General features: G+C 72.1%; 56 protein-coding genes and 1 pseudogene (1 of these 57 cut by a window edge). 26 read left to right on the forward strand and 31 right to left on the reverse strand.

The features are described from left to right. Positions 1–175 (forward strand): annotated as a pseudogene (locus BIU94_RS18100) (ubiquinone-dependent pyruvate dehydrogenase); the annotation flags it as partial. A 135-nt stretch (positions 176–310) separates the two neighbouring features. On the opposite strand, the gene BIU94_RS09005 reads toward BIU94_RS18100, so the two are convergent. After that, entirely contained in the window at positions 311–994 is a 684-nt protein-coding gene (locus BIU94_RS09005) for an SDR family NAD(P)-dependent oxidoreductase (protein ID WP_071257898.1), read from the reverse strand. A gap of 102 nt (positions 995–1096) precedes the next feature. On the opposite strand from BIU94_RS09005, the gene BIU94_RS09010 reads away from it, so the two are divergent. After that, on the forward strand, positions 1097–1939 hold the full coding sequence (locus BIU94_RS09010; protein ID WP_071257900.1) for a helix-turn-helix transcriptional regulator: 843 nt from the start codon (positions 1097–1099) through the stop codon (positions 1937–1939). A 116-nt stretch (positions 1940–2055) separates the two neighbouring features. Here the strand turns inward: BIU94_RS09010 and BIU94_RS09015 are convergent, their stop codons facing one another. Next, positions 2056–2838 (reverse strand): SDR family NAD(P)-dependent oxidoreductase, encoded by a 783-nt coding sequence (locus tag BIU94_RS09015; protein ID WP_071257902.1) that lies wholly within the window; start codon positions 2836–2838, stop codon positions 2056–2058. An 86-nt stretch (positions 2839–2924) separates the two neighbouring features. On the opposite strand from BIU94_RS09015, the gene BIU94_RS09020 reads away from it, so the two are divergent. Then, on the forward strand, positions 2925–3788 hold the full coding sequence (locus tag BIU94_RS09020) for a helix-turn-helix transcriptional regulator (RefSeq protein ID WP_071257919.1): 864 nt from the start codon (positions 2925–2927) through the stop codon (positions 3786–3788). A 562-nt stretch (positions 3789–4350) separates the two neighbouring features. On the opposite strand, the gene BIU94_RS09025 is transcribed toward BIU94_RS09020, so the two are convergent. From BIU94_RS09025 to BIU94_RS09035, 3 genes are all read right to left on the reverse strand, one after another. Next, the gene (locus tag BIU94_RS09025; protein ID WP_083404715.1) at positions 4351–4668 is read right to left on the reverse strand and encodes a Dabb family protein; all 318 of its coding nucleotides are present in this window, start codon (positions 4666–4668) and stop codon (positions 4351–4353) included. An 84-nt stretch (positions 4669–4752) separates the two neighbouring features. Next, the gene (locus BIU94_RS09030; RefSeq protein WP_071260182.1) at positions 4753–5640 is read right to left on the reverse strand and encodes an SDR family oxidoreductase; all 888 of its coding nucleotides are present in this window, start codon (positions 5638–5640) and stop codon (positions 4753–4755) included. A gap of 35 nt (positions 5641–5675) precedes the next feature. Further along, a complete protein-coding gene (locus BIU94_RS09035) occupies positions 5676–6263 on the reverse strand; it encodes a hypothetical protein (RefSeq protein ID WP_071257926.1) in 588 nt (195 codons plus the stop codon). Between the two features lie 61 nt (positions 6264–6324). On the opposite strand from BIU94_RS09035, the gene BIU94_RS09040 reads away from it, so the two are divergent. Then, positions 6325–6927, forward strand: a complete 603-nt coding sequence (locus BIU94_RS09040) for a hypothetical protein (RefSeq protein WP_139196004.1) — start codon at positions 6325–6327, stop codon at positions 6925–6927. 66 nt (positions 6928–6993) lie between these two features. On the opposite strand, the gene BIU94_RS09045 is transcribed toward BIU94_RS09040, so the two are convergent. Further along, complete coding sequence (locus tag BIU94_RS09045; protein ID WP_083404716.1) at positions 6994–7725, reverse strand: trypsin-like serine protease; 732 nt, start codon at positions 7723–7725, stop codon at positions 6994–6996. A gap of 141 nt (positions 7726–7866) precedes the next feature. On the opposite strand from BIU94_RS09045, the gene BIU94_RS09050 reads away from it, so the two are divergent. Further along, positions 7867–8448 carry a TlpA disulfide reductase family protein gene (locus tag BIU94_RS09050; protein WP_071257932.1) on the forward strand — a complete coding sequence of 194 codons (582 nt, stop codon included), beginning with the start codon at positions 7867–7869 and terminating at the stop codon, positions 8446–8448. An 18-nt stretch (positions 8449–8466) separates the two neighbouring features. On the opposite strand, the gene BIU94_RS09055 is transcribed toward BIU94_RS09050, so the two are convergent. Then, a complete protein-coding gene (locus BIU94_RS09055; RefSeq protein WP_071297683.1) occupies positions 8467–9936 on the reverse strand; it encodes a glycosyltransferase family 39 protein in 1470 nt (489 codons plus the stop codon). 43 nt (positions 9937–9979) lie between these two features. Here BIU94_RS09055 and BIU94_RS17820 point away from each other — a divergent pair, with 43 nt between their 5' ends. Beyond that, a complete protein-coding gene (locus BIU94_RS17820; RefSeq protein WP_071257944.1) occupies positions 9980–10336 on the forward strand; it encodes a hypothetical protein in 357 nt (118 codons plus the stop codon). Positions 10337–10390: 54 nt separating this feature from the next. Here BIU94_RS17820 and BIU94_RS09065 read toward each other — a convergent pair whose 3' ends face one another. Both BIU94_RS09065 and BIU94_RS09070 read right to left on the reverse strand, forming a co-directional pair. Next, a complete protein-coding gene (locus BIU94_RS09065) occupies positions 10391–12526 on the reverse strand; it encodes an Ig-like domain repeat protein (RefSeq protein WP_071257947.1) in 2136 nt (711 codons plus the stop codon). Positions 12527–12655: 129 nt separating this feature from the next. Further along, a complete protein-coding gene (locus BIU94_RS09070) occupies positions 12656–13921 on the reverse strand; it encodes a HupE/UreJ family protein (protein ID WP_254782964.1) in 1266 nt (421 codons plus the stop codon). 179 nt (positions 13922–14100) lie between these two features. Here BIU94_RS09070 and BIU94_RS09075 point away from each other — a divergent pair, with 179 nt between their 5' ends. Then, positions 14101–14805 (forward strand): hypothetical protein, encoded by a 705-nt coding sequence (locus tag BIU94_RS09075; RefSeq protein ID WP_083404719.1) that lies wholly within the window; start codon positions 14101–14103, stop codon positions 14803–14805. A 6-nt stretch (positions 14806–14811) separates the two neighbouring features. Here the strand turns inward: BIU94_RS09075 and BIU94_RS09080 are convergent, their stop codons facing one another. The 5 genes from BIU94_RS09080 to BIU94_RS09100 form a co-directional block, all read right to left on the reverse strand. Continuing rightward, on the reverse strand, positions 14812–15750 hold the full coding sequence (locus BIU94_RS09080) for an ROK family protein (RefSeq protein WP_175472086.1): 939 nt from the start codon (positions 15748–15750) through the stop codon (positions 14812–14814). Beyond that, the gene (locus tag BIU94_RS09085) at positions 15747–17432 is read right to left on the reverse strand and encodes an ABC transporter ATP-binding protein (protein WP_071257950.1); all 1686 of its coding nucleotides are present in this window, start codon (positions 17430–17432) and stop codon (positions 15747–15749) included. Before BIU94_RS09085 ends, BIU94_RS09080 begins: the two co-directional genes overlap by 4 nt. Further along, positions 17432–18325 (reverse strand): ABC transporter permease, encoded by an 894-nt coding sequence (locus BIU94_RS09090; protein ID WP_071257952.1) that lies wholly within the window; start codon positions 18323–18325, stop codon positions 17432–17434. Before BIU94_RS09090 ends, BIU94_RS09085 begins: the two co-directional genes overlap by 1 nt. 114 nt (positions 18326–18439) lie before the next feature. Then, on the reverse strand, positions 18440–19399 hold the full coding sequence (locus BIU94_RS09095; RefSeq protein WP_071257954.1) for an ABC transporter permease: 960 nt from the start codon (positions 19397–19399) through the stop codon (positions 18440–18442). Positions 19400–19486: 87 nt separating this feature from the next. Then, a complete protein-coding gene (locus BIU94_RS09100) occupies positions 19487–21280 on the reverse strand; it encodes a peptide ABC transporter substrate-binding protein (protein ID WP_071257956.1) in 1794 nt (597 codons plus the stop codon). Between the two features lie 216 nt (positions 21281–21496). On the opposite strand from BIU94_RS09100, the gene BIU94_RS09105 reads away from it, so the two are divergent. From BIU94_RS09105 to BIU94_RS09115, 3 genes are read left to right on the forward strand one after another with little or no spacing between them, the layout of a single operon-like run. After that, entirely contained in the window at positions 21497–22681 is a 1185-nt protein-coding gene (locus tag BIU94_RS09105; RefSeq protein ID WP_083404720.1) for an ROK family protein, read from the forward strand. Beyond that, positions 22674–24197: a M81 family metallopeptidase gene (locus tag BIU94_RS09110; protein ID WP_071257957.1), complete on the forward strand. Its 1524-nt coding sequence runs from the start codon at positions 22674–22676 to the stop codon at positions 24195–24197. The genes BIU94_RS09105 and BIU94_RS09110 overlap by 8 nt, the downstream gene beginning before the upstream one ends. Then, positions 24194–24934: a copper homeostasis protein CutC gene (locus BIU94_RS09115; protein ID WP_071257959.1), complete on the forward strand. Its 741-nt coding sequence runs from the start codon at positions 24194–24196 to the stop codon at positions 24932–24934. Before BIU94_RS09110 ends, BIU94_RS09115 begins: the two co-directional genes overlap by 4 nt. Before the next feature lie 13 nt (positions 24935–24947). Here the strand turns inward: BIU94_RS09115 and BIU94_RS09120 are convergent, their stop codons facing one another. Continuing rightward, a complete protein-coding gene (locus BIU94_RS09120) occupies positions 24948–26129 on the reverse strand; it encodes a Fic family protein (RefSeq protein WP_071257961.1) in 1182 nt (393 codons plus the stop codon). A gap of 189 nt (positions 26130–26318) precedes the next feature. Between BIU94_RS09120 and BIU94_RS09125 the strand changes: the two genes are divergently transcribed. Further along, entirely contained in the window at positions 26319–27332 is a 1014-nt protein-coding gene (locus tag BIU94_RS09125) for a Gfo/Idh/MocA family protein (RefSeq protein ID WP_071257964.1), read from the forward strand. Further along, complete coding sequence (locus BIU94_RS09130) at positions 27329–28357, forward strand: Gfo/Idh/MocA family protein (RefSeq protein ID WP_071257966.1); 1029 nt, start codon at positions 27329–27331, stop codon at positions 28355–28357. The genes BIU94_RS09125 and BIU94_RS09130 overlap by 4 nt, the downstream gene beginning before the upstream one ends. A gap of 35 nt (positions 28358–28392) precedes the next feature. Here BIU94_RS09130 and BIU94_RS09135 read toward each other — a convergent pair whose 3' ends face one another. After that, a complete protein-coding gene (locus tag BIU94_RS09135; protein ID WP_254782963.1) occupies positions 28393–29031 on the reverse strand; it encodes an ATP-binding cassette domain-containing protein in 639 nt (212 codons plus the stop codon). Positions 29032–29081: 50 nt separating this feature from the next. Between BIU94_RS09135 and aztB the strand changes: the two genes are divergently transcribed. Genes aztB through BIU94_RS09155 form a run of 4 tightly spaced genes read left to right on the forward strand, consistent with a single transcriptional unit; the run spans position 29082 to position 33269 of the window. Then, a complete protein-coding gene (gene aztB, locus BIU94_RS09140) occupies positions 29082–29981 on the forward strand; it encodes a zinc ABC transporter permease AztB (RefSeq protein ID WP_071257969.1) in 900 nt (299 codons plus the stop codon). Beyond that, a complete protein-coding gene (locus BIU94_RS09145) occupies positions 29978–31171 on the forward strand; it encodes a hypothetical protein (RefSeq protein WP_071257971.1) in 1194 nt (397 codons plus the stop codon). Before aztB ends, BIU94_RS09145 begins: the two co-directional genes overlap by 4 nt. Before the next feature lie 17 nt (positions 31172–31188). Beyond that, positions 31189–32073, forward strand: coding sequence for a metal ABC transporter substrate-binding protein (locus BIU94_RS09150; protein ID WP_139196017.1), 885 nt, complete (start codon positions 31189–31191; stop codon positions 32071–32073). 26 nt (positions 32074–32099) lie between these two features. Beyond that, on the forward strand, positions 32100–33269 hold the full coding sequence (locus tag BIU94_RS09155) for a hypothetical protein (RefSeq protein WP_071257975.1): 1170 nt from the start codon (positions 32100–32102) through the stop codon (positions 33267–33269). A gap of 92 nt (positions 33270–33361) precedes the next feature. On the opposite strand, the gene BIU94_RS09160 is transcribed toward BIU94_RS09155, so the two are convergent. Beyond that, positions 33362–33718, reverse strand: coding sequence for a VOC family protein (locus BIU94_RS09160; protein ID WP_071257977.1), 357 nt, complete (start codon positions 33716–33718; stop codon positions 33362–33364). A 173-nt stretch (positions 33719–33891) separates the two neighbouring features. Between BIU94_RS09160 and BIU94_RS09165 the strand changes: the two genes are divergently transcribed. Further along, complete coding sequence (locus tag BIU94_RS09165; RefSeq protein WP_071257980.1) at positions 33892–34353, forward strand: DUF4383 domain-containing protein; 462 nt, start codon at positions 33892–33894, stop codon at positions 34351–34353. A 198-nt stretch (positions 34354–34551) separates the two neighbouring features. Further along, the gene (locus BIU94_RS09170) at positions 34552–35373 is read left to right on the forward strand and encodes an aldo/keto reductase (protein ID WP_071257982.1); all 822 of its coding nucleotides are present in this window, start codon (positions 34552–34554) and stop codon (positions 35371–35373) included. A 58-nt stretch (positions 35374–35431) separates the two neighbouring features. Here BIU94_RS09170 and BIU94_RS17825 read toward each other — a convergent pair whose 3' ends face one another. The 3 genes from BIU94_RS17825 to BIU94_RS09185 form a co-directional block, all read right to left on the reverse strand. Further along, positions 35432–35812 carry a HEAT repeat domain-containing protein gene (locus tag BIU94_RS17825; protein ID WP_071290521.1) on the reverse strand — a complete coding sequence of 127 codons (381 nt, stop codon included), beginning with the start codon at positions 35810–35812 and terminating at the stop codon, positions 35432–35434. A gap of 276 nt (positions 35813–36088) precedes the next feature. Continuing rightward, positions 36089–36364 carry a hypothetical protein gene (locus BIU94_RS09180; RefSeq protein ID WP_139196363.1) on the reverse strand — a complete coding sequence of 92 codons (276 nt, stop codon included), beginning with the start codon at positions 36362–36364 and terminating at the stop codon, positions 36089–36091. A gap of 208 nt (positions 36365–36572) precedes the next feature. Further along, the gene (locus BIU94_RS09185) at positions 36573–37049 is read right to left on the reverse strand and encodes a DUF4265 domain-containing protein (protein WP_083404721.1); all 477 of its coding nucleotides are present in this window, start codon (positions 37047–37049) and stop codon (positions 36573–36575) included. Between the two features lie 253 nt (positions 37050–37302). Here BIU94_RS09185 and msrA point away from each other — a divergent pair, with 253 nt between their 5' ends. The 4 genes from msrA (at position 37303) to BIU94_RS09205 (ending at position 40019) form a co-directional block, all read left to right on the forward strand. Then, entirely contained in the window at positions 37303–37824 is a 522-nt protein-coding gene (msrA, locus tag BIU94_RS09190) for a peptide-methionine (S)-S-oxide reductase MsrA (protein WP_071257994.1), read from the forward strand. A gap of 147 nt (positions 37825–37971) precedes the next feature. After that, positions 37972–38880, forward strand: coding sequence for a polyphosphate kinase 2 (gene ppk2 / locus BIU94_RS09195; RefSeq protein ID WP_071257997.1), 909 nt, complete (start codon positions 37972–37974; stop codon positions 38878–38880). An 84-nt stretch (positions 38881–38964) separates the two neighbouring features. Beyond that, positions 38965–39498 (forward strand): hypothetical protein, encoded by a 534-nt coding sequence (locus tag BIU94_RS09200; RefSeq protein WP_071258000.1) that lies wholly within the window; start codon positions 38965–38967, stop codon positions 39496–39498. Further along, positions 39498–40019 carry a DUF6611 family protein gene (locus tag BIU94_RS09205; protein ID WP_071258002.1) on the forward strand — a complete coding sequence of 174 codons (522 nt, stop codon included), beginning with the start codon at positions 39498–39500 and terminating at the stop codon, positions 40017–40019. The genes BIU94_RS09200 and BIU94_RS09205 overlap by 1 nt, the downstream gene beginning before the upstream one ends. 20 nt (positions 40020–40039) lie before the next feature. Here BIU94_RS09205 and BIU94_RS09210 read toward each other — a convergent pair whose 3' ends face one another. Continuing rightward, complete coding sequence (locus BIU94_RS09210) at positions 40040–40852, reverse strand: phosphatase PAP2 family protein (RefSeq protein ID WP_071258004.1); 813 nt, start codon at positions 40850–40852, stop codon at positions 40040–40042. 308 nt (positions 40853–41160) lie between these two features. Here BIU94_RS09210 and BIU94_RS09220 point away from each other — a divergent pair, with 308 nt between their 5' ends. From BIU94_RS09220 to BIU94_RS09230, 3 genes are read left to right on the forward strand one after another with little or no spacing between them, the layout of a single operon-like run. Further along, positions 41161–41682, forward strand: coding sequence for a hypothetical protein (locus BIU94_RS09220; protein ID WP_071258008.1), 522 nt, complete (start codon positions 41161–41163; stop codon positions 41680–41682). Next, on the forward strand, positions 41679–42419 hold the full coding sequence (locus BIU94_RS09225; RefSeq protein ID WP_139196364.1) for a hypothetical protein: 741 nt from the start codon (positions 41679–41681) through the stop codon (positions 42417–42419). The genes BIU94_RS09220 and BIU94_RS09225 overlap by 4 nt, the downstream gene beginning before the upstream one ends. Continuing rightward, complete coding sequence (locus BIU94_RS09230) at positions 42416–42676, forward strand: hypothetical protein (protein WP_071258015.1); 261 nt, start codon at positions 42416–42418, stop codon at positions 42674–42676. The genes BIU94_RS09225 and BIU94_RS09230 overlap by 4 nt, the downstream gene beginning before the upstream one ends. 121 nt (positions 42677–42797) lie before the next feature. Here the strand turns inward: BIU94_RS09230 and BIU94_RS09235 are convergent, their stop codons facing one another. The 6 genes from BIU94_RS09235 to BIU94_RS09260 form a co-directional block, all read right to left on the reverse strand. Beyond that, positions 42798–43724 (reverse strand): hypothetical protein, encoded by a 927-nt coding sequence (locus BIU94_RS09235; RefSeq protein WP_071258017.1) that lies wholly within the window; start codon positions 43722–43724, stop codon positions 42798–42800. Next, complete coding sequence (locus BIU94_RS09240; protein WP_254782962.1) at positions 43721–44842, reverse strand: zinc-binding dehydrogenase; 1122 nt, start codon at positions 44840–44842, stop codon at positions 43721–43723. The genes BIU94_RS09235 and BIU94_RS09240 overlap by 4 nt, the downstream gene beginning before the upstream one ends. 1 nt (position 44843) lies before the next feature. Beyond that, positions 44844–45893, reverse strand: coding sequence for an ABC transporter permease (locus BIU94_RS09245; protein ID WP_083404722.1), 1050 nt, complete (start codon positions 45891–45893; stop codon positions 44844–44846). Next, a complete protein-coding gene (locus BIU94_RS09250) occupies positions 45890–47560 on the reverse strand; it encodes a sugar ABC transporter ATP-binding protein (protein ID WP_083404723.1) in 1671 nt (556 codons plus the stop codon). The genes BIU94_RS09245 and BIU94_RS09250 overlap by 4 nt, the downstream gene beginning before the upstream one ends. Positions 47561–47674: 114 nt before the next feature. Then, positions 47675–48679, reverse strand: a complete 1005-nt coding sequence (locus BIU94_RS09255; protein ID WP_071258022.1) for a substrate-binding domain-containing protein — start codon at positions 48677–48679, stop codon at positions 47675–47677. Positions 48680–48741: 62 nt separating this feature from the next. Next, a complete protein-coding gene (locus BIU94_RS09260) occupies positions 48742–52053 on the reverse strand; it encodes a DUF5107 domain-containing protein (RefSeq protein WP_071258025.1) in 3312 nt (1103 codons plus the stop codon). Positions 52054–52145: 92 nt separating this feature from the next. On the opposite strand from BIU94_RS09260, the gene BIU94_RS09265 reads away from it, so the two are divergent. After that, complete coding sequence (locus BIU94_RS09265; RefSeq protein ID WP_071258027.1) at positions 52146–53012, forward strand: AraC family transcriptional regulator; 867 nt, start codon at positions 52146–52148, stop codon at positions 53010–53012. Between the two features lie 19 nt (positions 53013–53031). Here the strand turns inward: BIU94_RS09265 and BIU94_RS09270 are convergent, their stop codons facing one another. The 4 genes in view from BIU94_RS09270 to BIU94_RS09285 are tightly spaced (each overlapping or abutting the next) and all read right to left on the reverse strand, a layout consistent with a single transcriptional unit that may run on beyond the window. Then, entirely contained in the window at positions 53032–54354 is a 1323-nt protein-coding gene (locus BIU94_RS09270; protein WP_071258030.1) for a family 1 glycosylhydrolase, read from the reverse strand. Continuing rightward, positions 54351–55271 carry a carbohydrate ABC transporter permease gene (locus tag BIU94_RS09275; RefSeq protein ID WP_254784796.1) on the reverse strand — a complete coding sequence of 307 codons (921 nt, stop codon included), beginning with the start codon at positions 55269–55271 and terminating at the stop codon, positions 54351–54353. The genes BIU94_RS09270 and BIU94_RS09275 overlap by 4 nt, the downstream gene beginning before the upstream one ends. Then, entirely contained in the window at positions 55261–56223 is a 963-nt protein-coding gene (locus BIU94_RS09280; protein WP_071258032.1) for a carbohydrate ABC transporter permease, read from the reverse strand. Before BIU94_RS09280 ends, BIU94_RS09275 begins: the two co-directional genes overlap by 11 nt. Next, a protein-coding gene (locus BIU94_RS09285; protein WP_071258034.1) for an ABC transporter substrate-binding protein crosses the window boundary here: on the reverse strand, positions 56220–56350 show its 3' portion. It continues 1132 nt past the right edge of the window; only the last 131 of its 1263 coding nucleotides appear in the window; its start codon lies off the right edge, out of view; its stop codon occupies positions 56220–56222. The genes BIU94_RS09280 and BIU94_RS09285 overlap by 4 nt, the downstream gene beginning before the upstream one ends.

Raw genomic sequence — 56350 nt, forward strand, 5'->3', positions numbered from 1 at the left:
CGACGGCCCCGCGCTCGTGTCCGTCCGCGCGAACCGTCAGGAGCTCTCGATGCCCCCGGCCGTCACGCTCGAGCAGGCGAAGGGCTTCACGCTCTACGCCATCCGCACGGTGCTGTCGGGTCGCGGCGACGAGCTGCTGGACCTCGCGTCGACCAACGCGCGCCAGCTGCTGTAGACGCGACCGGACGACGGACGGGAGGCGCGNNAGGCGCGGTGCCAGCTGGCACCGCGCCTCCCCCCACCGGCACGGCCGGTACGCCGTTGGCGCGTCGTCCCGGAACCGGCGGCGTGGGCCCAGTCCGTCGCGGCGTCACCACCCGAGCGGCTGGCCGTCCTCCAGGAACACGCCGGTCGGGCCCTCGGGGCCGGCGCTCGCGGCGGCCGCGATCGTGGCTGCGCTCACCTCGACGGGGCGACCGTGCGGGTTCGGCATGCCACCGAACTCGGTGGCCGTGTACCCGGGCTCGACCGCGACGAAGTGCACCTCGGGCGCGATCTTCGCGTACTGCACCGTCAGCATCGAGACGGCCGCCTTCGAGGCGCCGTAGACGACCGCCGGCACGGTGAACGCGGGCTTCGACGGGTCATGGGTGGCCTCGAACGAGCCGAGCGCGCTCGACAGGTTCACCACGATCGGGTTCGCCGAGCGGCGCAGGAGCGGCAGCGCGGCCTCGGTCGCGCGGATCGTGCCGACGGCGTTCGTGTCGAACACGTCGAGCGCCTGGGGGCCGTCCTGCCCCCAAACGGCGATGCCGGCGTTGTTCACGAGCACGTCGAGGCCGCCGTTCGCGGCGACGTGGGCGAAGGCCGCGGCGACCGAGTCGTCGTCGCGGACGTCGAGCTGCACGGAGCGGGCGCCGATCTCGGCGGCGACCGCCGCTCCCTGCTCGGCATCGCGGGCGCCGATCCAGACCGTGTGCCCGGCATCGACGAGCTGGCGGGCGGTTTCCTTGCCGAGGCCGCGGGTGGCCCCGGTGATGAGTGTCGTTGTCATGGCTCCAGCGTCGCCCTCGTGCCGTCGGGCAGGGAGTCGCCCGGTTGTCGTAGGACTGGCGGGGCCAGGACTCGCGGCCCCTCGCGCGCGCAGACTGGGGACATGGCGGACACGGACTTCGGGCACACCCTGCGGCGGCTGCGCGACCACGTCGCCCCGGCCGCGGCGGGCGTCGTCGTCGGACCGCGCCGGCGAGCGGCCGGGCTCCGGCGAGAGGAGCTCGCGGGCCTGGCGGGGATCTCCGCCGACTACCTGACCCGGCTCGAGCAGGGCCGCGCAACCTCGCCGTCGGCGCAGGTCGTCGAGGCGCTCGTCCGGGCGCTCCGCGTCGCCGACGCCGACCGCGAGCTGCTGTACCGCCTGGCCGGCCACGCCGTCCCCGGCGCCGACGTCGTGCCGACGCGGATCCCGCCGAGCGTGCAGCGGCTGCTCGACCGGCTGGCGGACACCCCCGTCGCGGTGCTCGACGCCGCGGGCAACCTGCTCGTCGCGAACGCCCCCTACGACGCCCTGATGGGACCGATCGCCGCGCTCCGCGGCCACGAGCGGAACACCACCTGGAGACACCTGGTCGGCTCCGGCAGCCGCGCCGTGCACACACCCGACGAGCAGGCCGCGTTCGAGGAGACCCTGGTCGCCGGCCTGCGGATGACCGCGGCCCGCTACCCGCTCGACCGACAGCTGCAGCAGCTCGTGCGCGACCTGCGGGCGGCCAGCCCCCGGTTCGTCGACCTGTGGGACTCGGGCGCGACCGCCCTGGGCGGGACCGCCCGCCGGAAGGTGATCGACCACCCGGACGTCGGGCTGATCACCCTGGACTGCGACACCCTGGTCGTCGGGCCGGAGGACCTGCGGATCCTCGCCTACACGGCCGAGCCGGGGACGGCCGACGCGGAGCGGCTGGCCCTCGCTGTGGTGGTGGGGGCGCAGGCGTTGGTGGGGTGAGGGCGGGCGGCTGCGGTCGTGCGGTCGTGGTGCGCTTGCGCTGCGCACAACCAAAGTGCAACGAAACCGCGCGCTCGTCCGGTTCCGTTGCACTTCGGTTGTGCGGAGCGCCGGCGTCAGGCCCCCGCTCCCCCGTCGACGGGGACGATCGCGCCGGTGACCATCGCAGCGCGGTCGCTGAGCAGCCATGCCGCGACCTCGGCCACCTCGACCGGTTCGGCCATCCGGCCCAGCGGTACCGACGCGTTGATCTGCTCGGTGACGCCCGGGGTCGCCGCCTCCCACGCCTCGATCATCTCCGTCGCCGTGCCGCCCGGGGTGATGCCGTTCACCCGGATGCGCCCGGGCGCCCAGGTGACGGCCGCCGTCTCGGTGATGCTGTTCAGCGCCCGCTTCATCGCGCCGTACGCGGGCAGTGCCGGGTTGGCCCGACGGCTCCCGATGCTCGACGTGTTCACGATCGCCCCGCCTCCGGAGCGACGCATCAGTGCTGCCTCGGCGGTCATGGCGACCCAGTGTCCACGGAAGTTCACGGCGAACTGGGTGTCGATGTCCTCGTCGCTGGTGGTGTCGAGCGGTCCGGGCTGCTGGATGGTGGCGCCGTTGTTGAAGGCGGCGTCGAGTCGACCGTGCAGCTCATCGACCCGGGCCACGGCGGCGCGGATGCTGTCCGGGTCGGCCAGGTCGAGCGCGACGGCGTCCGCCGTGCCGCCGGAGCCGCGGACGTCGGCGACGACCGCGTCGAGCGCCTCGGTACTGCGGGCGGCGAGGACGACCCGGGCGCCTTCCCGGGCGAAGAGCCGTGCTGCGGCCGCGCCGATGCCGCGGCTCGCGCCGGTGATGAGCACGACCTTGTCGGAGAGCAGGCCGATGGGGGTGGATGCGGTTTCGTTGGTCATGACGACAGCGTCGGGCCGCACCTCGCGGCGGATACAGGTACGAGCGGTACCAGGGTGCGCGACGGCAGGCGGTGGAGACTCGTGGCATGGACAAGCCGGAACTCGCCGCCTTCCTGCGCTCGCGACGCGAACGGCTTCGCCCCGAGGACGTCGGTCTGCCAGCCGGACCCCGCCGCCGCACGCCGGGCCTGCGCCGTGAAGAGGTCGCGGTGCTCGCCCACATCTCCACCGAGTACTACGTCCGACTCGAGCAGGGCCGTGCGCCCCGGCCGTCGGCGGAGGTCCTGGCGGGCATCGCCGGGTCGCTCCTGCTGACCCCGGCGGAGTCGGACCACCTGCACGCCCTGGCCGGTACGGCCTCGCTGCAGACGGGCAGGGTCGAGCGGGCGGTCCGGCCGAGCATCCTCGCGCTCGTCGAGCGGCTGCCGCAGACCGCGGCCATCGTGCTGTCGGCCGCGTTCGAGGTGCTCGCGTGGAACGCGCTGGCGTCGACGCTCATGGAGGACTTCTCCCGGCTCGCTCCGGCGGAACGGAACCTGGCCCGTCGAGCGTTCCCGCCGGACACGGTCGACGAGGCACCGCCGCCGTACGGCATCTCGGACGGCGCCGAGTTCTGCCGACACGTCGTGATGCAGCTGCGGACGAGCCGGACCCGGTACCCCGACGACCCGCAGGTCACCGACCTCGTCGAGGAGCTCCGCACCGGCAACGCAGAGTTCGCTCGGCTGTGGGACCGGCACGACGTGCAGGTCACCCCGGTCCTCACGAAGACGTTCCGGCACCCGACCGTCGGGTCGGTGACGGTGGACTGCGACAGTCTGGCGCTGACCGACCGCGACCAGTACCTCGTGCTCTACACGGCACCACCGGGATCCCCGGATGCCGATGCGCTGGCGATCCTCGGTCTCCTGGCCGCTGAGGACGACACGGCGACTGCCCGGACGACGTAGCCGTCAGGACTGGATGCGACCCGGCGGTGCGACCTCCACCGAGACCCGAGCGGCAGTGATCGCGTCACGGCCCCCGTCCCGACACGCTCCTCGAATCCCCACTCCTGACGGCGTCGTCCTCGAGCCACTTCCGCAGGACGTGCAAGGTCCGCGCGGACACCGCCTCGTCGACGAGGCGATCTGCGTGGAAGCCCCAGTTGACGATCACCTCGCCCGAGCGGAGCTCGATCGCCGCAGGTGCCTCGACACGGGCGACCGCACTGCGGTGGACCTTCCGGGTCGCGATCAGTCCGACACTGGAGATCGAGTCCGCGCAGTTCGTCCCGGAGACGTGCAGCCCGCCACGAGGCGATGCCGCACGGAACGGCAGCGAGGAGACCGATCCCGACCCGGAGGCCGTCGAGCGGTGGGACGGCTGCGACGACGAGCATCGCGACGCAGCACATCCCGTTGACGATCGAGAGCAGCACCCGCAGCTGCACGGGAGCGTCGATCCTGTGCACGTCTCCTCCGCCCGGACCGCCGGGCCGGCGAGGACGAGCGTCCGGAGACGGTCGATCGGTCACGACAGGGTCGGGGCGCCGCTCGCATCCTCCACGTCGAAGACCACGACCCGCGCACTTGCCCCGCCGATGAACTCCGCGACCGGCCGGTGCTCTGGGTGCGGCAGGTAGGCGTCGAGCGCCGCGTGGTCCCGGAAGCGGACGACGAGCATCCAGTGGAAGCCGCCCTCCTTGCCCTCGGTGCTCACGCTGGGCCCGGCCTGCACCGAGTCGACACCGTCGATGCGCGTCAGGTGGTCGCGGGCGAGCGCCGAGGCCTCGGACGAGCGGTCGTCGCTGTCCCACTCGACCAGCACGACGTGCGTCACTGCGGACACGTGATCTCCTCTGACGGACGATGAACGGACGAAGGAACCGGCGACGGACGGTCGGCCGGACGAGCGCCCGGCCGACCGACCGGATCAGAAGGCGGGGGTGCCGCCGGCGATCGTGATGGTGGAGCCGGACTGGTAGCTCGACTCCGGGCTGACCAGGTGCACGTAGGCGGCGCCGAGTTCGGCGGGCTGGCCGGGGCGGCCGAACGGCGAGCCCTCGCCGAAGTGCGCGACGGTCTCGGCGTCGTCCGAGCCGGGCTGCAGCGGGGTCCACACGGGGCCGGGGGCGACCGAGTTCACGCGGATGCCCTTGGGGGCGAGCTGCTGGGCGACGGCCTCGGTGAAGAGCTTGATCGCGCCCTTCGAGACGGCGTAGTCGATCTTGTCGGCGGACGGGGTCGACGCCTGGATCGAGCCGGTGGTGACGATGGTCGAGCCGGGCTCCAGGTGCGGCACGGCGGCCTTGGTCAGCCAGAACAGCGAGTAGATGTTCGTCTTGAAGGTGGAGTCGAACATCGAGGTGTCGAGCGTCAGGATGTCGTCGTTGCTGTCCATGCGGCCGGCGACCATGACGAGCGTGTCGAGACCGCCGAGCTCGTCGACGCCCTTCTGCACGAGGTCCTTGCAGTACTGCTCGTCGGCGATGTCACCGGGGAACAGCACGGCGCGACGGCCCTCGGACTCGAGCAGGTCGCGGACCTGCTCGGCGTCCTCCTGCTCGTCGGGCAGGTAGGACAGCACCAGGTCGGCGCCCTCGCGCGACAGCGCGATCGCGGCGGCACGGCCGATGCCGGAGTCGGCGCCGGTCACGATGCCGCGGTAGCCCTTCAGCCGGCCGAGGCCGACGTAGCTCTCCTCGCCGTGGTCGGGCTTCGGGTCCATCTTCCAGGCGGCTCCGGGGAGCGACTGCTCCTGCTCCGGGTACGGCGGGGCCGGGTAGAGGGTGTTCGGATCGCGCTTGTCGTACTGGCTCATGCCGCCCACTGTCGTCGTCGTTCGTGAACGCGTGTTCAGCGTCGCGCTTCGGCGCGCTGCTGGACGACGGTGAGCACGAGGAACAGGAGTCCGACGGCGGTGACGATGATCCCGGCGACGGGGACCTCGCCGCCGGTGGCCATCGGCGTGACGAGGAACACGAGGCCGAACGCGGTCATCGCACCGGACAGCCACCACCCGGCCTTCACGCTGACGAACCAGCGCGGGCGGCCGGCGGCGTCGGCTTCGGCGGTGCGCTCGTCCTCGCGCTGGCGCCAGGCGCTGCCGGGCCCTCGGTGGCGGAGCACGGTCGCCCAGAACAGGAGCATGCCGCCACCGAGGACGACGAAGAGCACCGTCAGGCCCAGTGCCGGACCGACCTGCCCCTCGAGCCAGAACGGGATGGTGACGAGCAGGCCGAGCACGGCACCGCCGACCGCGACCCACGGGGCCACCGTCCGCCCGTACGTCTGGTACCCACGAGCGACGGCTCGGTCGGCGCGCAGGAACCGCTGCTCCCGCTCGGACCGCTCGGCCTGTGGCTTGCGCATCACACGGGCCTCGATGACGATCACGACGATCGAGACGAGCAGGACGGCACCGACGACGACGAGGGCGATCATGACCCGGACCGTACCCACGAGGACTCCTCATCCCCTGGCGCACCGGGGTACGGTGCAGGGCGTGACGGAGGCGCACTGGGTCGAGTTCGACGACGAGCCGAAGCGACGGGTCTTCCGTGCCCGCTTCCGCCGCGCGATGCCGTTCTTCTTGGTCTTCGGAGCGGCGAGCGCGTTCCTCTCGAGGGGCGGCGAGGCCCCCTTCCAGACGTGGGGGTGGATCGCCGTGCCGATCTGCTTCGCCGGGACGGGTCTGATCCTCGCGGCGCTGTGGGGCGTCGTGCTGCTGCAGACGCGTCCCTTCGCGATCGACGTCGGGCGCCAGCGGGTCCGGATGCGCGGGCGGACCGTCGCGTTCTCCGACGTGGACGTGGCGGAGCTCGACCCGTTCACGAACAACGAGCCGGACATGCTCTCGCTGCGGTTCGGCAGGCGTCGCGGCCGCAAGGTCTCCCTGCTCGTCCGCGAGGGCCGGGAACCCGCCATCACCGGCGAGCGGCGTGATGCGCTGCTCGCCCTCATCGCCGGTTCGTCCATCACCCGGCCGTCGAGTCCCTACGATCCGAAGGGCACGTTCGCCCGCTTCAACTTCCCCGGCACTCTGGACAAGGCGGGGGCTGCCAGCGTCGTCGACGACCCGCCCCAGGTGGACCAGTCAGGGCCCTGAACGCACGTGGTGACGGACGGGAGGCGCGGTGCGGGCCCGCCCCGCGCCTCCTGTCCGTCACCTGGTTCAGACGCCGGCCGTGGTGCGGATCCAGGACGAGGCCTGCGACAGCAGGGCGTAGTTGGAGCCGGCCTTGGTGTCCGCGCCGGGGTCGGCGCTGTCGCCCGTCGAGCAGACCGCGACGACCTTGCCGTTGACGAGCAGCGGGCCGCCGGAATCGCCGTGGTTCGAGGCCCCGGTCACGCCGGTGAGGTGCTGGGCACGGCCGCTGTACGCGTCGGTGCTCGCCCCGGTGAGCGAGACGGTCGCCTGGTACAGGCCGTCGGACTGCGTCGCGTTCGCGCGGAGGCCGTAGCCCTGGATGGTCCCGGTCCCGCTCGACTTGGCGGTGGCGGTGAGGTCGAGCGGTGCGTAGGTGGAGAGCGCGTACGCGGTGCGCAGGTGCACGAGCGCGATGTCACCGGCGGGCGAGGCGCTCACGCGGTCCACGGCGACGGCCGTGCCCCGGTTGGTGGTGGAGTTCGAGTGGTAGACGTTCATCGCGCCGATGCCGTCGATGCAGTGCCGGGCCGTGAGGATCCACGAGGCGTTGATCTGCTCGCCGGTGCAGTTGCTGACGTAGCCGGAGGGGATGGACCCGCCGGAGGCCTCGAGCTGCACGGCCCACGAGGTGGTCGGGGCCTTCTCGCCGCCGACGACCTTCGTGCTGGCGGGCAGGGCCGATGCGGGTGCGGCGGTGAGCACGCCGGCGGTGACGACGGCGAGCGCCGCGAACGCGGCGACGATGGGCTTCTGCATGACGACTCCTCTGTCGGGGTGGAGCGGGACCTGACCCGTTGCGGTGTGCAACTGGACAGCATCATCGCCCCCCGTTCGAGGGGCACACCAGTCCGCACTTCGACCGACGATGCGGGGTGCAGGGCGACCTAGGATGGCGGCATGAGGATCCGTCCGGTCGCCGTGCTCGCCGTCGTCGCGGCAGCCGCGCTGCTCGCCGGGTGCACCGACTCGGACGGCCTGGTCAGCCAGTACAAGGCCGGCGACACGAAGAACTACGTGTCCGGCAACGGTGCGGTGAGCGAGTTCCCGGCGGCGCACCGCGGCGACCCGGTCGTGTTCACCACCCGCGACCTGCAGGGGCACACCGTCACCGCGGAGCAGTTCCGCGGCAAGGCCCTCGTGCTCAACTTCTGGTTCGCCGGCTGCGTGCCCTGCCGGGTCGAGGCGGCCGACCTCAACGACGTCAGCACGCGGCAGCGCGACCACGCGGCGTTCCTCGGGGTGAACGTCCGCGACTCGGCCGGCACCGCCGAGTCGTTCGTCCGCCGGCACGACGTCGCCTACGACACCGTGCTCGACGTCGACGGTGCGCCCGTGCAGCTGGCCTTCTCGGGCTCGGCCGCGCCGAACGCCACCCCGTCGACGATCGTGCTCGACCGACGCGGGCGGGTCAGCGCCCGGATCCTCGGGCCCGTGAACGTGAGCGTGCTCGAGACCCTGGTGCGCGACGCCGACCGGTGAACCCGGCCGGCTCGCCGGTCAGCGGGTCCAGAGCGTGATCTCGGCCCCGGCGACGTGTTCGCGGTGCGCCGGAGCGAAGCCGGTGGCCCGGAGCGCGTCCCGCAGCTCCCGGTCGCCCGCGTCCGGCACGACGAGCCACACCCGCTGCTCGGACCGCAGCCGGTCGCGCAACGCCGCGGTGCCGACGAGCCGGTCGGAGTAGCTGCCCGTCGTCCGGTAGGACCCGCGGTACGCGACGTCGTCGAGCCCGGCGAAGGCGTCCGGGTACGCGGCGAGCGCCACGCGGGGCCGGAGCGACACCGTGCCGCCGTCGGCGAGCAGGAACCCGTCCCCCGGCCGCGCCTCGTGCTGCAGCGTCCGCGCGATGCCGCGCAGGTCGGTGCCCGCCGGCTTGCCGAGCGGGGTGCGCATCGTCACGAGCGCCGGCGCCGCGGCGAGCACCACCGCGGCCAGCAGCACCCACGCGACGGTGCGCCGGACCCCGGCGACGGCCAGCCCGACGACGACCGCCGCGGCGGGGGTGCTCATGCTGAGGTACCGCGGTGTGTACACCGGCGTCACGAGCAGGCTGCCGAGGACGAGCACCGCTCCGGGCAGCAGCAGCCAGAGCGCCAGCGCCAGGACGGTCCGGCGGTGTGCGACCCACGGCCGTCGTGCTCGCCGCGCCCCGACGACCACGACGATCGTGGTCAGCAGGGCCGCGAGCCACCAGGCCTGCTCGGCGAACGGTTCGACCAGGACGGTCCAGGCGTTCACGGGCTGGTGCGCGAGCCACCCGACCTGCGAACCCTGCGACGCCGCGGTGACGAGGACCGGCGCCGCGATCACGACGGCGGCCGCGACGGCGACGGCGAGCGCCACCAGCCGCCGACGGTCGACGCGCCCGTGCAGCAGCGCCAGCGCGACGAACGCCGGCACGAGCAGCAGCGCGTACACGAAGGTGGCCGCCGCGAGCCCGGTCAGCACCGCGAACACGGTCCAGCGCCCGGCGCCGCGGTTGCGTCCGGCACGGAGCGCCCACACCGCCGCCCAGGTGACGAGCGCGGTGGTCAGGGCGTACGAGCGGGCCTCGGTGCCGTTGAACGACGTCCGCGGCAGCACGACGAAGACGACCGCGGCGACGACCGCTGCCCGCGGCTGCCCGAGCTCCCGCACGAGCACGACGACCCCGGCGGTGGCGACCCCGACCGCGATCGCCGAGGGCGCCCGGACGGCCACCTCGGACTCGCCGAAGACGGCGATCCAACCGTGCACGAGCAACGCGTACACGACGTGCACGGCGTCCTTCTCCTGCACGAAGGCCAGCATGTCGGCGACCGGCAGGCGGGCGAGCCGGAGCGTCGCGGCCTCGTCGTTCCAGTACGAGGGGACGCCGCTGCCGACGGCGGTCGCGAGCGTCGCGAGGAGCCCGATGAACCACGCGCTGCCGAACACGCGGCGCAGGGCCCCGGTGGCGTGCGGGACGGCGCCGCTCCCCCGTCCCTCCACGCGCACCACTGTAGGGCGTGGTCGGTGTGGCACACTCGCCGGCATGGGGAACGACGGGGAACGTGCAGCAGCGATCGACACGACGGCGGGAGCGGGCGACGCCGCCGAGACCGGACGGCCGCGGGGGGACCGCGAGTTCGCCGTGGCGATGGTGGGGACCGTGGTGGGCCTGCTCGTCGCGGCGGTCGACCTGTTCGTCTGGTTCGCCCCGGACATGACGACGTTCCTGACCCTGCTCGTCGTCGCCGCCGTCGGCACACCGGTGGCTGTCATCGTGGTCGCCGTCTGCGGCGCGTACGCTCCGGCGTTCCGCGTCCTGCTCGTCGTGGTCGGCATCGTGCTCGTGGCCGCTCCGCTGGTGGGGTGGCTCGTCACGATCGGAGCCTGGGCCCGACCGTGACACGCACGAGGGCCCCGCGACCGGAGTCGCGGGGCCCTCGCTGGTGCGTGGTGGTTACTTGACGACCACCGCGACGACCGGGCTGGAGCTCTCGGTGAGCTCGCTCGTGCCGGCGAAGACGGCGTGCAGCTTGTGCGTGCCCTTCTGCAGCGGCATCGTCGTGGTGACCTTGCCGTTCTCCACGGTGACGGTCGCCAGGCGCTTCGTGCCCTGGTAGATCCGGGCGGTGCCGTCGACCGTGAAGCCGGTCGCCTTCACCTGGACGGTCGCCTTCGTGCCGCTGTACTTGATCGCGGTGCGCGACGGGGCCTTCGTGACGGTGACCGAGGTGGCCTTCGCCGTCTTCGAGTCGGTGCCCGAGAAGGTCGAGTCGGCGTTGACGAACGATGCCGTGATCGCGTGCCCGCCGATCGCGAGCGTGCTCGGCAGGACCAGGCTGGCCTTCCCGCCCTGCAGTTCGGCGGTGCCGAGGACCTTGCTGCCGTCCGAGAACGTCACCGTGCCCTGCTGGGTGCCGATGCCGCCGGAGACCGTCGCGGTGACCGTGGCCGGCTTCGCCGTGCGGAAGGTCTGCTCGGCTGCCGAGACGGCGAGGGTGGTGGCGGTCGCCGGGAGCTCGGCGTGCAGGTTGAACGCGTCGACCGTGGAGCCGATGGGCGCCGGGTCGGCCGAGGCGGTCGGCTGGAGCGTGACGCCGCAGTCCGGCACGTTGCCGTGCACGACGGCGGAGTTCAGCGTGCTGCAGTCACCGGCGCGGATGTTCTCGACGTTCAGCTTCTCGTCGGTGACGGACACCTTGACGAACGTGCGGACGTGCTCCTGGTTCTCGACCGAGTTGGCGAAGTGGCGCTTGCCGGTCGGGTCGAGCGGGTCGGCGCCGTAACCGCCCTGGGTGGCGTCCGGGGTGGTGAGGTCGTAGTACTTCGAGCCGGAGGCCGAGTTCGCCGTGATGTAGATCACGCCACCGGGGCCGGAGAAGACGTCAGGAGCGGCGGGCTGCTCGTTCTTGTTGGCCTTCTTGCCGTTCTTGATCGCGTAGCTGCGCGAGTACGAGTGGTCGTGGCCCTGCAGGACGATGTCGACACCCATGTCCGAGAACGCGCGGGTGAAGTCGAACCGGCGCTGCTGGTTGTCCTTGTCGTTCGCGTGGTCGGCCGGCGAGTAGATCGAGTGGTGGTAGACCAGCGCGGTCCACTTGGCGTCCTCGCCGTGGCGCTCGATGACGTCGCGGACGTAGTTCACGTGCGCTGCGTCCGAGCCGCCGGGGTAGGCGTTCGAGTTGATGTCGATGAACAGGACGCCCTTGTACATGTACCAGTAGTCGCCGCCGGAGTTCGCGGTCGAGTTGCCACCGGGGTAGAAGTCGGGGACCTTGAGCGAGTTCGGCACCTGGTTGTGCTGCTCGTAGGCCTTGCCGCCGACGTCGTGGTTGCCGATGGTCGAGGCCCACGGGTAGCGCTTCAGGACGTCGCTGCTGTCCGCGAAGGCGCCCCACTCGTACTCGTTGTTCGCGTGCTCGATCTGGTCGCCGCCGGAGACCAGGAGCTCGGCGTCCGGCTCGGTGCTCGTGGCGTAGTCGAGCGTGTTCGCCCAGCCCGCGCCGTCGTCGTCGACGTAGCCCGACGAACCGATCTGCGGGTCACCGAAGAACAGGAAGTCGAAGTCCCCGGAGAAGCTCTTCGTGGTGAACGTGTACGACGCCGACCACGCCGAACCGTCGGCGGCACCCACGTGGTACGTGTACGAGGTGTTCGGCTCGAGGTCCGAGATCGTCGCGTGCGCGTTGATGTAGCCGGACTCGGCGGCGATGCCGGGCAGGTTCTTCGTGTTCGAGTCGGTGGTGCTCGTGTCGACCGCGGTGTTCGCGGCCTTCGACGCGGCGATGGTCTGCTTCGCGTCGGTGAAGACGCCGCCGGTCATGTCGGCGGTCTTCTGGATCTCGAGCGACTGCGCGACGTTCGTGGGGAAGTACCACGACGCGATGCGCTGGCTCTCGGTCGCGCCGACGCCGAGCAGGATGTGGATGGGGCCGCCCGTCGAGATGTTCGAGGTGGGCGAGGTCGGCGCCGCCGAGGCGGCCCCGGTGCCGATCACCGAGGCGCCCGCGATGAGCGCGGCCCCGATGACCGCTCCGCCGATGCGGAGCGTGGTGGTTCTGCGCCGCGAAGGGGCGCCGGACAGGAGACTCATGGTGGTCCGTTTCTCGAAACGTGGGGATGGTGCAGCACACGCGACTCTGCATGGCCTGCTGAACGCCTTGGTGAACGCTGAGTGTCGATTCGCCCCGGATCGGCTCGCGTCACCGCAGCACCGCGGGGGTCAGCCGGCAGCGAGCCGCTCGACGAACCAGATCATCCCCATCACGAACACCCCGGCGGTGACGGCCCCGGTCACCCAGAGCGAGACGCGGTGGGCCTTCCGGCGCAGCAGCGACAGCGGCGGGAACACGATGACGATGATCGCGAGCTGCACCGCCTCGATGCCGATGTTGAACACGAGCAGTGACACGAGCAGCTGCCACGAGAACGCCTCGTGGATGCCGAGGGCACCGGCGAACCCGAGCCCGTGGATGAGCCCGAAGCCGAACACCACGGCCAGCCGCGTCCAGCCGGCGCGGTCGAGCGAGAAGTGCCCGTGCTCGCCGACGACGAGTTCGTCGGCGCGCGACCGGCGTCGCCAGAGCCGCCACAGGTACCAGCCGGCGACCGCCGCGATGGACAGCGCGATGAGCGGCTCGACGACGATCGCCGGCGGGCTCACCACGCCGAGCGCGGCCAGGATGAACGTGATCGAGTGCGCGATGGTGAACGCCGACGCGGTGAACACGACCTCGCGCAGGCGCCGGGAGCCGGCGATGAGCGCGACGAGGAACAGGATGTGGTCGATCCCGGACAGCAGGTGCTCGGCGCCGAGGCGGAAGAACTCCCAGAAGCGCTCCCCCGCCGACTGCTCGGTCGAGAACGACGGCTGCGACGCGTCGAGCGTCGCCGACCCCTGCTTCGCGTCGACGTCGTAGGTGACGATGGTCTTCGTGTCCCGCACGAAGGACTCGTCGTCGGGGAACAGCGTCGAGGTGACGACGTGCCCGGACTCGGTGTGTCCCGCCGCGGGGCAGGTGAAGTCGGCGGCGACCTCGGCGTACGGCACCTCGTCCTGCATGTCGACGGTGATCGTCGGGTCGAGCTCGCCGGTGCAGGGCCGACCGCCGGACGTCACCGAGAAGCGGTCGAACACGTACGACCCGAGGGCGTCGGCGTGCTCCTCGGCGGCGGACACCATCGCGGGGAAGTCCCCGTCGTCCCAGGCCTGCTGCCCCTGCGTGTGGAAGGGGTCGTCGTGCTCGCTCGTCGCGACGGACACGAGCATCAGGTCGTACTCCAGGCCGAGCTCGGCGTGCACGACCTCGGGCCCGGACGAGGTCACGTGGGCGTACACGACCGAGCTGAAGCCGTGCGCACCGGCCGGGCCGGCGGACGCCAGCACGCCGAACACGACGGCCGCGAAGAGCACGACGGCGGCCACGATCCGGGCGGGCAGGGCCGGGAGGAGCGGGGCACGGAGGAGCGAGGTGGGGGTACGGGTCACCGGGCAGACGATGCGGCGCGCGCACGACCGGCAGGTGAACAGCCGGTGACCAGGAGCGGGACGGCACCCGGACAGGTGCCCCGCCCGGCCCGTCGGGCACCCCTGCCGTGTCAGCATGGTCGCGTCCGCCCCGGCCCCGTGCCCCACCGCCGGCGTCCCACCCGCACCAGGAGATCCCCGTGACCCGCCCCGCAGCCCGGACGACGGGCACCCTGACCGCCGTCGCGATCGCCGGCACGGTCGCCGCCCTGCTCGCCGGCTGCGCGACCGCGTCGCACGACGGCACCGACGCCGGCCCGGCGCCGCGGGCCACCGCCGGCACCCTCGGCACGGGGTTCTCCGACCCGGACCACCCGCCGGCTCCCGAGGCGACCATCACCCCGGCACCCGGGTCCTGGTCGGCCGTGCACCCGCCCGCCGACTACCGGGTGGTGCTGCTGTCCGACCGCGGCGACACCCGCGACAGCGCGGCGGCGCGGACGCTCGTCGACGCGGTCGACTCGTGGGCGGTCGCGGAGGACGTCACCGTGACCGAGGTCGAGGCGGCCACGCCGGACGACCGCATCGCCGCCGTGTCCCGCGCGGTGCACGAGGGCGCCGACCTCGTCGTCAGCGTCGGGAACGACATGGTCGACCCCGTCGCGGCCGTCTCACCGACGGCGCTGCACCAGCCGTTCCTGGTGCTCGGAGCGGAGATCGCCGAGCCCACGTCGAACGTGACGGCCGCGGACTGGACCGGCGGGGGCTTCCGCGGTGAGGGCCTCGGCCCCTCGAGCCACTACGACCCGGCGACCTTCACCGACGACCGCGCCGGTCGGGCGCTCCGGGCGGGCGTCGCCGCCGCGCTGCACGACCTCAGCGGCACCGTCGTCTGGGTCGACTGAGCCGGGTCACCACCGGGCGCCCTCGACGGGGTCGGCCGCGAGCACCAGTGCCCGCACCTGCGCCGCGGCACCGAGCGCGACGGCGTCCGACCCGAGCGTCGACTGCGCGAGCCGGATCGTCGCGCCGCTAACCGGCGGTTCGGCGGCGATCGCGGCGGTGATCGCGGGTTCGAGCAGGTCCCACGAGCGGGCGATGCCCCCGCCGATCACGACGGTGGTGACGTCGAGGATCCCCGCGGTGAGCAGCGCCGCGCGGGCGAGTCCCCGTCCGGCGGTGACGAAGATCGCCGCGGCGTCCGGGTCGCCGAGCCGGGCGGCTGCGGCGACCTCGCGGGCCGAGACCCGTCGGCCGGAGCGTTCGGCGTAGCGGTCCGCGATGCCCCGGGCACCCGCGATGGTCTCGAGGTGGCCGACCTGCCCGCAGGTGCAGCGGGCGTCGCCGAACCCGGGCACGTGTCCGATCTCGCCGGCGGCGCCGTGCGGGCCCGCGAACAGTCGACCGCCGAGCACGAGGGCCCCGCCGACGCCGGTACCGAGGGTCATCCCGAGCACGTCGCGCGCCCCCGTCCCGGCGCCGGTCGCGACCTCGCCGAGCAGGAACGCGTTGACGTCGTTGTCCAGGGTCGCCGGGACGCCGAGGGCCGCGGTCACCGCGTCGGTCACGCCGTACCCCGCCCAGCCGGTGAACGAATCGCCCGTCACGAGCACGGTGCCGGTGGCCTGGTCGACGACGCCGGCCGCGCCCACCCCGACCCCCGCCAAGGAGGCCCGGTGCCGGTCGAGCAGGTCCGTCACCGCCGCGAGCGCGGCCGTCACGATCGCCGCCCCACCCGCGTGGGCGGGTGTCGGCAGGTCGACGCGGTCGACCACCCGCAGGTCCGTCGTCGTGAGGACGACCTTCGTGTTCGTGCCGCCGACGTCGACACCGGCGAGCAGGTCGCTCACGCGTCCACCGCCGCGAGGGTCGCCAGGCGCTCGGCGCGGCGCTGCCGTTGCCGGACCGGGTCCGGCACGGGCACCGCGGCGAGCAGCCGCCGGGTGTAGTCGGTCGTCGGGTGCAGCAGCGTCGTGCTGGTCGGGCCCTGCTCCTCGACGACGCCCTGGCGCATCACGACGACGCGCTCGGCGTGGTGCTGCACGACGGCCAGGTCGTGCGAGACGAACAGGCAGGCGAAGCCGAGGTCGTCCTGCAGTTCGCGCAGGACCTCGAGCACGGTCTCCTGCACGCTGACGTCGAGCGCCGAGGTCGGTTCGTCGGCGACGAGCAGCCGCGGCTCGAGCACGAGGGCCCGAGCGAGCGACACCCGCTGGCGTTGTCCGCCGGAGAGCTCCCGGGGCGCGCGTGCGGCCAGCGAGCGGGGCAGCCGCACCGCGTCGAGCACCTCGTCGACACGACGCCGACGGTCGGCCGACGACGTCCCGCGACGGTGCACGGCGAGGGGCTCCGCGATGCACTCGGCCACGGACATCCGGGCGTCGAGGGACGCCACCGGGTCCTGCAGCACGACACCGATGCCGGACCGCAGTGCGCGGCGGTCGCGGCCCTTCGCGGTCCGCAGGTCCTGCCCGAAGAGCGACACCGCGCCGGACGTCGGCTTGACGAGCCCGAGCGCCACCCGGGCAGCGGTCGACTTGCCGGACCCGGACTCGCCGACCAGGCCGACGGTCTCACCGGCGTGAACCGCGATGTCGATGCCGGCGAGCGCGTGGACGGCGCGCGCCCCGCGCCCGAACGTCACCGAGACGTCCCGCAGGTCGACCACCGGGGCCGCGCCGGGCCTCCCGTCCGTCCCGGTCGGCGCGTCGGTGACGGGAGCCGGCGGACGGTCCCCGGCCACGTCGAGCCGCGGCACCGCGGCGAGGAGACGCTTGGTGTAGTCGTGCTCGGGACGGAGCAGGACGTCCTCGACGCCGCCCGTCTCGACGATCTCGCCCTGCAGCATGACCGCGACCCGGTCCGCGAAGTCCGCGACCACGCCCATGTTGTGGGTGACGAGCAGGACGCCCGTGCCGGTGTCGACGGCGAGCTTCCGGAGCAGCTCGAGGATCTCGGCCTGCACGGTCACGTCGAGGGCGGTCGTCGGCTCGTCCGCGATGAGCAGCTCCGGCCCGTTCGCGATCGCCATCGCGATGACGACCCGCTGCCGCTGTCCGCCGGACAGCTGGAAGGGGAACGCCCGCGCGCGCTGCGCCGGGTCGGGGATGCCGACCCGGCGGAGCAGGTCGACGGCCTCGGCCGCGGCCTGGGCGGCGGTCACCGTGCGGTGGTTCCGGATGACCTCGGCGATCTGCGCGCCGATGCGGGTGAGCGGGTCGAGGGCCGTCGCGGGTTCCTGGAACACCATCGACACCGTCGACCCGCGCAGCGCGCGCAGTACCGGTTCGGCCGTGCCGACGACCTGCCGGCCGGCGACCTCGACGCTGCCGGTGGCGGTCGCGTTGCCGGAGAGCAGGCCCATCGCGGCGAGCGCGACGGTGGACTTGCCGGAGCCGGACTCGCCCACCAGGGCGAGCGTCTCGCCCGGGGCCACCTGCAGGGACACGCCCCGCACGGCGTCGACGGTGCCGGACTCGGTGCGGAAGGTGACGCCGAGGTCGGTCGTCCGCAGGATCGGTTCGGTGGTCATCAGCGGCCCCTCACGTCGAAGGCGTCCCGGAGTCCGTCGCCCACGGCGTTGAACGCGCAGACGACCAGGATCACGGCCAGACCCGGCGGCACGATGAGCCACCAGTGTCCGGAGTAGGCGGCGGTGAGCCCCGCCGAGAGCATGCCGCCCCAGTCCGTCGCGGGCGGCTGCACGCCGAGCCCGAGGTACGAGACGTAGGCGACGAGCAGGATCGCGTCGGCCACCTGGAACGTGGCGGCGACGACGATGGTCGACACCGAGTTCGGCAGCAGGTGCTTGCCGATGGCGCGGGCGTGCGAACCGCCGATCGCGCGGAGGGTGAGCACGTAGTCGCGGTTCTTCAGCGTCAGGGTCTCGGCGCGGATGAGACGGGACGGCACGAGCCACGACACCAGGCCGAGGATGACGATGAGGCCGCCGACCCCCGGGTTCGCGATCGCCGAGATGACGAGCAGGATGAACAGCGCCGGGATCGCGATGCCAGCGTCGACGACGCGCATCATCAGGGCGTCGACCCAGCCGCCGACGTACCCGGCGACGGAGCCCCAGAGCGTGCCGATCACCGTGGCCAACACCCCGGCGGCGATGCCGACCATCAGCGACACCTTGCCGCCGTACATGAGGCGGCCGAGGACGTCGTGGCCGACGGCGTCGGTGCCGAGCAAGTGCGCGGCGCTCGGGCCCTGGTCGGCCTGCTCGAGCAGCGTGTGGGTCTGGTCGGTCGGGTACACGAACGGGCCGACGAAGCAGAACAGCACGATGACGACGATGACGGCGAGCCCGATCACGGCGAGGGTGTTGCCGCGGAACCGACGGGCGGCGAGCCGGAACCCGGTGGCCGCGACGGTGACGGGGGCGCCCGGGGCGTCGGGGGCCATCTGGATGGCGCTCATGCGCGGGCTCCCATCACGTCGTTGGTGGACGCGGTGTCGATGCGTGACACGGCGCTCATGCGCGGGCTCCCATCACGTCGTTGGTGGACGCAGTATCGATGCGTGTCGCGGCGCTCATGCGCGGTCTGCCTTCACTCGGGGATCGATCAACGACTGCACGACGTCGGCGAGCAGGGTGCCGATGACGGTCGCGACGGAGATGACGAGCACGCAGCCGAGCAGGGTCGGGTAGTCCGACGACTGCGCGGCGTTCCAGAACAGCAACCCCATGCCGGGGTAGTTGAAGAGCTGCTCGGTGACGAGCGCGCCGCCGAACAGCACCGGCAGGTAGTAGCCGAGCATCGCGACGACCGGCGTCAGCGAGTTCCGGAACACGTGCCGCCGCAGGATCGTCGCGGTCGAGGCGCCGCCGGCCCGCGCGGTGCGCACGTAGTCCTCCTGCAGGTTCTCGAGCGTCGCCGACCGCATGTAGCGACTGAACACCGCGATCATCGCGAGCGCGCCGGTCACCACGGGCAGGACGAGCCCGGCCGGGTCCTGGAACACCTCGGCCAGGGTGGTGCCGCTCGGGGCCTGCGACGGCAGCCACGGCAGCTGCTGGCTGAAGACGATGATGAGCACGAGGCCGAGGAAGAACGCCGGCGTCGAGTAGAAGACGAACGCCAGGGCGGTCGCGGCGTAGTCGACCGGGCCGTTGCGGCGGGCCGCCTGCAGCATGCCGACCGGGATCGCGATGACGAGGCCGAGCACCGCGGAGATGCCGGTGAGCACGAGGGTCTTCGGCAGGCGCTCGGCGATGAGCTGCGAGACCGGCTCGTTGAGCGTGTACGAGGTTCCGAGGTCGCCGGTGACCAGCCGCCCGAGGAACCGCAGGTACTGCACGGGCAGCGCCTGGTCGAGCCCCTGGGCCTGGTTGAACTGGGCGATCTGCGCGGGGGTCGCGGAGACGCCGAGCACGCCGCGGGCGGGGCCGCCGGGCAGTGCGTGCAGCAGGCAGAACACGACGATCGTGACGATGAGGATCACCGCGAGCGCCTGCAGGACGCGCCTGGTGAGGGAGAGAGCTGTGGTCATGCGGCTTCCGATGGTCGGTTCTTGCGTGATCCCGGGAGGCGCGGTGCGGGGCGGACCCGCACCGCGCCTCCTGGGATGGTCACGTTCCTACTTGTTCCACTTCCACTGGGCGGGGTGGAAGTTCGCGAGCGAGTCCTGGTCGAACCCGGACAGGCCCTTCTTGACGACCGAGATCTGGTAGTCGGGGCTCGGCAGCCAGATCACCGGCAGGTCCTCCGCGAGCGCGGCGCTGTAGTCCTGCACGGCACTGGCGTCGGTCGAGGTGGTGGTCGCGTCGATGAGCTCGTCGACCTGCTTGTTCGAGTAGCTGCCGAAGTTCGCCGAACCGCCGGTCTGGAACAGCGACTCACCGGTCGGGTAGGCCGGGAAGTACCAGCTGCCCGCGGTGCCGAAGAACGACAGGTCCCAGTCGCAGCTCGCCTGGTCCGAGGTGCAGGTCGGGGTCTGCGACAGCACGCTCGACACCGGGGCGGTCTTGATCTCGAAGCCGATGCCGGTCTTCGCGAGCGAGGACTGGATCGCGCTCATCATGTTGTCGGTCACGGTCGAGCCGGACTGCGACAGGACGCTCATGGTGAACTTCGTGCCGTCCGCCACGCCCTCGCCGCACTGGCTGTCCGAGGTGCCCGGGTCGGTGCAGACCATCGTGCCGCCCTGTTCCTGCCAGCCGTGGCTGGTCAGCAGTTCCTTGGCCTTCGACGTGCTGAACGGGTAGGGGTTGTCCTTCTGCACGTCGGAGACGTAGTCGGACTCCTGCGCCTGCGGGATCGGGCCGTAGGTCGAGGTGGCGGTGCCGTTGAAGACGACCTTCGACAGCGACTCCTGGTCGATCGACATCTGCACGGCCTGGCGGGCGTACAGCTGCTTGAAGACGGCGCCCATGTCGGGGTTGTTGAAGTTGTACGGCATGTACGTGATCGCCCAGCCGGTCCACGGCTCGACCTCGTAGCCCTTCGCCGTGAACGACGACTCCTGGTCCATGTCGGTGGCGTTGATGTACCCGTAGTCGACCTCGCCCGAGCGGACCGCGTTCACCTCGGCGTCGGCCGTCGTGAAGGGCAGCAGGTTGACCGTCGTGATCGACGGCTCCTCGCCACCGTCGTACTTCTTGTTCGCCGTCAGGGTGACCTTGCCGGCCGTGGTGAAGGTCTTGACGCCGTACGGGCCGGAGATGGTCTTCCACAGGTCGTCGGTGGCGTAGTCGGAGATCTTGCCGGCGGCGGTGTTGAGGTACTTCCACACCTGCTCCGCGCCGGCGGTGGTCTCGTCGGCGTCGGTGACCTTCGCGCTCGCGCTCGTCTTGTCCCAGGCGTGCTGCGGCAGCGGGATGATGTGGCTCAGCTGGTTCGCGAGCATCCAGTCCGAGTTGTAGGCCTTGTCGAACGTGATGGTGAAGTGCGTGTCGTCGACGACCTTGAACGACCTCCAGTTGTCCGGCGCCTTGCCCTTCGAGTACGAACCCCACTGGTCCTTGTTGGCCTTGATCAGGTTGAACCAGAACTCGACGTCGCGGCTCGTGATCGCCTCGCCGTCGGACCAGTGTCGGTCGCCGAGCGTCATCGTGACGCTCTTGCCGTCCTTCGCGAACGCGGCGTCGGTCGCGACGGAGCCGGCCTTGTTCCACGCGATCTTGCCGGTGGAGCCGTCGTACGCGACGAGCGGCTCGTACAGCGACTGCGCGATCGAGCCGTTGTTCGTGTTGAGGTGCGCCGCCGTGCCGATCGGCAGGATCCAGTTCGGCGTGAAGTTCGCGGGGAGGGCGTAGTCGATCTCGTCGGTCGACCCGGGGGACGCGGTGCCGCCCCCGGAGCAGCCGGCGAGCAGCGCGCTCACGGCGATCGCGGCTCCGGTGAGGAGCGCCCAGCGGCGGGGCTTGGTCATGCGGTGTCTCCTTGTGTGGACGTTCGTTCGGAGGTGGAGCACGCGTGCCGAGCGGCACGGACACAGTCAATGGCCAAAGGCGTTGGAAAAACAAACATGTTCGTGTAAAAACTGCGTTTCTGCGGAACGGCGGAAAGGGTGAACGGGGCGTTCCGCCGGTTAGGCTCCGGGTGTTCGGTCGGGTCGACCGGCATTCCGCCCGGATTGGAGAAAGTCGTGCCGGACCTCAGCGCCCGCGTCCTCGAACTCGTCGCCTCGGGTCAGGCGGCGAGCCGGACGGAGATCGCGAAGCTCCTCGGTGCCGCGCCGTCGACGGTGTCGCACGTGGTCGCCCACCTGCTGTCGCACGGCGTCCTCGCAGAGGAGGGCACCGACGTCTCGACGGGCGGCCGACCGCGCAAGGTGCTCCGCATCGGCGGGGCCGACGAGTACGCCGTGGCCGCGGACGTCGGCGGCGGCCACGTCCGGATCGGCATCGTCCTGCCCGGCGGCGCGCTCGAGTCCGTCGCGAACGTGCCCTTCGCGCTCTCCGACGGGCCGACCGCCGGCCTGCAGCGCCTCGCCGCGCTGCTCGAGCGCCTCGCCGACGAGCGCGGCCGCGCCGGACTGCGCGGCGTGGGCCTGAGCCTGCCCGGCCCCGTCGACGTCGAGGCGGGGGTCGTCGACCTGCCGAGCCGGATGCCCGGCTGGAACGGCTTCCCCGTCGCCGCCTGGCTGTCCGACCGGTTCGGCCTGCCGGCTGTCGTCGACAACGACGCGAACTGCATGGCCGCCGGCGAGCAGACCGTGCAGGACCCGGGCCGTCGGCAGACGATCACGATCAAGGCCGGGTCGGCGATCGGCGCGGGCATCGTCATCGACGGGCGGTTGTACCGCGGGTCGACCGGGTCGGCCGGGGACATCACGCACGTGCGCATCGACGCCGCCGGGGACACCCCGTGCTCCTGCGGCAACACCGGGTGCCTGGAGACCGTCGCCTCCGGTGCGGCGCTCGTCCGGATCCTGTCCGGGGCCGGGGTAGACGTGTCCTCCACCGCCGACGTCGTCCGCCTCGCGTCGGACGCACACCCCGAGGCCACCCGCGCCGTCCGGCTCGCCGGGCGCTACCTGGGCGAGGTCCTCGCCGCCAACGTCAACTTCTTCAACCCGGACGCCGTCTACCTCGGCGGCATCCTGTCCACCCTGGACCCGTTCATCGCCGCGGTGCGCAGCCAGCTCTACGAGAGCTGCCACCCGCTGATGACGCAGCACCTGGCCATCGAGCCGGTGTCCCTCGGCGCCGACGCCGGACTCGTCGGCGCGGGGCAGTTCGCGTTGCAGCGCGGCCTGGCCGCCTCGCTCGAGGAGCGGTCCGCCCCCATCCCGCAGTCCACCACCAGGAACAGGAGCGTCCGTGTCTGAGACCACCGCCACCCGCCGCCCGGTCATCGCGATCGCCGGGCTCGCCATCGAGACCTCGACCTTCACGCCGACCCGCACCCTCGCCCCGGCGTTCCACCCGGACCGCGGGGACGAGGTCGTGGCGCGGTACGACTTCCTCGGTCCGCTGTCGGCACGCGCCGACTTCCGCGGGGCGCTCATCGGGCACGCGCTGCCGGGCGGGATCGTGGACCGTGCCGCGTACGAGTCGCTCGCCGCGGAGATCGTCACGCGGCTGGAGGCGATCGGCCCGGTGGACGGTCTCTGGTACGACATCCACGGCGCGATGGTGGTCGAGGGCCTCGACGACGCCGAGGCCGACCTGCTCGGCCGGATCCGCGCGGTCGTCGGCCCCGAGGTGGTCGTGTCGGCGTCGATGGACCTGCACGGCAACGTCACCGCGGAGCTCGCCCACCAGGTCGACCTCGTCACCTGCTACCGGATGGCCCCGCACGAGGACGCCCTCGAGACGAAGGAGCGCGCCGTCCGGAACCTGGTCGACGTGCTCACCGAACGGCCGGTCGGTGCGCAGCGCCCGGTGAAGGCGTGGGTCCCGATCCCGGTGCTGCTGCCCGGCGAGCAGACCTCCACCCGCATCGAGCCAGCGGCCTCGGTGTACGCGCAGGTGGCCGAGGTCGAGCGGACCGACGGCGTGCTCGACGCCGCGATCTGGGTCGGCTACGCCTGGGCCGACCAGCCCCGCGACCGCGCTGTCACCGTCGTCACCGGGTGGTCAGCGGAGGCCGTCGCCGCGGGCGCGGAACGGCTCGCGCGCGCCTTCTGGGACGCCCGCGAGGACTTCGCGTTCGTCGCCCCGACCGGCACGTTCGACGAGTGCATCGCCGCCGCGCTCGCGCCCGGCGCCGCCCGGCCGTTCTTCGTCTCCGACTCCGGCGACAACCCGACCGCCGGCGGCTCGGGCGACATGTCGTGGGGGCTGACGCAGGTGCTCGCGAACCCCGCCTTCGCCGCGGCCGACGGCCCGACCGTCCTGTACGCGAGCGTCCCCGGTCCGGAGGCGGTGGCGACGGCGGTGGAAGCCGGCGTGGGAGCCACGGTCACCGTGACCGCCGGTGCCGCGGTCGACGACGTCCACGCCGGTCCGGTCACGATGACCGGCCGGGTGCACGCGATCAAGCACGGCGACCGCGACGCCGAGACCGAGGTCGTGCTGCAGGTCGGCAGCGTCTTCGCGATCCTGACGACGCTGCGGAAGCCGTACCACCACGAGCACGACTTCACCGACCTCGACCTCGACCCGCGCAGCGCCGACGTGGTCGTCGTGAAGATCGGGTACCTCGAACCCGAACTGTTCGACATGGCCGCCGACTGGATGCTCGCGCTCACCCCCGGCGGCGTCGACCAGGACCTGCTCCGGCTCGGGCACCACAGGATCGAGCGGCCCCTGTTCCCCTACGATCGAGTGTTCCCGTCGGCGCCCGACCTCGGCGCCCGGATCATCCCGCCGTCGAACGAACCGCTCGGAGCCATCGCGTGACCACCGCCCCCGTCGCCCTCGAGATCGCCGTCACCTCACCCGCGGGCGCGGTCGTCGCCCGCGACGGCGGTGCCGACCGGGTCGAACTCTGCGTCGGCCTCGAGCTCGGCGGGCTCACACCGTCCCAGGCCCTCGTCGAGGCCACGCACGAGACCGGCATCCCCGCCCACGCGCTCGTGCGCTGCCGCCCCGGCGGCTTCGTGCACACGCCGGACGAGATCGCGCTGATGGAGCGCGAGGTCCGCGCCGTCCTGCGCTCCGGCGCCGCGGGGGTCGTGGTCGGGGCGCTCCGCGCGGACCGGACGCTCGACCGTGACGCCCTGCGCCGCTTCGTGGACGCCGCACGCTCGGTCAGCGCGACGGCCGAGGTGACGCTGCACCGCGCGGTCGACCACGCGATCGACCCGGTCACGGCCGCGGCGACGGTCGCCGACCTCGGCTTCACGCGGGTGCTGACCTCGGGCGGCGCGCCCACAGCCGCGGCGGGTGCGGTCACCATCGCCCGCATGGTCGAGGCGGCCGGACCGGTGCAGGTGATGGCCGGCGCCGGCGTCACCCCGCACGACGTCCCGGCACTGGTACGCGCCGGTGTCGCCGCGGTGCACCTCTCCGCGAAGCGCCCCGCGGCGGACAGCGCGCACGACGGGGTGCCGATGGGCGGCGCCGACGACGGGTCCGCGCACTTCGTCACCGACGCCGAGGTCGTGGCGGCCGCACGGCGCGCGCTCGACGCCTGAGCCCGGGCGCGCTTCAGCCGCGACGACCGGCCCGCCGGGCGAACGCGTCGAGCGCCGCCAGGACCTCGTCGTTGCGGTACAGGACCCCGTGCTGGTATTCGTTCTTCGACAGGAGGACCCCCGCTGCGACGAGCTTCTGGAGGTGCGGGTAGGCGTTCCGTGGGGCGATCCCCATCTGGGAAGCGAGCGTCGTCGCGTTCAGCACCGGCTGGCGGGCGACGACGTCGAGTGCGGCCCAGACACCGGAGTCGCGCCGAGCGTCGACGCGATCACGCCAGCCCTGGCGGATCCGCTGGATGTCCTGCACCAGTTCTTCGGCGTTCCCGATGGCGGTGAACGACGCTTCCGCCACCCGTCGGATGATCGGCTCGACGTCTCCGCGGCGGTACGCCATCAGCGCCTCGACGTACCCGTCGGTGTCGGCGAGGAGCCCAGCTGACACGGGGACCGTGACGTTCCGGGTCAGTTCGTTCGAGCGCAGCATCGCCTGCAGCAGAGCACGCCCTGTGCGCCCGTTGCCGTCGGTGAACGGGTGGACCGTCTCGAACTGCGCGTGTGCCACCGCGACCTGCGCCAACCGCGGCAGGTCGAGGCGTCGTGCGAACGTCATCACGTCGTCGATCAACGCCGGCACCCGTGGCCAGGCCGGGGCGACGTAGTCGGCACCGACCGGGGATCGTCCGTCCGTCCCGATCCAGACGGGCTCCTGCCGGAAGGCTCCGGCTTCGTGGTGCGGGTCTCCGTCCATCAGCACCTCGTGCATGGCGAGCACGGTGTCCGCGGTCAACTCGTCGGACAACTCGATCGCGGTCCGCATGGCGCGCGTGTTGGAGATGATCGCGGTGGCGTTGCGCTTGCCCGGGGCGCCGATCTCGGCGGTGAAGACCTGTCGGGCACTCGCCGTGAGGTGTTCGATCTGTGAGGACGCCGCTGCCTCTGACCGGAGGAGGAGCGACGAGAACGGCGCCACCTCGCCACCGAGCTCGCCATCGAACCGCACCAACGCCGTGGAGGCCTCGTCGACCAGCGTCGCCACGGCGTCACTCAGCTCGAGTGCGGCCGCGGCGATGTGCGGCGGCACCGCGGCGAGGTACTGTTCGCGCACCCTGCTGCGTCGAGCTGCTCGTGGACCATGGTCGGCGTCACGCCGCTCCCAGTCGAGTTGCTCGTACTCCAGCGCCGGCCAGGTGCTCATGGTCACGACGCTCCTTCCGATCGCAGAACAACGACGCCAGATCTTCTGACTTGTGCCACTATCTCAGAAAAATCCTTTCCACGCTTCTGCTGTCGACCCAGCGCTGCTCGAGGGCCACCCGTGCGCGCCGCTCGCTAGCATGGCCGCGTCCGGTCACCGTCGACCGGCCCACCCCGCGAAGGAGCTCCGATGCCCCCGACCCCGCCCCGGATCGGCCTCGTCGGCGCTGGCGGCATCGCCCGTGCGCACCTGCCCGGCCTGCTGCGCCTCGGCCCGGTCGTCGTCCAAGCCCAGGGCGGTGCCGACGAGCTCGCCGCGGCCTTCGGTCCCGACGCCGCGGCCGCCGGGTCCTCGATCACCGTCGTGGACTCGCTCGATGCGCTGTTCGACGCGGTGGACGTCGTCGACGTCGTGACCCCGACCGCGACGCACGCCGAGGTGGTCCGCGCGGCGCTGGCCGCCGGCAAGGACGTCGTGTCCGAGAAGCCGCTCGCCCGCACCGACGCCGACGCGGCGGACCTGGCGGAGCGTGCGCGCGACGCCGGCCGACAGCTCTACCCGGCCCACGTGGTGCGGTTCTTCCCCGCGTACGTGCGCCTCAAGGAAGCCGTGACCACGGGCCTCCTCGGCGACCTGGCGGTGCTGCGGTTCGTCCGCTCCGGGGCCTTCCCGCTGCACGCGCCGTGGTTCGCGGACCGGACACTGTCCGGGGGCATCGTGATGGACCAGATGATCCACGACCTCGACGTCGCCCGCTGGGTCGCCGGCGAGGTCGTCCGGGTCTCCGCGGTCGGCACGCGGAGCGGCACCGTCGCCGAACCGGTCGAGGCGGCGCACGTGCTCCTCACGCACGCGTCCGGGGCGATCACCCACGTCGCCGGGATCTGGGGGCCGCAGCACCTCGGCTTCACGACGGAGTACTCGGTGACCGGCACGGCCGGCAGCCTGTCGCACTCGTCCCGCGCCGAGCAGGACTCGGTCGCCGACCTGGCGACGCCCGAGGCACTCGACGGCTTCCTGCCGCAGGTCGACCCTGCCGACGACCCCTACGGCGCCGAGCTACGCGAGTTCCTCGCCGCGTTCGCCGGGGGTCCGCCCCCGCGGGTGAGCGCGGACGACGGCGTCGCGGCGGTCCGGCTGGCGAACGCGGCGCTCGAGTCGCTCGGGACCGGGCAGCCGGTGTCGCTCGAGGTGCCCGCGTGACCGACCTCAGGATCGCCGTGCTGTCCTTCGCGCACACCCACGCGATCGGGTACCTCACCGCCCTCGCCGCGATGCCCGGGGTCGAGGTGCGCGGTTCCGACCCGGACGGCGTCAGCACCGGTGGGTCGCTCGTCGAGCTGCGCGGCCGCGACCTGGCCGACGAGCTCGGCGTCGCCTACGTCGACACGTACCAGGAGCTCCTGGCCTGGCGGCCGGACGCCGTCGTCGTGACGAGCGAGAACGCCCGGCACCGGGAGCTCGTCGAGGCCGCCGCGGCCGCGGGTGCGCACGTGCTGTGCGAGAAGCCCCTCGCCACGACGTGGGAGGACGGCATCGCGATGCGCGACGCCGTCCAGGCGGCCGGCGTGCTGCTCATGGTCGCGTACCCGGTGCGGTTCACCTCGGCGTTCGGCAGGCTCCGGGCGGCCCACGAGTCCGGCGCCCTCGGGCAGCTGTTCTCGATCCGCGGTGCGAACAACGGCATGCTCCCGCTCACCCGGTCCTGGTTCACCGAACCGGAGCTGTCCGGCGGGGGCGCGATCGTCGACCACGTCGTGCACATCGCGGACCTGGTCGAGGGCCTGACCGGCTCGGCACCCGTCTCGGTGACGGCCGTCGCCAACCGCACCCTGCACGCCGCGCGCGCCCGGGCCGAGACCGCGGGGCTCGTGACGGTCACCTACGAGGACGGCGTCGTCGCCGGCATCGACTGCTCGTGGAGCACGCCGGACACCTCGGCGGTGTGGGGCGGGCTGACCCTGGACGTCGCGGGCACCGGCGGCACGATCGCGACCGACTTCTTCGGCGCGGCTGCCAGGGGCACCGCCGCCGCGACCGGGCTGCCCATCGAGTCGCGGTACGGAGCGGACCCCGACACGGCGATGCTCCGCACGTTCGTCGACGCGGTCCGCTCCGGCGAGCAGCCGCAGCCGGACGTGCACGTCGGACTCCGGACGCTGGCGGTCGTGCTCGCCGCCCAGGAATCGGTGGCCACCGGCAGGACGGTGGCGGTCCGGAGCGAGTAGCCCCGCCCCTCCGCCCCGGACGGGCGGCACGCGGGTCAGCCGAGCGTGACGACGCGGTCGGCCGCGGCGATCGCGACCGGGTCGTGCGCCGCGTGCACGACCACGACGCCGCTGGCTGCCTCGTCGGCGAGCGCCGCCACCACGAGCGCCGCGGAGTCGGCGTCCGCCCCCGCGGTCGGCTCGTCGACGAGCAGCACCCGCGCGCGCTGCGCCAGGCCGAGCGCCACGAGCGTGCGCTGCCGCTGTCCGCCGGAGAGCTCCTCGACCGGGCGGCCGGCCAGGTCCGTGATCGCCATCCGCTCGAGTTGCGCGTCGACGACGGCCCGGTCGCCGCGCCCGAGGGGCCGCCACCACGTGCGGTGCCGCCACCGCCCCATCGTCACGGCCGCGCGGACGGTGAGCGGCAGGGTGGTTGGCGGCACGGACTGGGTCACGTAGGCGACGCCGTCGGCCGGGAGGCCCGTCACCCGTCCGCCGGACGGCGTCACGACCTGCGCCACCACGTCGAGCAGCGTCGACTTGCCGGAGCCGTTCGGACCCGTGAGCGCGGTCACGACCCCGGCCGCGAAGGTCACGTCGACGCCGTCGAGGACGGTCCGGTCACCGCGGACGGCGGTCACCCGGTCGAGGTGGACGCCGGAGGTCCGGAGGTCGTTCGGAGCGGTCGAGGGCACCTGAACACGCTATCAGTATCGATAGTCGTTTTCATGTAGCGTCTCGGACCGTGACCTGGCTGACCGATCCGTTCTCCGTCGACTTCATGGTGCGCGCCCTCGTCGGCGGCGCCCTGGCCGCGGTCCTCTGCGCCGTGGTCGGCACCTGGGTGCTCGTCCGGGGCATGGCGTTCCTGGGCGAGGCGCTGTCGCACGGCTTGCTGCCCGGCGTCGCGGTCGCCACCCTCACCGGGATCCCGGCCGTGCTCGGCGCCGCGGTCAGCGCCGGCGTCATGGTCCTCGGGGTCGGGGCACTGCGCCGCCGTGCCCGGTTGTCGTACGACACCTCGATCGGGCTGCTCTTCGTCGGCATGCTCGCCCTCGGGGTCATCATCGTGTCGTCCTCGCGCTCGTTCGCCACTGACGTCACCGCGATCCTGTTCGGCGACGTCCTGGCGGTCACCCGCGCCGACCTGGGCGGACTCGCGCTCGCCGTGGCCGTGGCACTCGCCGTGGCGGTCGGGTTCCACCGGCCGTTCACCGCCCTGGCCTTCGACCCCCGCAAGGCCGCCACGCTCGGACTGCACCCGCGGGTGGCCGAGGTCGTGCTCATCGGCCTCGTGACCCTGGCGGTCGTCGCCTCGTACCGGGCCGTCGGCACCCTGCTCGTCGTCGGCCTGCTGCTCGCGCCCGCCGCAGCCGCACGCGCGTGGACCCGGCACGTGGCCTCGACGATGCTGCTCGGCGCCGGCATCGGCACCGCCGCCGTCCTCGTCGGCCTGCTCGTCTCGTGGCACGCCGGCACCGCCGCGGGCGCGAGCATCGCCGCGGTGGCCGTCGCGAGCGTCGTCGCGTCGCGAGCGGCCGCATCAGCCGTCGTCGCGCTGCGACACACCCGGACCCCGGCACCGGCGCGCGCGGCCGCGCCGACAGCACCACGATCCGCCGCACCGTACCGAGAGGGAGCATGACGCACTCGACCACCCGACGCGCACCCGCGCGCCCCCTGTCCACCATCGGCCTGGCCACCGGCCTGGCCCTCACCGTGACCGCCTGTTCCACGGGCACCCCGTCGGCCGACGACGCGACCGCGAGCGCACGTCCCCACGGCTACGTCGAAGGGGCGAGCGAAGCCCAGGAGCCGCAGGTGCGCCTCCTGGCCGTGTCGGCGACCGGCGAGACGGCGCTGCACGACCTGCTGACCGAGGAGTCCACCGAGCTCGACGGGGTGGACGCCCCCGAGCACTCCGCCACCGACGGCCGGTTCCTCGTGACGAGCGACGGCGACCGCACGACGATCGTCGACGGCGGCGCGTGGACGGTCGACCACGGCGACCACACGCACTACTACGCTGCCGAGCCCCGCGTCGTCGGCACCGTCGACGGCGGCGGTCCGGTCGAGGTGCACTCGTCCGAGACCACGACGACGCTGACGTGGCCGGACCGCGGCGAGGCCGTGGTGCTCGACCGCGCGGCCCTCGGCCAGGGCGAGGTCGACGAGACTGCACGGGTCGACGCCACGGTCCTGCTGCCGGTGGGCGAGCAGCTCGTCGCCGCCCAGGGCGACACCGTCCGGGTGCTCGACGCGGACGGCCACCCGGTCGACACCGCAGCGGGCGGCGAGCAGGCCTGCACCGACCCGGCCGGCGGGATCCTGACCCGTGCAGGAGCCGTGGTGGGCTGCGCCGACGGCGCGGTCGTCGTCGACGACGCCGGGCAGACGTCCTTCGTGGACCGGCCCGGCGACGCCGAGCGTCCGACGGCGTTCGCCGCACGCGCCGGCCGTCCGACGGTCGCCGGGCTGGCCGGGGACACCGGCTTCTGGCTGCTCGACGTGCGCGAGGGCTCGTGGCGCCACGTGCCGACCGAGCGCCCGCTGCGCGCCGTGGTCGCCGTGGACGACGAGGACGAGCACGTGGTCGGGGTCGACGCCGACGGCCGGGTGGTCGTCGTGACGCCGGACGACGGCACAGCCGCCTCGACCGAACCCCTCATCGACGCCGGTGCCACTCCGTTGCTGCAGCTCGACGCCCAGCGCGCGTACCTGGCCGACCCCGCCGACGGCACGGTGCACGAGATCGACTTCGCCGACGACGCCCGCGTCGCCCGCACCCTCGAGCTGCCGGTCGCACCTGCCGCCTTCGCGGAGGTCGGGCTGTGAGGGCGACGACGCGACTGCTGACCGCCGTGGTCGTCACCGCGACGCTCGCCGTCACGACCGCCGGGTGCACCGCCGCCGGCTCGGACCGCCCCCTCGTCGCCGTGACCACGAACATCCTGGGCGACGTCGTGTCCGAGGTGGTCGGGGACCGGGCCGACGTCATGGTGCTCATGCCGCCGGGTGCCGACCCGCACTCGTTCGAGGTCTCGGCGCAGCAGGCAGCACGCCTGCGGAGCGCCGACCTGGTGGTCGAGAACGGCCTCGGGCTCGAGGAGGGCGTCGCCCGGCACGTGCAGGCCGCGGCGGAGGACGGCGTGCCCGTGACCACCGCCGGCGACGCCGTCGAGGCGCTCGACTGGACCACCGAGGACGACAGCGGCACGGACCCGCACTTCTGGACCGACCCGGCACGGATGGTCGACGTCGTCGAGGCGCTCGACGCGGACCTGCGCGCGGTCGGCATCGAGCCGGCGGGCACCGACGCCTACCTGGCCGAGCTGCGGGACCTGGACGACGAGATGACGACCGCGCTGGCCACGGTGCCCGAGGACCGTCGGGCCCTCGTGACGAACCACCACGTGTTCGGGTACCTGGCCGACCGGTTCGGCTTCCGGGTCGTCGGCGCGGTGATCCCGAGCGGCACGACGCTCGCCTCGCCGAGCGCCGCGGACCTGCGCGACCTCGCCGACGCGATCGAGACGGCGGGGGTCCCGACGATCTTCGCCGACGCCTCGCAGCCGGCACGACTGGCCGAGGTGCTCGCCGAGGAGGTCGACGTGCACGTGACTGTCCGATCGCTCGCGACGGAGTCGCTGACCGAGGACGGCGCCGCCTCGACGTACCTCGGCATGATGCGGTCGAACACCGCGGCGATCGTCGACGGCCTGTCGATTCGTAAATGAGAATGAGAATCAATACAGTGTCATCCATGACCTCACCGAAGAACCTGCTGGCCCCGGCCGCCCTGCTCGGCGCCGCCGCCCTGGCCCTGACCGGCTGCTCCTCGAGCCCGGCCGCCGGCGACCGCTCCCCGACCCCCGCGGCCGACGGCACGCGCATCACGCTGACCTACGACGGCGGCCTGCTCACCCTCGACGACGACCTGCGCGTGGTCGCCGACGACGCGATCGACGGCTTCACGCGCGTCAACCCCGCCGGTGACGGCCGCCACGTGCTCGTCACCGTGCCCGAGGGCTTCCGGGTCCTCGACACGCAGGCCGAGCCGGCCCTGACCGACGCGGTGTTCCCCGCCGACACCGGCGGCCACGCGGTCGTGCACGGCGACCGGACGGCGCTCTTCGCCGACGGCACCGGCGACGTCACGACCTTCGACCACACCGAGCTCGACGGGGCCGACCTGCCCGACGTCGAGACGACGAAGTCCGAGGCCGCCCACCACGGCGTCGCCATCGAACTCGAGGACGGCACGCTCCTGACGACCATCGGCACCGAGGAGAGCCGCTCCGGCGTGCGCGCCCTGGACGCCGACGGCGAGGAGATCGCCCGCTCCGAGGCGTGCCCCGACGTGCACGGCGAGGGCGCGGTCTCGGGCGAAGTCGCGGTGTTCGGCTGCACCGACGGTGCCCTCGTCTACGCGGACGGAGCGTTCGAGAAGATCGACGCCCCGACCGAGTACGGCCGCACCGGCAACCTGTTCACCACCGAGGGTTCGTCCGTCGCGGTCGGCGACTACAACGACGACCCCGACAGCGAGGGGTACCTGCTCGACCAGGTCGCCCTCATCGACGCCGCCTCGGGGGAGTACACCGTCGCGGACATGCCCGACGGCGTCGGCTTCACCTTCCGCGACCTCGCACGCGGCCCCGGCGACGAGGCCGTCGTGCTCGGCTCGGACGGCGCCCTGCACACCTTCGACGAGACGACCGGCGAGCAGCTCGAGTCGTTCCCCGTGATCGCCGCGTGGGAGGGCCCGGCCGAGTGGCAGGACGCCCACCCCGCACTGAAGGTCGCCGGTGACGTCGCCTACGTCACCGACCCTGCCGAGCAGAAGGTGCACGCGGTCGACCTGACCACCGGAAAGGTCATCGCCTCGAGCGACGAGCTGCCGGGCGTGCCCAACGAGATCGCGGTGGCGTAGCACCGGAACGAGCCCGAACCGGACGGGAGGCCCGTGGCGGCGTCGCCACGGGCCTCCCGTCCGTCCGTGGGTGCGTCCTGCACCCGTCCGGGTCAGCCCTGCGGCGGCGAGTAGAGCTGCAGGTCATTGCCCTCGCTGTCCTTGAAGGGGATGATCTTGCCCCACGGGTGCTCGCTGATCTCGCCCTGGATGTCCGCGCCGCGCTCCTTGAGCGAGGCGACCTCGTCCTCGATGCTGCCGTCCGGCTGGAACGTCACGACCGCTCCCCCGCCGCTCGACGAGGTGGCCGACTCGCGGCTGTTCAGCCCGATCATCAGGCCGTTCGCGTCGATCTCGCTCCAGTCGTCCGACTGGTCCTTCACCGTGAGACCGAGGGTGTCGCGGTAGAACGCGACCGCACGCTCCATGTCGCTGACCGGGACCCAGACTGCTGCCACTCCACTTGCCATGGTGTTTCCTCTCGTCGTGGTGTGCCGTGGACGGTAGGCAGTTCCCGTGCACGCCGGCACAGGCTCGGTGTCCCCCGAACGCGGCGTCGAAGACACTGCAAACCGACCGGGGAAGCGCTCCGAATGTCATGTGTGCCGCACTCCGCGGCGCGCACGAGAAAAGAGGGCTGATCATGACCAGCAGCGCAGCAAGCACCCGCACCGGCTCCGGCGCGACGTGGACCCAGCGGGGCGCGTTCGTCTTCGGTGTCGTCTTCCTGATCGTCGGCATCGCCGGCTTCATCCCCGGCCTGACCATGGACATGGGCACGATGTCGATGGCCGGCGACGGCTCGATGGCACTGCTCCTGGGCACGTTCCAGGTGTCCGTCCTGCACAACATCGTGCACCTGCTCTTCGGCATCGTCGGGCTCGTCGCGGCCCGCCGCGCAGCGTCGGCCCGCCTGTACCTGCTCGTCGGCGGCATCATCTACCTGGTGCTCTTCGTCTACGGCCTCTTCACGGCCGGCATGACCAGCGGCGCGAACTTCGTGCCGCTGAACAGCGCGGACAACGTGCTGCACGCCTTCCTCGCCGTCGCGATGATCGTGCTCGGCCTGGTCCTGCCGCGGATCGGTGCGCGCACCGCGCGCTGACCCACCAGCGCGACCGACAGACCGACGGGAGGCCCGTGGCGACACCGCCACGGGCCTCCCGTTCGTCGTCTGCGTGCGTCCGCGCCCCGGCACGGGCATCGCGCCCGCGTGAGCCGGGGCGCGATGCCCGCACGGGGGCGCGGTACGCCAGCGGCGCCGCTCCACGCCCCGTCGCAGCCACGGCGTACTGTCCGCTGCATGCCCGCACTCACCGACACGTTCACCATGTCCAACGGTCTGCACATCCCGAAGATCGGCTTCGGCACCTGGCAGATCCCGTCCGGCTCCGAGGCGTACGACGCGACGAAGACCGCGCTCGACCTCGGCTACCGCCACATCGACACCGCCCTGGCGTACGGCAACGAAGCCAGCGTCGGCGAGGCCGTCCGCGACAGCGGCATCCCCCGCGACGAGGTCTTCATCACCACGAAGCTGCCGGCCGAGATCAAGACCGCCGACGGCGCCCGCGAGGCCTTCGAGACCTCGAGCCGCAACCTCGACCTCGGCGGAATCGACCTGTACCTCGTGCACGCGCCGTGGCCGTGGAGCGACATGGGCAGCGACCACCGCGAGGGCAACGTCGAGGTGTGGAAGGTCCTGGAGGAGGTCTACGACGCCGGCCGCACCAAGAGCATCGGTGTCTCGAACTTCGCCGTCGCGGACCTCGAGGACCTGCTCGGCCGCACCGACGTCGTCCCGCACGCCAACCAGATCCGCTGGTTCATCGGCAACACCCAGGACGAGACGACCGCGTTCGACCGCGAGCACGACATCCTGACCGAGGGCTACTCCCCGCTCGCCACCGGCGGCCTGCTCGAGAACGGCCAGATCGCCGAGATCGCGGCGAAGTACGACAAGACCGTCGCGCAGGTCGCGATCCGCTACCTGCTCGAGAAGGACGTCCTGCCGCTGCCGAAGTCCACGACCCCGTCGCGCATCGCCGCGAACGCCGACGTCGACTTCGTGCTCGCCGCCGAGGACGTCGCCGCCCTCGACGCGCTCGAGGACACCGCGAACTGACGCGACCCCACCGACGGATCGGAGGCGCGGTGCCAGCTGGTACCGCGCCTCCCGACCGTCACGCGGCTGGCTTCACCTCGAGCTTCCGCAGTCCGAGCGCTGCCTTCTTCCGCACCCACGGACGGTCGTCGGCCAGCTTCTCCTCGAACGCCGCCCGCGCCCGAGGATTCGGCCGCTTGCTCAACGCGAACACCGCGTGACCGCTGACGTCGTGGTCGTCCATGAGCTGCAGGAGGACGTCGACCGCTTCCGGCCGCTTCGACTTCCCGAGCGCGAGGGCCACCATCTGCCGTGCACGTCCGAACTCGGGATCGAGCACGAGCGCTGCCACGTCGTCGAAGTAGTCGTCCACGTACGCGGTCTCGATGGAGTCCCCCACCGCCCAGCGCGTGCCCGCCTCGTCGGGGAAGCTCCGGAACGCCTCGATCAGCGCGGGCATCGCCGTGCCCTTCGCGGAGGGATTCGTCAGCGTTCGCACGACTGCCCGCTGCCTCGCCGGTGTCCGGACCCTCCGTAACCACTCGATCAGCAGCGGTACCGCGTCCTTGTACCGGACAGGGGCCTGAGCGAACGCAGACAGGCTCGGGAAGTCGTAGCCGAGCTCGCGCAGGTCGGCGAGGATCGCCGAAAGCTCGGCGGCTTCGTCTGGAGTGAGCGGCATCAGGTCCTCGGGAGCGTGGGGCGGCGAGTTCGCTTCACGAACTGCTGTGCCGCCTCAGGCATGCGAGAACTCGATGCGGAAGCGGAAGTCCTCGAAGTCGACGTCGCCCAGTCCGTTGCTGCACCGAACGACCATCGAGTCGACCTCCTGCTCGACGATCATGCCGAAGTTCCCCGTCCATGCGTCCTCCGAGCCGTACGGGGAGCGCCAGACGTTCCACACCCGCATCCGCTCGAGGTTTGACGGGTCGTCGACCGCGAACTCGATGACCGGCGGTGCCGTATCCGTCCAGAGCCGGAAGCCGCTCCCGCTCAGATGGTTGATCGTCACCGTCGACCCCTCGACGTCGAGCGCCATTCCTTGGTCTCGATCACCACGGGCCGTCTCGAACACGACCCGTCCCCGTGCGATCCCGGGCGGAAGGTCGAGGATCGCCCAGACCGTCGTACCCCGCAGATCGATCGACGCTGCTCCAGCTTGCCGGAAGCGCTCCTCCATGAAGATCGACACGAAGAGCAGTCTCCTGCAACGAGCGGGGTCAGAGCCAGCCGGTCTCGTAGGACAGGAACCCCGGACGTTGCAGAGCGTCCAGTTCCTCTCGGACAGCTGCAAGGCCCTGGGCGCCCTCGACCGCGAACGCGACCAGACGTCCGCGCGTTTCCACGAGCGCGTCATTCCGCTGCAACAGCCCCAGGAGTGCGGCGGTTGCGTCATCACTCTCGACGAATGCTCGGAGCACCCAGAATGCGCTTCGTTCGACAACTGCAGTCGGCGTGAGACCGACTCCGTCACGCTCCTCGAGACGCACTCCATCACCGAGCGACCAGCCGTACGTGAAGAACGGGATGCAGCAGAGCTGGTGGGTGCCGTCACCGAGGTCCCGGAAGAGGAGCTGCTCGAATCGCAGAGGACTCGTCGGATCTTCAGAGATCAGCGCGTCAGCAACGAAGTCGACTCGGCCCGCCCACACCGGATCGGGGTGCAACGCCCATCGAGCTGGATCGGGTGCAGTCATCCGACCTGCTTCGGCAAGGCGTCACGAACACACGGGCGCTGGGCCTCGTCGTGCACGGATGACCGCTTCATGTGGCCTGACCGTACCGCAGGGGTCACATGGAGCACGAACTCGTAGGGTCGAGTCGTACCGACCGCACACCCGGGTGGGTCCGCGCCCCACCGAGGACCCGACGACGGGAACAGATCGTCCCTGTTGCCGGTTGCACCACACGGTGCCGCAGCCAGTGGCACGACGACCTCAGGAGGCCACCATGACCACCACCGAAACCGCCATCCTCGCCGGCGGGTGCTTCTGGGGAGCGCAGCAGCTCCTCCGTCGCCGTCCCGGCGTCATCAGCACCCGCGTCGGCTACTCGGGCGGCGACACCCCGAACGCGACGTACCGCAACCACGGCGACCACGCCGAGTCGGTCGAGATCGTCTTCGACCCGTCGGTGATCTCGTACCGCGACCTGCTCGAGTTCTTCTTCCAGATCCACGACCCGTCGACGAAGGACCGCCAGGGCAACGACGTCGGCCGCAGCTACCGGTCGGCGATCTTCTTCACCTCGCCCGAGCAGGAGCAGGTCGCGCGCGACACGATCGCGGACGTCGACGCGTCGGGCATCTGGCCCGGCAAGGTCGTCACCGAGGTCGAGCCCGCGGGCGACTTCTGGGAGGCCGAGGAGGAGCACCAGGACTACCTCGAGAAGTACCCCGCCGGGTACACGTGCCACTTCGTGCGCCCCGGCTGGAAGCTGCCGCACCGCGACGAGGCGACCGCGGCGGTCTAGGGACAACCCACTGACGGACGGGAGGCGCGGNNCCGCGCCTCCTGTCCGTCGTCCCTCCGACCGCTCCTCCACCGCGCTGACACGTCCGGTTCGGCAGCTGTCGGGTCGGCGAGGCCAGGATGGGGTCACCGCACCGAGGGAGACACCGTGGACACAGCGCCGTACTCGCAGCCGATCCGGGAGTACATCGAGCAGCTCCGGACCGAGGGCTACCGCGTCGCCGACGGCCACACCGCCGATCCGGACCTGATCGACCCGCACGGCAACCCGGTGCTCACCTGGCGTGACGACTACCCCTACGACGAACGCCTGCCGCGCGACGAGTACGAGCACGCGAAGTACCTGCTGCAGATCGAACTGCTGAAGTGCCAGTACTGGCTCGAGGACACCGGGCAGAAGGCCGTCGTGCTGTTCGAGGGCCGCGACGCCGCGGGCAAGGGCGGCACCATCAAGCGGTTCACGGAGCACCTCAACCCCCGCACCTCGCGGGTCGTGGCGTTGAGCAAGCCGAGCGAGCGGGAACGCGGCGAGTGGTACTTCCAGCGGTACGTGCAGCACCTGCCGTCGTCGGGCGAGATGGTCCTGTTCGACCGGTCCTGGTACAACCGTGCCGGCGTCGAGCGGGTGATGGGGTTCTGCTCCGACGACGAGTACGAGTCGTTCATGACCCAGGTGCCGCAGTTCGAGCGGATGCTCGTCGACTCCGGTGTGCACCTGACGAAGTTCTGGTTCTCGGTGACCCGGCGCGAGCAGCGGACCCGGTTCGCGATCCGCCAGCTCGACCCGGTGCGCCAGTGGAAGCTGTCCGACATCGACCTGCTCTCGCTCGACCGGTGGGACGACTACACCGAGGCGAAGAACGCGATGTTCACCCGCACCGACAAGCGGTACGCGCCGTGGACGATCGTGCGGTCGAACGACAAGAAGCGGGCGCGGTTGAACGCGATGCGGTACTTCCTGACGCAGTTCGACTACCCGGACAAGGCCGTCGACGTGATCGGCAAGCCGGACCCGCTGATCGTCCGCCGCGGCAAGCGGGACGTCGACGTGGAGTAGGCGTTCCGTCAGGAGTCGCGGGCCGGCCGTTCGGGTTCCGTCAGCGCCCTTCCCCGGCGCCGTGGCGCGCGCGAGCGTGTCCGTGTGACCCTGACAGCGATCCTGCCGACGCTCCGCGCGTCCGTCCCCGATCCGGTGGACCCCTTCCTGTGGCCCGCGCACACGGTGCCCACGACCGACGACGTCCTCGTCGCCGCGATCTCGATGGTCCGGCTCGCCGACCTCGCCGGCACCCCGTGCGTGCACACCGCCGAGCAGTCCCCGCCCCGGTACCGCCCGCGCGACTGGGCACCGCGCGACGTCAGCGTCGCGGTGGCGTCGGTCACCCGCGTCCGGCGGCCCCGCCCCGGCGTGGTCCTGCTCGAGCTCGACGCCGTGCTGCCCCGCTGCGCCGTCCTCGAGCAGGTCCGGCTCATCGGCCGCACGAGCACCGCGCCGCTGTCGACCGTGTACGTCGTCACCCGGTGCGACGGCGAGACCGACGGCCCCTTCCACCGCCTGCCGACGCCGCTGCCCGCGGACGTCCGGGCCGGCGACCTGGTGTGCTTCCCGTGCCTCGCCACGGTGCGGCACCGGGACGTCGTCGAGCCGGTCCGCGCCGAGGTCGCGGAGGCCTGATGTCGACGTCGGCGGTCCCCCTGCGCTCCCGGTCGCTGCCCGGCCCGCACCTGTGGGGCTGGTACTCGGTGCGACCGGTCAGCCGTGCGATGTGGAGCTCACGGACGCTGACGGTGTTCCCGCCGGGGACGACCCCGGCGGAGTGCTGGCGGTTGCGCGCCTGGCACGCCTGGCCGGCCCTCGGCGCGCTGTTCGTCGTGGTGGTGCTCGCCGTGACCGTCGACCGACCGGGTCCGGGGATCATCATCGGGCTCGTGCTCTACGCCCTCGGGTTCGTCGTGCTCGACCGGGCGACCCGGACGCTGCGCCCCCGGGTGCGGACGCTCACCGTGACGACCTTCCACGGGGGCGACCGACCAGCGGTGCACGGCGACGAACGGCTGCTGGCCGGGTCCCTCGACGCGTTGTCGATCCTGGAGCGGGCACTGCGTGCGCACCGGATCGGCCCGGTCGACTTCGAGCTCGTCTGGGCCGACGTCTGGGACGCGCTCCCGGCTCCGGGGTCACCGGTCGGCCGCTGACCCGGGCCGGCAGCGGTCGGTCACTCGTCGACGGAGTCGTCGTCCTGGGTGCTGAGGTACAGGCGGTGGCTGGTGATAATCATCGACAGCCACCCCGCGCCGGTCACCCACCCGACGGCGACGTCGGTGAACCAGTGCGCCCCGAGCAGCACCCGCGACAGCCCCACCGTCGCCGCCGTCCCGGCCGCACCGCCGATGATCGCGACCTGCGGGGCGGTGCGCTCCTGCCGCAGGGCCAGCAGGTACGCGAGCGTCCCGATGATCGTCGTCGTGTTGAGCGTGTGCCCGGACGGGAACGACGGCGACGTCTCGAACGGCGGGATCGCGTCGCGGCGCCGCGGGCGGTTGCGCTTGATGAGGTCCTTGCCGAGCAGGGTCATCGCGAGCGAGCCGGCACCGGCCGCGAGCAGCACCGTGACCGGGCTCGCCCGACGGTCCCGGATCGCGAAGGCCGCCGCCGACCCGAGCGTCAGGGCCGGCATCGCGACCGGGCCGAACACGTGCGCGATGGTCGCGGCCACCCCGTTGGCCAGCGGGGAACGCAGGCGCTTCGCCCGCTCGAGCGCCGGACGGTCCAGGCTCTGGATCCCGTCCCGTCCGGTGACGCCGTCGTAGATGTACGCAGCGCCCGCCGTCGCCGCGACCGCGATGCCGCCGCCGACCGCGAGGGTCGTGACGAGTGCTCGCCGGGCGCCGATGCGCCGGGCGACGGAGCGGTGCCGCTCCGCCAGGCGCTGCCCGGGGCGGCTGCGCCACTCGGTCAGGTCACGGCGGCCGATGCGTCGGTCGTGGGGTGTGGGCGCGGAGGAGGCAGGGGTCGAGGGGTCGGTCACCGTGCCAGTCTGACCCTCGGTGGTCAGCAGTGCCGGAGTGACGGTGGACGACGAGGGCCTCCGCGACGGTCGCGGTCGCGGTCGCGGTCGCGGTCGCGAGCACGGTGCCGCTCGGAACGACGACCTCGGCGCTCACGACCGCACGGACCAGTGCCACTCCGGCCTGACGGCCTGTTCTGGTCATGACTCGGTCAGCGGAACGATCACCGGAGCATCTGTGGGAGCAACAAAGCTTCACCACTTCCCCTCGTGGAACACATATGTTAGAACTTCAGACACCAACAACGAGGTTTTGGGAGGGCAACGACATGTACGAGCGCAAGGGAACGACGATGCTCCTCGGGAGCGCCATGGCGGGGGTCTTCACTCTGGGGATCCTCGTGCCGGCGGCAGCCGCTGCCGCAGCCGAGCCTGAGCGCAGTGGTCCGGTGGTCATGGACGAGATGAAGCCGGGAACGCCGATCGTGGACGGGCGAACAGGCCAGGTGAGCAGTTCAGATGCTGCAGGGTCTCCGCTCGGCACGGTGGACTGCGGTGGGGTCGCGTGGGCGCCCCCCGGAGCAGTCACGTGGGGTCCGGAATCACGAGGGAAGTGCGGGCTCGCGGGCTTTCCCGGGTACAAGGCCGGGTACGCATTCGCCATCGCGCCCGGTTCCAACACACACGCGTGCGTGCAGGGCCTCGGGTACTCCAGCGGAAAGGGCAAGTGGTACAGCGTCGGCTGCGGCTCTTCCGGCAGGACCACGGTGAGCTGGGGGAACGTCCTCGCATACCAGAAGGGGAAGGCGAGGTCGCAGACCGGTCTCGGCGGCTTCATGAAGTGGTGGTGAGCTTCCGTATGAAGCGGCGCGGATGGGCGATCATGACCGTCTGCTCCCTTGTGATGGTCGCCGTCGGCGGCGTCTGGGCAGCCGACAACGTCCCTGACAGGGGTCGTCCCACCGGTCACGCAACAGCCGCGGCACGCACCGCGGAGGGAATCCTCGGAGAAGTGGGGTGCTCGGCGCGCCACGTCATCGCCGATGACATGTACCAGTACCCGAGCATGCGCGAGGTCGACTGCGTACTGCGCGACGGTGCGATCCTCAGCGCCTCTACCTTCACGACCCGCGCCGCTGCACTCCAGAACCTCGCCACCTGGCAGCTGGCCGGGTCGGATCGCTGGGCCGTCGTCGGCTCGAACTGGTTCGCCGTCGGCCCCCGGAAGGTGGTCCACAGGATCAGCCAGCGCTTCCCTGACGCAACCCTGCCGACACAGGAGCTCCCGGAATCATCAGCTCCATCGGATGCGCTTGCCGCTCGAACAGACTGCGTACAGAGCGCAAGCGCGTTCCTGACCTCTCGGATCGCGGAACCAGAACGGTGGCGGAACGACCGACCGACCGTTGACGTCCTGTACCCGGGCCTCACGGCAGTCATCGACAGCCTGGACATCGATCGAGCAGCGTTCGACCAGATCGGTGCCACTGACACCCCCGAGTTCGAGGCTTGGTTCGCATCGTTCGCACCCGCGATCAAGGACTACTGCCGCACTCCACCCCAGATCACCAGCGAGGACCTGCCATGAACACTCTCATCACTGCTCGCCGGATCGCCGTGACCGGAGCGGTCTTGTTCGGCATCGGCGTCGTCCTTATCCTCGTCATCGACCAACCGCTCTACCTGGGAACGCAGGCGATCGACGTGGGCTTGGGATGGGGCGTCAGCGTCGGCTTCATCGTGAAGTACACAGCGTTCGGTCTCGGCCTCGTCCTCATCGGCGTGAGTCCGATCGCCTGGATGATCGAGACACGGTTCCCGGCTGGCCCCCGCCCAGAGGAGTGAGCGCTCGCTGCACCCTGCCGGAGCAACAGCGCGACCAGGCTCGACGGTTGCGACGGTCTCCACGGGAACCTGCTCGGGACACCGTGCCAGCACCTGACCGAGATCGTGCGCACGGTCCCGGTCAGGTCGCCGGTCGTATCCACCACAGGATCACGGTGGTCCTCGATGTCCCCGGAGCCAGCGGGCTCCGGCGCCCGAGCACCTCGAGCTCGGCCAGGTGCGCGTCGGGCTGCAGGTCCTCGAGTGCGGCGATCGGTGCGGCGACGGGGCGCTGCAGCCACACCTCGAACCGCGCGCCGCCGTCGGGGTACTCAGCGCCGTCGGGATGTTCAGCGCCGTCGTCCGGCTCCTCGGCCGCGGCGAGCGCGATCACGGTGCCCGAAGTTCGGCGGTACCCGACCGAGCGCCCGGCGCGGTAGCCGCGCTTCGCCACCCCGGTGCCGACGGGCAGCACCACGCCGTCCGGGCCGCCGCGCCCCTGCACCGCGCCCTCCCACGTGCCGAGGTCGAGCTCGTCCGCCGGACCCGCGCCGTCGACGACGACCGTGCCGCCGTCCTCGGTGCGGACCTGGCAGACCTCCCACGGCGACCAGTGCGTGGTCCGGTCACCCTCGTTCGTGAAGGTGATCCGTTCCTCCAGGCCGCCCGTGACGAGCGCGAACGCGCGCTCGATCCGCAGACCGGTGCGCACGTCGGAACCGCTGCGCAGGGAGACGGTGGTCGGCGTGTGTCCGAGGACGTCCCAAGGGCCGGCGTCGAGGACGGGGTCCGGCGGACCCGCCCACTCGTCCGGTCCGCTCCACCCCTGCGGCGCGGGCCAGGTCTTCGAGCCGCCGACGTTCGCCCACGTGCTCATCCCGCCGTCGCCGCGTGGCCAGGTCGCGACGGGCACGACGGGGCGCAGGTCGGCGTCCACCAGTGTCGGGTTCTGCCAGAGCAGTTCCTCGTCCCCGACCCGCAGTGAGAGCAGGCGGCCGCCCCGCGTCGGTGCGAACACCGCGCGGAGCGATCCGTCGCCGATCGTGACGAGCGGGAGCGGGTCCGTCACCGCTCGGGAGCCGTGCTCGGGACGAGCACGACCTTGCCGGTGGCACCGGCGGCTGCGATCCGGTAGCCCTCGTCGGCGTCCGCCAGGTCGAGCCGGTGGGAGACGACGACCTCGGGGTGCAGGCCGCCGTCGGCGAGCATCCGGGTCACGTCCTCCATGCCCTGCAGCGAGGTCACCCAGGACGCCGTGAGTGTGAGCTGCTTGTGCAGCAGGGTGTCCGACACCTCGGTCTCGAGTCGGCCGCCCTCGCCGATGAGCCCGACGCGACCCCACTCCGCCGCTGCCTCGACCGCGGTGGACCGGCCCGGCGTGGTGCCGGAGCAGTCCACGGTCACCTGGCAGCCGACGCCGCCGGTGAGTTCGAGGATCCGGTCGACGGCGTGCTCGTCCGCCGTGACGACGTCGTCGACGAGCCCGGTGGACTCGACGAACGCGATGCGCTCCGGGCTCCGTTCGACGCCGATGACCCGGCGGGCACCGAGCATCTTGCCGAGCATCGCGGCGGCGAGGCCGACGGGGCCGAGACCGACGACGAGCAGGTCCTCGCCGCCGTGCACCCGGGTGCGGACGAGCCCTTCGTACGCGGTGCCGAACCCGCACGCGATGAGCGCACCGTCGACGTACGTCAGGTCGCCGAGGAGCGGCACGAGCGTCGACTCGTCGGCGAGCACGTACTCGGCGTGCCCGCCGTCGCGCTGCCAGCCGTACGAGGCCTTGTGGGGCTGGTCGGTGCAACTGATGAAGTAGCCGCTGCGGCAGTTGCGGCACCGGCCGCAACCCTGGATGTGGTAGACGATGACGTCGTCGCCGACGCCGAACCGGGTGACGCCGGGCCCGGCGGCGACGATGCGGCCGGAGGGCTCGTGGCCGGCGACGACGCCCTTGTAGGCGGGCGCGCCGTCGAGGCCCTTGTGGGTCTTGTAGCCGCGGTAGATGAAGCCGATGTCGCTGCCGCAGATGCCGGACGCGCCGACCTGCACGAGCACCTGGCCGTGGCCGGGGACCGGGACGGGGACCTCGCGCAGCTCGGCGGTCGCGTCCCCGGGCAGGAAGGCGCCGTGCATGGTCGTCGTGTCGGTGTCCATCGAGTCCGTGTCGATCGTGTCGGTGGTGGTCATGTCAGTCGTCCTCTCGGGCCCCGCGGCGGCGGGACAGGGTCACGTTGAGCAGGACCGCGAGCACGATGATGACGCCGCGGACCACGTTCTGCAGGAAGGAGTTCACGCCGAGCAGCACGAGGCCGTTGCCGATGAGCGTGATGAAGACGACGCCGAGGAAGGTGCCGATGAGGCTCCCCCGTCCGCCGGTCATCGCGGTGCCGCCGACGACGACGGCGGCGATCACGTCGAACTCGAGCCCGTTCGCGGCGGTCGAATTGCCGGAACCGAGGCGGGCGGTGAGCAGCACGCCGGACAGCGCGCCGAGGAAGCCCATGATCGCGAAGAGCGAGATCCGCACGCGGCGGACGTCGATGCCGGCGAGCCGTGCCGCGGGGGCGTTGCCACCGACCGCGAAGACCGACCGGCCGAACGAGGTCTTCCGGGCGATGAACCCGAACACCAGGAACGCGAGGATCATCACGATCGCCGGCGTCGGGATGCCGAACAGGTCGCCGTTCAGGAAGTCCATGATCGGGTCCGAGTCGGGGATCTGCACCGGCAGGGCGTTGGTCACGAACTGGGCGAGTCCGCGGAGCACGCTCCACAGCCCGAGCGTCGCGATGAACGACGGCACCGCGAAGCGGGCGCGGAGGACACCGGCGACGGCACCCCACGCGGTCCCGATCGCGAGGGTGACGATGATCGCGACGATCGTCGGCAGGCCCCACTGCGAGATGCCGGACGCGACGACGACGCTCGACAGCGCCACGGCCGGTCCGGTGGACACGTCGATCTCGCCCGCGATGATGACGAGCGTCATGCCGGTCGCGGCGACGCCGATGAGTGCCGCGTCGCGCAGGAGTCCGCTCTGGTTGGCGGCGGAGAAGAACCCGACGGCGTTGAACGTCAGGTAGGCGTAGAGCAGGACGATCGCGACGAGCAGGCCGACGATGTTGACGAGGGTGGTGTTGCCCCCGATCGACCGGCGCACGCGGGTGAACGCGTTCGGACGGTCGTCGCCGGGTCCGTTCTTCGTCGTGCCTCGGGGGGTCTCGACGGTGGTGGTCATGATGGGTCCTTCACTCGGTGGACGTCGACGTCCGTCGCGGTGGTGTGGTCGGGTTCGGGGCGGGAGGACGCAGGCACCACGGAGTCCACGGGGTCCGCGGTGGCCGCGGTGGCCGCGGTGGCCGCGGTGGCCGTAGTGCCCGCAGGGTCACCGGCGCCGTACGCGCCCATGGACGCGGCGAGGACGTCCGGCACGGTGACGTCCGGGGCGGTGAACTCCTCGCGGATCCGGCCGCCGCGCAGCACGAGGACGCGGTCACAGGCGAGCGGCAGTTCCTCGGCCTCACTCGAGACGAAGACGACCGCCTTCCCGCTGTCCGCGACCTGGCGCATGATCTCGTAGATCTGGGCCTTCGCCTGGACGTCGACGCCGCGGGTGGGTTCGTCGAGCAGGAGCACGTCGCTGTCGGCGTGCAGCCACCGGGCGATGACGGCCTTCTGCTGGTTGCCGCCGGACAGCGTGTTGATCGGGCGCGACAGGTCGTCCGCCTTGATCGCGAGCCGCTCGCCGAGCGCCTTCGTGGCCGCCCGGATCCGGCCGGTGGCGAGGAAGCCGCCGGCCGAGACGCGCTCCCAGTCCGACATGACGATGTTCTCGTCGATCCCCAGGCCGGGGATGATGCCGGTGCCCTTCCGGTCCTCCGGCGTCATGCCGACGCCGAGCTGCCGCATGCGGCGGGGCGTCGGGCGTTCCTCGACCGTGCCGCGGATGCGCACCGTGCCGGAGCGGATGCGGTCGTACCCGGCGATCGCGCGGAGCAGCTCGGTGCGTCCGGTGCCGAGGAGCCCGGCGATCCCGAGCACCTCGCCGGCGCGGGCCTCGAACGTCACGCCGTCGAGCTTGGGCGCGAGGACGAGGTTCTCGACGCGCAACAGGACCTCGCCGTCCGTACGGGCCTGGCGGACCGTCGTGGCCGACTCGAGCGCCTCACCGAGCATGAGGTGGATGATCCGGTCCGTGTCGGCGCCGGCGATGTCGATGGTCTCGATGACCCGGCCGTTGCGCATCACCGTGGCGGTGTCGGCGATCTGCCGGATCTCGTCCATCCGGTGGCTCACGTAGAGGACCGCGACGCCCTCGGCCGACAGTCGCTGCACCGTCGCGAGGACGATGTCGACCTCGGCGGTGGCGAGCGCAGACGTCGGCTCGTCGAGGATGAGGAGCTTCGGTTCCTCCTGCACCGCGCGGGCGATCTCGACGATCTGCTGCTCGGCGAGCGTCAGCGAACTGACCACCGCATCGGGGTCGATCGCGGCGCCGAGCCGCTCGAGGGTCGCCCGCGCCGACCGGACCATGCGGCGCCGGTCGATGCCGAACGGCCCGGTCGGCCACTTGCCGAGGCTGAGGTTCTCGGCGACGGTGACGTCCCGGATGAGCGAGAGCTCCTGGTAGCAGGTCGCCACGCCGCGGCGGCCCGCCTCGGTGACGCCGCCGGTGAGCGGCTCACCGTCGACGACGACGCTGCCGGCGTCCGGCCGCTCGACGCCGGAGAGCAGGCGGATGAGGGTTGACTTGCCGGCGCCGTTCTGGCCGAGGAGCGCCCGGACCTCGCCGGGTGCGATCGCGAAGTCGACGTCGTCGAGCGCGAGCACCCCCGGGTACTGCTTGCGTGCTCCGCGCACCTCGGCGATGGCCGTCCGGGTGGCAGGAGGCGGTGGTGTCGTCATCGACGGACCTCTCGTGGGGTGGATGGGGACGGACGGCGGGGCGACCCGGGGGCCGCCGCGCCCGCGGCGGGGTGACCGGGGTGGGGTCGCCCCGCCGCGGGGTGGGGCCTGCGATCAGGGCAGCCCGTCCTGGTGGGTCTCGAGCCACTTCGCCGCGTCGTCCGGCTGGTACAGGTCGATCTTCGCGGGGATGACCTCGCCCTTCTCGCCCTTGCCGTCGATGGCCTTCTCGGCCGCCGCGTACGCGAGCTTGCCGGCCTCGATGCCGGAGATGTCGACGACCGCCTTGAGCGTCGTCCCCTTCTTCAGGGCGTTCGCGATGTCGCTCGTCATGTCCGACCCGAAGACCGCGACCTTGCCGACGAGACCGCGGTTCTCCACGGCCTTGTAGGCGCCGACGGTCGCGCCGCCGGCCTCACCGTAGAGCCCGTCGAGGTCGGGATGGGCACTGAGCATCTGCTCGGCGGTCGGCACCGCCTGGTCGACCTCGGCACCCTCCTGGTTCGCGACGAACGTCGCGCCCGGCAGGGCCTTCGTGAGCGCGGCCTCGAACCCCGTGAAGCGCTGCTTGCACACCTCGTACTGCTCGCAGTTGATGACGCCCATCTTGGGTGCGTCGATCCCCTCCTCCTTGAAGTACGCAGCGGCCTGCTCACCGAGCATCGAGCCGAACTCCGCCGGGTCGCCGAGGACGTAGGCGGACACGTACTGCTGCACGGCGTCGTCGGAGACGCAGGTGTTGTAGCAGACGACCGGGATCCCGGCCTTCGAGGCCTGCTTCACCGCGGGCAGGCTGCCGTCGGTCGAGACCGCCGACATGATGATGGCGTCGACGTTCGACGACACCAGCGTGTTCATGAAGGAGCTCTCCTTCGACACGTCGCCGGCCGAGGTGGACTCGAGGAACTTGACCTTCGCGTCGCCCGCGTCGGCGGCGTCCTCGACGCCCTTCTTCACGCCGCCGTAGAAGCCCTGCGAATCGAGGTACATCGCGCCGATCCGCAGGGACGAGCCGTTGCCGGTGCCGGCCGTGGGGACGGAGCACGCGCTGAGGGCGAGTGCCACGGCGGCGATGCCGGCCGCGACGATCGCACCCCGTCGGAGGTGGGTTCGGGTCATGGTGATGCTTTCCTTCCTGGAGCCGGCGACGTTGCCGGGTCGAGCGGGATCGCCCGTGGTCGTCAGTCGCGCGACGGTGTCGGCGACGTCGAGGTGGTGAGGGACGCGGAGAGTTCCGCGTGCAGGGCACGCAACCGGGTGACGGTCGCGTCGCGTTCGGCGGCCTGGTCCGCGTGGAACAGGAGCATGGTCGGCAGCGAGGTCGCGAAGTAGTCGACCTCGGTCGGGGCGACGGCCAGCTCGTCGACGTACCGGGCGAGCTCGTTGAGCCGCTCGCGCGCCTCGTCGTGTCGGCCGAGGCGGTCGAGCGCGGCGACGGACCACACGCTCCGTTCGGTGAACGGGGTCGTCGCCATGTCCGTGAAGTCGCCGGTCGCGGCCGCTGCGGTCCGCCAGGCGGCTTCCGCACTGGAGGCCCGGCCCAGCTCCGCGAGCGCGTCACCGAGCACGAGGTGCAGGTCGGCGGTCGTGGCGAGCGGGTGCCGTGCCTCGCCCAGGGAGTCGGGTGCGTGCAGTGCCGACTCCACGGCGTCGGCGGCGGCGACCGGGTCGCCGGCGGCCAGCGCCCGTCGGGCGACGGCCAGGGCGGCGCGGTCCCAGGCGGCGAGGGCGACGCCCTCACCGCCCTCCCACGGCTGGAACCGGCGGGCGGCCATCACCGACCGGGCTTCGTCGACCCGGTCGAGGTCGAGGAGCAGGCCGACGCGGGTGAGCGTGAGGTCGTCGCGTGCGGACACCAGGTCGGGTCGTTCGTCGAGTGCCCGCAGGCGCTCCTCGGCCGGGCGTCCGGACCGTGCGGCGAGCTCGTCGGCCTCGTACAGCAGGCGGGCGTCGTCGGGCAGCGCGGCACGGGCGGCGGCGTAGTGCTCGGCCGCGCGGTCGAGGTCGCCGGCGACGTTCACCGCGGCCACCCCGAGGTTCCGGTGCAGGACCGCCGCGTCCTGTACGCCTGGCCCCGCGGCGACGCCGCGCTCCCAGGCGTCGACGGCGGCCTCGGCCTGCCCGCGGTCGTACAGCCACGAGCCGAGCATCGACCAGAGGACGGCTGCCGACGGGTCGAACGCCAGGACACGACGCAGCGCGTCGACGTCGTCGAGACGCGACGGCAGGGCGTTCGTCGGGTCGACGGCGGCTGCGTACGCGACGGCGCGGTGCGCGTCCTCGGTCCGTCCGGCTCGAAGCGCGAGGTCGGCACGGTGCACCGCGACGAGCGGCCGGACGTTCACCTGGCCGAGCGCCTGCCGGTCGGCCCGCTGCTCGGCGAGGGCGAGGACGTCCTGCGCCTGTACCGTGGCGCCGAGGGACGCGTACTCGAGCGCGACGTCGAGCAGCACCGTGGCGTCGTCGCTGACCGGCCGCCCGCCGAGGTGGCGCGCCCACTGGTCGAGCGGGTCGATCGCGAGCGTCTCGGCGAGCAGGGCCTCGGCCTCGTCCGCACGACCGAGCCGGCGCAGGAGCACGACGGCCGTGTCCCGAGCCTGCAGGTGCTCGCGGTCCGTCCGCAGCACGGCCTGCACGTGTTCGAGGGCACCACGGGGGTCCTCGGCGGCGGTGCTCCGGGCCAGCGCGAGGTGCGCCGGAGCGGCCTCGGCGGCGTTCCACGTGGCCTTGCCGAGCGCGCGGCGGCCGTCGTCGGCCCGACCGGCGCGGAGCAGGGCGAGGCCGAGTCGGTGGTGCGCCTGACCGCTCGAGGGGTTCGGCGCCCAGGACACGAGCCGGTCGACGGCGTGCTGCAGGTGCTCGACCGCGCGCTCGTACTCGGCCGCCGCGTACCGGCGGGTCCCGAGGGCGACGTGGGCCCGGACGTCCCCGGGGTCCCGGCGCAGCGCCTCGTGCCAGTACGGCTCCGGCGAGCGCGTCGCGTGCCGGTACTGCTCGAGGTAGTCGCCGATGAGGTCGAGCTCCTCGGTCGTCGTCACGTCCTCCGGAGCCGGCGGGGCGACGGCGGGGTCCGGCGCCGCGGCGGCCGCGTCGACCGGTCGCCGCGCGAACCGGACGAGCTCGTGGTCACCGTCGACGACGGCGACCCGCAGGGTCGCGGCGTCCGTGCCGGACGGCACCGCCCAGTCGACGACGACCGGCGCGTCGGGGGTGAGCCGTGCCTCCAGGACGGCCAGCACCGCACCGTCGGCGGTCTCGATGCGGATGGCGGCGTCCTCGGCGACGACGCTCGTCGCGACGCCGATGCGCAGCGCTCCCGGCTCCGGCACGTCGACGCGGATCGCCGCGTCGCGGGAGGCCTGCATCGCCGGGCCGATCGCGCTGATCGGGTACCAGAACTGCGAGAAGGTCTTCGTCTCGCCGGGTGCCAGGAACGAGAAGTCCGGCTGGTTGTCGGTGTAGACGCCGGCCATGAGCTCGACGTACGGGCCGTCGGTGTCGGTCAGGTTCGCGTCCCAGGCGTGCCCGAAGGGCGCGTCGCCCCACGTCCACTGCTTCTTGCCCGGCGAGATCGTGCGGTCGGCCCAGTGCACGAAGCCGGCCTGGCGGCCGTGGTCGTACCCGCCGAAGAAGGCGTCCTCGGTGTCGGTCACCATGTAGGACGTCGGCACCGGGATGTTCCGGTACCAGTCGAGCCGGTCCGCGTCGGGGTGCTCCCCGTCGACCCGGGCCGGGTAGTCGACCCCGTAGTACGTACCGTCGACCGCGGGGAACGTCGCGATCGCGCGCTTGGCGTGGTCGGCGACGTGGTGCACGTCCGTCGGGAAGAAGCTCTGGTAGTCGTCGTTCACCGCGGCGGCGACGTTCGCCCACCACAGGAACGTCTCGGTGCGCTCACTGCGGTTGTAGAGCCGGACGCGGGCCTCGATCGCCGAGGAGTCCGGGCGCAGCCGGATGCCGTGCATGCCCTTCATCCGGGCGAACGGGTCGTGGTCCGAGCACCACACCGTGACGGAGCCGTCGGCCTCGCGCTCGATCGACACGTCCGTCGGCAGGAACGTCGCCGGGCGGTGGTGCTGCGGCCAGTTGAACTCAACGCCGCCCGAGATCCACGGCCCGGTCAGACCGACGAGCGCCGGCTTGATGACGTTGTTGCGGTAGAAGAAGTCGTGGTCGGCGGTCTTGTCGTACCCGATGTGGATGCGCCCACCGAGCTCCGGCAGCACCACGACCCGGACCCAGCGGTTCTCGAGGTGGACGGCCTCCCAGCGGTGCGGACGCTTCTCCGACGCGATGCGCTCGTGGAAGGGCAGTGGGAAGACCCGCCCGGACGATCCTTGGTAGACGCGCCGGTCGAGGAACTGCGGGAACCGGTCCGGCTCCTGCGGCTCGTACGTGTCGATGACGAGCGGTTCGGACCAGGCGGCGACGGCCTGGCCCTGCTGGTCGGCGGGGATCGGAGGGAGGTCGAGCCTCGACTCTTCGTTGAGCATGCACCGAGCGTACGGAGCACCCCCATCGCCGCGGAACGCAGGATCCGACGGAATACCTGGACGATCCGACGACGGGCGGGTGATGATGGCGCGTGCTCATCGAAGACGGTTTCCCCGGCCAACGCCTCCGCGTCCTCCCCGCGCGGCGCGTGGCACAGGCGCTCACCCAGCCCGGGATCGCCCACCTGGTCGTGACCGACGCCGGCTACTTCCCGACCGCCCAGGCGCACGGCAAGGCCCGGCCCGCCGGCACCGAGCAGTGCGTCGTCCTGGTCTGCGTCCTCGGCGCCGGGCGCGTGCACGTCGGCGGCGCCGTGCACGAGGTCCGCCGCGGTCAGGTCGTCGTGCTGCCACCCGGCGTGCCCCACGCCTACGAAGCCGACGACCGTGACCCCTGGACCCTCTGGTGGGTGCACGTGCTCGGCCGCGACCTGGCGGAGTTCCTGCGGAGCAGCGGCATGACCGCCACCCAGCCCGTGCGCCAGCTGCGCGACGTCTACCGCCCGGTGTCCCTCATCGAGGAGATCGTCGGCGCGATGGAACGCGGCGACACCGACGCCAGCCTGCTCGCCGCCTCCGGCGCCGCCTGGCACCTGATGGCCCAGCTCTGCGCCGAGCAGGTCGCCGGCGCCACCGCCCTGCCCGTCGTCGACGCCGCCCGCGACTACATCGTCGCCAACCTCGCCGAGTCCGTCACCGTCGGCGGCCTCGCCGCGATGGCGCGGATGAGCCCGTCGCACTTCGCCGCGCAGTTCCGGCAGCGCGTCGGCACGAGCCCGATCAGGTTCCAGACCCAGGTCCGGATGGGCCGCGCACGGGAGCTCCTGGACACGACGACGCGGAGCGTCGAGTCCATCGCCGCCGAGGTCGGGTACGACGACCCCTTCTACTTCAGCAGGGTGTTCCGTGCGGTGCACGACGAGACGCCCACGGCGTACCGAGGGTCGCGGCGGGGGTGACGACGCCTCGACGTGGTCGTCACGACCCCGCGGCCCGCTGCACCTCCTCGTCGCCGGCCGCGCACCGCGAGAACGCCGCCGCGGCACCGGTGCGGACCCGTGCGAGCGTGCCGTCGGGCTGCTCCTCGAGCCTGAGCAGGCCCATCCGCCGCAGGTACGGGGTCTTCCGCACGCTCTCGGCGCGTTCCGCGACGAGTTCGGCGGGGAGCTCGAACTCCTCGACGTTCCTGCCGCCGGCCGCGTAGGACCAGTCCACGAAGTCGAACATCGGCCACCACGTGAAGCCCCGGACGTCGACGCCCTGCGCCACGAGTCCCTGCACCGCACCGGCTGCGTCCCGCACCCAGGCGGACCGCACCGCGTCGTCGCCCTCGATGGAGGTCTCGGTGACGAGCATCGGCAGCCCGTACCGCTGGTCGAAGCGCCGGACGGTCTCCTCGAGCCCGTCCGTCCACCGGTCGTGTGCGTGCTGTACGACCCGGCCCGCTTCGTGCACGAGCCGCCGGGGTGACAGGTCTGGGTAGTAGTTGACGCCGAGCAGGTCGATCGACACCGCGCCGTCGACCAGTGCGCGCAGCACCGGTGTCGTGGCGCCGTGGGACCGCAGCCAGTCATGGGCGGGGTGGTCGGCCGTGACGCGACCGAGGACGAGGTCGGTCGGCACGGTGCCGAGCGTCTCGAGCAGCTCGGCCTCCGCCCGGGTCTCGGCCGTGTCGTCGGCGGCTTCGACGAGGGTGCTGGCCTCGACGTGGACGACGACCGCCGCGGGGTTCGCGGCACGGACGGCCCGGACGGTGCGTTGGATGCCCGCGGCGATGCCGAGCACGACGCACGTCCACCCGTCCCAGCCGGTCAGGCCCGGGGGCCACACCCCGCGCAGCCCGGCGAACGAGGCCGTGGTGATGGGTTCGTTGAGCGGCGTGACGTGGTCGACGACGCCGGCGTACCGCGCGGCGAAGGCGCCGGCGAACTCGGCGATCGCATCGGGGTACCGCGGGTCGGCGAAGGAGTCGTCGAGCCAGGTGGGTGTGCCGTAGTGCACCAGGTCGGCGATCACGGTGACGCCGTCGGCCGTGGCGTGCGGGAGCCGTTCGTCGAGCACCGACCAGTCGAACTCCCCCGGCGCCGTGTGCACCCGGGGCCAGTCGACCCCGTAGCGCAGCGCTCGCGCGCCGAGTTCGCGCACGGTGTCCAGGTCCGCCCGCCAGGACGCGTCGTGGTCGGTGAGCGCGTGCTCGTCGAGCGGCGCCATCGCGAACCGGGCGGGTGGGTAGACGCAGGTGTCCTCGATGCCGAGCGCCCACGTGAACGTGCCGGGGGCGAAGGCGGACGGGCCGGTCACTTCAGCCCGGACGTCGCGACGCCGGCGACGAAGTACTTCTGCGCGAAGAAGAACCCGACGGCGATCGGCAGCAGCGAGATGACGGCACCGGCGAGCAGGACGGCGTGGTCGGTCACGTGGGCACCGCCGAAGAGCGTCAGCCCGGCGGGTAGGGTGAGCATGTCGTTCGAGGTGCTGATGACGAGCGGCCAGAGCAGGTCGTTCCAGAGGGCCATGCCGTTGAGGACCGCCACGGTCGCGATCGCGGGCTTCGCCAGCGGCAGGATGACCTGCCAGTAGATCCGCCAGTGCCCGGCACCGTCGATGCGCGCGGCCTCGTCGAGCTCCGGGGGGATGTCGATGAAGAACTGCCGGAACAGGAAGATGCCGAAGGCCGAGGTGGCCCGCGGGATGATGAGCCCCTGGTAGGTGTTCAGCCAGCCGAGGTGGAACAGCTCCACGAAGACCGGGATGAGTGTCACCTGGAACGGCACCATGAGCGTCGCGATGACGAGCACGAACGCGACGTTCCGGCCGACGAACCGCATGCGCGCGAGCGCGTAGGCGCACATCGAGTCGAAGAGCAGCGTCAGCACGGTCGTCACGACCGTGAACACGAACGAGTTGAGCAGGAGCCGCAGGAACGGCAGCTGCGACCACACGCCCTGGTACCCGTGCAGCGTGACGCTGGTCGGGAACAGCGAGGCGGGGTGGCCGAACAGGTCCGCCTCGGAGCGGAACGATCCGCTCACCATCCAGACGAACGGCACGAGCGCGAACACGAGTCCGATGCCGAGGTACACCCACTTCAGGACGGAGCCGGTGACGACGAGGCCGCTCCGGCGACCGTGTCGCCGCCGTCGGTGGTCGGTGGTCGGTCGGGAGGCACGGGTCGGCTCCATCTCGGACGGTCGCCGGGTGAGCGCGTCAGTCGACATCGTCGTACCGGAAGAGTCGGAGCTGCAGGACGGAGATGAGCATGATGATCACGAAGAGGACCCAGGAGATCGCCGACGCGTAGCCGGTCTGGTAGTTGACGAACCCGTCGCGGTAGAGCAGGTTCACGAGGGAGTCGGTGGCGAACACTGGGCCGCCACCGGTCATGACGTAGACGAGGTCGAACACCTGGAACGACTGGATCGTCAGGATCATCGACGTGAAGAGCAGCGTCGGCCGGATGCTCGGCAGCGTGATCCGCCAGGTGGTCTGCCAGCGGTTCGCGCCGTCGAGTTCGGCGGCCTCGTAGCGTTCCGCCGGCACGCCCTTGAGCCCGGCGATGAACAGGATCATCGCGAAGCCGATGCTCTTCCACACCGAGACCAGGATCACGGTCGGCAGGGCGAGCGAGGTCGACTGCAGCCAGGCGACGCTCGGCAGCCCGAGCAGGGCGGTGATGCCGCCGACGAGCCCGATGTCGGGGTCGAGCAGGAACTTCCAGACCAGGCCGATGGTGACGAGCGACACGATCGTCGGGAAGAAGAACACCGAGCGGATGATCCGGTTGAGCAGCGTGTCCCGCTGCAGCAGGAGCGCGGCGACGAAGCCGAGCACCACGAGCAGGACGACGGAGACGACCGTGTACTCGAGCGTGACGCGCAGGGCGTTCCAGAACTGCGGGTCGTGGGCGAGCTGCACGTAGTTGCCGAAGCCGACGAACTGCTGCGAGACCGCACCGACCGTCCAGTCGAAGAACGAGTAGTACAGCGAGCGCAGGATCGGGAAGACGACGAACACGCCGAGGATGAGCAGCGACGGGGCCATGAAGAGCCAGGCCGGCTGGAAGCGACGCGCTCGGCGGCGGGTGGGGCGCGCCTCCCGGCCCCGGTCGGAGGCGGGGGCCCCGGCACGCGCCGTGCGTGCCGGGGCCGAACCGGTGGTCTGGTCGGTCACTTGCTGCAACCGGTCAGGCCGTCGATGGTCTGCGCGGCTTCCTTCGTCGCGTCCGCGACGGAGGTGCCGCGGGTGATCTTGCCGATCATCGGGACGTAGGCGTCGGAGTCGACCTTGGTGGCGTCCG

The organism is Curtobacterium sp. MMLR14_006 (genome assembly GCF_001864985.1).
Taxonomy (GTDB): Bacteria; Actinomycetota; Actinomycetes; order Actinomycetales; family Microbacteriaceae; genus Curtobacterium.

Bases quoted from the DNA above. Each gene is read 5' to 3' on its own strand.
- BIU94_RS09255 (WP_071258022.1), bottom strand. From the start codon at position 48,679: ATGACCCGAACCCACCTCCGACGGGGTGCGATCGTCGCGGCCGGCATC.
- BIU94_RS09165 (WP_071257980.1), top strand. From the start codon at position 33,892: ATGACCAGCAGCGCAGCAAGCACCCGCACCGGCTCCGGCGCGACGTGG.
- BIU94_RS09065 (WP_071257947.1), bottom strand. From the start codon at position 12,526: ATGAGTCTCCTGTCCGGCGCCCCTTCGCGGCGCAGAACCACCACGCTC.
- BIU94_RS09260 (WP_071258025.1), bottom strand. From the start codon at position 52,053: ATGCTCAACGAAGAGTCGAGGCTCGACCTCCCTCCGATCCCCGCCGAC.
- BIU94_RS09160 (WP_071257977.1), bottom strand. From the start codon at position 33,718: ATGGCAAGTGGAGTGGCAGCAGTCTGGGTCCCGGTCAGCGACATGGAG.
- BIU94_RS09275 (WP_254784796.1), bottom strand. From the start codon at position 55,271: ATGTCGACTGACGCGCTCACCCGGCGACCGTCCGAGATGGAGCCGACC.
- BIU94_RS09155 (WP_071257975.1), top strand. From the start codon at position 32,100: ATGACCTCACCGAAGAACCTGCTGGCCCCGGCCGCCCTGCTCGGCGCC.
- BIU94_RS09010 (WP_071257900.1), top strand. From the start codon at position 1,097: ATGGCGGACACGGACTTCGGGCACACCCTGCGGCGGCTGCGCGACCAC.
- BIU94_RS09170 (WP_071257982.1), top strand. From the start codon at position 34,552: ATGCCCGCACTCACCGACACGTTCACCATGTCCAACGGTCTGCACATC.
- BIU94_RS09240 (WP_254782962.1), bottom strand. From the start codon at position 44,842: ATGACCACCACCGACACGATCGACACGGACTCGATGGACACCGACACG.
- BIU94_RS09145 (WP_071257971.1), top strand. From the start codon at position 29,978: ATGACGCACTCGACCACCCGACGCGCACCCGCGCGCCCCCTGTCCACC.
- BIU94_RS09245 (WP_083404722.1), bottom strand. From the start codon at position 45,893: ATGACCACCACCGTCGAGACCCCCCGAGGCACGACGAAGAACGGACCC.
- BIU94_RS09095 (WP_071257954.1), bottom strand. From the start codon at position 19,399: ATGACCACAGCTCTCTCCCTCACCAGGCGCGTCCTGCAGGCGCTCGCG.
- BIU94_RS09035 (WP_071257926.1), bottom strand. From the start codon at position 6,263: ATGATCGCCCTCGTCGTCGTCGGTGCCGTCCTGCTCGTCTCGATCGTC.
- BIU94_RS09220 (WP_071258008.1), top strand. From the start codon at position 41,161: ATGTACGAGCGCAAGGGAACGACGATGCTCCTCGGGAGCGCCATGGCG.
- BIU94_RS17820 (WP_071257944.1), top strand. From the start codon at position 9,980: ATGGGGAACGACGGGGAACGTGCAGCAGCGATCGACACGACGGCGGGA.
- BIU94_RS09205 (WP_071258002.1), top strand. From the start codon at position 39,498: ATGTCGACGTCGGCGGTCCCCCTGCGCTCCCGGTCGCTGCCCGGCCCG.
- BIU94_RS17825 (WP_071290521.1), bottom strand. From the start codon at position 35,812: ATGCCCGCGCTGATCGAGGCGTTCCGGAGCTTCCCCGACGAGGCGGGC.
- BIU94_RS09045 (WP_083404716.1), bottom strand. From the start codon at position 7,725: ATGCAGAAGCCCATCGTCGCCGCGTTCGCGGCGCTCGCCGTCGTCACC.
- BIU94_RS09100 (WP_071257956.1), bottom strand. From the start codon at position 21,280: ATGACCAAGCCCCGCCGCTGGGCGCTCCTCACCGGAGCCGCGATCGCC.
- BIU94_RS09230 (WP_071258015.1), top strand. From the start codon at position 42,416: ATGAACACTCTCATCACTGCTCGCCGGATCGCCGTGACCGGAGCGGTC.
- BIU94_RS09125 (WP_071257964.1), top strand. From the start codon at position 26,319: ATGCCCCCGACCCCGCCCCGGATCGGCCTCGTCGGCGCTGGCGGCATC.
- BIU94_RS09090 (WP_071257952.1), bottom strand. From the start codon at position 18,325: ATGAGCGCCATCCAGATGGCCCCCGACGCCCCGGGCGCCCCCGTCACC.
- BIU94_RS09085 (WP_071257950.1), bottom strand. From the start codon at position 17,432: ATGACCACCGAACCGATCCTGCGGACGACCGACCTCGGCGTCACCTTC.
- msrA (WP_071257994.1), top strand. From the start codon at position 37,303: ATGACCACCACCGAAACCGCCATCCTCGCCGGCGGGTGCTTCTGGGGA.
- BIU94_RS09005 (WP_071257898.1), bottom strand. From the start codon at position 994: ATGACAACGACACTCATCACCGGGGCCACCCGCGGCCTCGGCAAGGAA.
- BIU94_RS09250 (WP_083404723.1), bottom strand. From the start codon at position 47,560: ATGACGACACCACCGCCTCCTGCCACCCGGACGGCCATCGCCGAGGTG.
- BIU94_RS09185 (WP_083404721.1), bottom strand. From the start codon at position 37,049: ATGACTGCACCCGATCCAGCTCGATGGGCGTTGCACCCCGATCCGGTG.
- BIU94_RS09030 (WP_071260182.1), bottom strand. From the start codon at position 5,640: ATGAGCCAGTACGACAAGCGCGATCCGAACACCCTCTACCCGGCCCCG.
- BIU94_RS09020 (WP_071257919.1), top strand. From the start codon at position 2,925: ATGGACAAGCCGGAACTCGCCGCCTTCCTGCGCTCGCGACGCGAACGG.
- BIU94_RS09015 (WP_071257902.1), bottom strand. From the start codon at position 2,838: ATGACCAACGAAACCGCATCCACCCCCATCGGCCTGCTCTCCGACAAG.
- BIU94_RS09120 (WP_071257961.1), bottom strand. From the start codon at position 26,129: ATGAGCACCTGGCCGGCGCTGGAGTACGAGCAACTCGACTGGGAGCGG.
- BIU94_RS09050 (WP_071257932.1), top strand. From the start codon at position 7,867: ATGAGGATCCGTCCGGTCGCCGTGCTCGCCGTCGTCGCGGCAGCCGCG.